We start from the raw sequence: 57,671 nt of genomic DNA, 5'->3' as shown, positions 1-57,671 counted from the left end.
CGCCGCCCTGCGGCCCCCGGATCACCAGCGGAATGCGCGCCTCGCCGCCCAGCATGAAACGCAGCTTCGCCGCCTGGTTGACGACCGCGTCCATCATGTGGGTGATGAAGTCGAAGAACTGCACCTCCACGATCGGCCGCAAGCCGGTCAGTGCCGCCCCGACCGCGGCATTGGCGATCACATTCTCCGAAATCGGAGTGTCCCGCACACGCTCGGTCCCGAACGCCTGCTGCAGGCCTGCCGTGCACTGGAACAGGCCGCCGATCCGGCCGACATCCTCGCCGAGCACGATGACGCTATCGTCGCGCGCCATCTCCTGGTGCATGGCTTCGCGCACCGCCTCGACATAGCCGAGCTGGCGTGAGCCGCCTTCCGGTTCGGGTGAGGCGGCCAAGGACGGCGCCATGACGGCCGGAAAGAGGATGTCCATCGCCGGTTCCGGCGCCTGCCCGGCAGCGGCGATAGCCTGTTCGATCTCGGCGTCGGCCTTGGCGGCGATGGCATCGATGCGCTTCTGGTCCACCTGCCGCTGCCTGAGCAGCGCCGTCATCTTCAGGATCGGGTCGCGCCGGCGCCATTCTTCTTCCTCGGCCTCGGGACGGTAGCGCGGCAAATTGGTGCGCATCGAATGATCGCCGGAACGATAGGTCATCGCTTCGATGAGGCTCGGGCCTTCGCCGGCGCGCGCCCGTTGCACGGCGATGCCGACGGCATCCCGCACGATGACGGCGTCGTTGCCGTCGATGGTCTCGCCTGGCATGCCATAGGCGGTTGCGCGGGTGGAAATCCTTGGCACGGCGGAAGCCTGCTCGACCCCCAGCGAAAGCCCGTAGCCATTGTTCTCGCAGACGAAGATGACCGGCAGCTTCCAAAGTGCTGCGAGATTCAGGGATTCGTGGAAGATCCCTTCATTGGCGGCGCCATCGCCGAAGAAGGCGACGCAGACCTGTCTGGTGTCGCGGATCGTTGCCGACAGTGCCGCGCCCGTGCCGATGCCGAGCCCGGCGCCGACAATGCCGTTGGCGCCGAGAATGCCGCGGTCGAGTGCCGCGATATGCATGGACCCGCCGAGCCCATGGCCATAGCCGGTGATGCGACCGAACAGCTCGGCCATCATCTTGCCGGTGTCGGCGCCCTTGGCGATGCAGTGGCCATGGCCGCGATGGTGCGAGACGATGTAGTCGTCATCGTCGAGCACCGCGCAGGCGCCGACCGCGATCGCTTCCTGGCCGACGCAGGAATGCGCAGTGCCCTTGATGGCGCCCGACTTGAACAGCTCCGCCGCCCGCTCCTCGAAGCGGCGGATGCGCCACATGTCGAGAAAACAGGTTTCAAGCTCGGTGGTCTCCAGCATGGGAGACACCGTAGCCGAAACCGTACTTTCCCGACGCGCCACGCTCATGAAAAGAGGCTCATGTGAACAGGCAGCCGCCATTGACGTCGATGGTGGCGCCGGTCAGGTACGAGCCGTCCGGTCCGGCCAGGAAACTGATCGCCGAGGCGATCTCCGACGGGTAGGCGGCGCGACCGAGAGGGATCTTGTCCCACTCCGTCTTCTTCATCTCCTCGAAGGTCACGCTGCGCTTCTCGGCCTCCTCGCGCAATGCATCGAGATGCATGGAGGTCGCGACATTGCCGGGCGCCACGGAGTTGACCCTTATGTTGTCGGCCGCGAGCTCCGCCGCCGCCGTATGGGTCAGCGAGATGACGCCGGCCTTGGAAGCGCAATAGGCGCCGAAAAAGCCATGGCCGCTTTTGCCGTACCAGCTCGAAACCGTGACGATCGAAGCGCCTTTTGCCGCGCGTAGCGCGGGAATGAAATGCTTCATCAGGAACACATTGGCGCGCAGGTTGACGTTGAAGACGCGGTCCCACTCGGCAATGTCGAGCGTCTCGATCGAGCCGACCTGCTGCAGCACGCCGGCCACCAGGCCGAGGAACTTCAGCGGCGCGCCGATAGAGGCGATCGCGGCGTCGATGGCGCCATACTGGTCGGGGTTGGTGATGTCGGCGGCGACGCCGATCACCTTCTGCCCGTCCTTGGTTGTTATCCCCTTGGCGACCTCGGCCACATTGTCGAACTGGTCGACGAGCACCAGCGACCATCCGTCGGCGGCGAGCCGTTCGGCCGTCGCCCGTCCGATGCCACCGGCGGCACCGGTCAAAACTCCTGTCTTCGCGCTCATTGCAGGATCATCCCGCCGTCGATCAGCAGCACCTGACCGGTCATGTAGTCGGATTGCGGCGACCACAGGAAGCGCACCGTGCCGACGACATCGGACGGCTTGGCGACCCGGCCGAGCAGGATCTGGCTGGCCAGCGAATTCATCGCTTCGCCGGGCGCCTTGCTTGCGCCCATCGCCAGCAGGTCGGCGTCGAGCTTCTCCCAGAGCGGCGTATCGACGACGCCCGGACCGAACGCATTGACCGTGATGCCCTTGCCGGCGAGCGCCCGCGCGCCGGCCTGCGTCAGGCTGATGACGACGGCCTTGCTGGCGGAGTAGGGGGCGAAGTCGGCAAAGCCGGTGCGGCCGGCGATGGAAGCGGTGTTGATGATCTTGCCCTTGATCCCGCGCTCGATCATCGCCTTGGCGGCCTCCTGGATGCCGATCAGCACGCCAAGCGCGTTGACGTCCATGATCGCATGCCAGGTCTTTTCGCTGGCCTCGAGGAAGGGCTCCGGCTTGTTGAAGCCGGCATTGTTGATCATGACGTTGATGCCGCCGAATTCCTTGCAGCAGGCGGCGACCGCCGCCTTGACCTCGTCGCGCTTGGTGACGTCGACCCTGCTAAAGACGACGCGGCCGGCATGATCCTTCGACAATTCCTTGACGGTCTGCTCGCCGACGGCCGGATCGATGTCGGCGATGACCACGCCGTAACCGTCCTTCAGCAACGCGGTCGCGATTTCCCTGCCGATGCCTCGCGCGGCGCCCGTGACGACGGCGCCGCCTCTGTTGTTCTCACTCATCCCGAAATCTCCTCTTTTTGAAATCCTGCGGCACGGGCTCAGACCCGCGCCGGTTGCAGTTTGCGTCCACGCTGGCGCAGCCAGTAATCGAGCAGCAGCATGGCAAGCAGGATGCCGCCGACAACGATGCTCTCGAACGAATTTGGTATGCCGCCGATCGACACGGCCGACGAGATCAGGCGAATGATCAGCGCGCCGAGCAGCACGTTGAGGATGGTGCCGCGCCCGCCTTCGAGCGGCACCCCGCCGACGACGGCGACGGTGATCCCCGAAAGCAGGAAGCTGTCGAAGCCGATGCCCGACGCCGAGCCTGAACGCATCGCAGCGAGAATGCCCGCACTTGCGCCGAGCATGGCCGATCCCGCGAACGCCGTCATGTAGACCGGCAGGGTGGTGACGCCGGAGCCGCGCGCGCGCTCGAGGTTGCCGCCGACCGCATACATGGAGAGGCCAAGCCTGGTGTAGCGCATCAGCAGCCCGACGATGATGACGACGGCAAAGCCGATCAGGCCGAGCAGCGTCACCGGCCCGAACTGGGCGACCAGCGCATCCGAGGCCCAGAACAGGTCGGCGGGCAGAATGGCCGGGCGCTGCGGCGCCATGACAAGAGCCAGGCCGCGCAGCGCGATCAGCATGCAAACCGTCAGCACCAGCGAATTCACCCCGGTCTTTTCGATGATATAGCCGATGGCCGCGCCGTAGAGGCCGGCGGTGATCAGCGCCGCCGTAATGCCGAGCGCCAGCGAGGTCTCCGAGAGCGACAGCGCCATGATTGCCGCCACGGCGGCGACAGAAGCAACGGCAAGATCGAGCTCGCCGACCACCATCGTCAGCATAATGCCGGTGCCGACCAGCGCGATCAGGCCCATATTCTCGGTGATGGAGGCGGCATTCGAGATGGAGGCGAAGCCCGGCATGGTGAGGGAGAAGACGACCAGCAGCACCGCGCAGATGGCGAGCCGCACCTGGAAACCGGTATCGAGCTTGAGGGCGTTTCTCATGAGCCGCGCGCCTTGAGCAGTCGCATCGACAGAAGCACGCCGGCCGCGAGCAATCCCTTCAGCAAGTCGCGCACGCCCGCATCGATGCCGAGCAGGAGCATGATGTTGCCAAGCATGGTCAGCACGATCGCGCCGAAGCCAGCGCGCCAGAGCTGGCCTTCGCCGCCCTGGATGGCGATGCCGCCGACCAGGATGGCAGCGACGACATCGATGGTCAGGCCGCGGAACATGTCGCTCTTGGCCTGCGACACCTGCCCGACCACGAGGATGCCGACAAGCGCCGCCGTCAGCGCCGCGGCGACGAAGGCGATCATGACGATGCGGCGGGTCGGCACGCCGATCAGGTTCGCCGCCTTCGGATTGGCCCCGGTCAGCACCATCTGGCGGCCGAGCTTCGTCCGCGACAGGAACAGCGAGCCGAGCACCAGGAGCACGACGAAGATGATCGCCTGGTTGGGAATGCCGAAAGTCGTGCCGCCGCCCAGCCATGCGATAGGATTGGGGCTGAGCGTGATCGTTCTGTTATCGGCGAGCATGACGACGCTGCCGAACAGGGCTGAGCCGAAGGCCAGCGTGGTGACGATCGGGTTCAGCCCGCGCGACACCAGATAGCCCTGGACCAGCCCAAGGATGATGGCCACGGCAAAGGCCAGCACGAGAGCCAGGAGAACGGGCTGGCCCGCCGACACCGTCGCCGCGAACACATAGGCCGCGGTCACCGCCTGCTGCTCGATGGCAAGGCTGACGAACTTGCCCGAGATGGTGATGGCGGCGGTGCCGATCGCCGCGATACCGGTGATGGCGGAAGCCTGCACGACGGCGATCAGATTGGGCGTGGTGCCGAAGCCGTCGACCGTCAGCGCCGCGATAATGGCCAGCGCCGCGATCGGCACGAAGGGGCCAAGCCGCCTCAGCCAGACGCGGCGCCGGCTGTGCTCTGCCGTTGCATCGCGCTGCTTTGCGGCCATGTCACTCACGGTCGATACTGCCATGTGTGATCCATGTCGCCAGTTGGTCGCGGGTCAGTTCCGCCGATGGCGCCTGGTGCACCAGCTTGTTGTCGTGGAAGACCAGAACGCGTTCGCCAAAGCCCAGCACCTCGTCGAGGTCGGTGCTGGCAAACAGGATCGCCAGCCCGTCATCGGCCAGCGCGCGCAGCAAGCGGTAGATTTCCGCACGGGCGCCGACATCGACGCCACGCGTCGGCTCCTCGAGCAGCAGGATGCGCGGCTTGCTCGACAGCCATTTGCCGATCGAGACCTTCTGTGCATTGCCGCCCGAAAGCGCATTTACCGGTCGCTCGCGATAGGCCGGCAATATGGTCATGCGCTCGGCGATCGCATCGACGGATTGCCGAAGCCGCGATGGCCGCACCAAGCCCCACAGGCCGGACTGTGCGAGCCCCGGCGCGCTCATGCTCTCCCAAACCGGCAGGTCGCGAAAGAAACCATCCAGCTGGCGGTCGTCCGAGCAATAGGCGACAGCCTCTGCCTTGGCGTTGGAAGCCGTGGCGCCCTGGAATTCGATCGCTCCACCCGACAGCGGGCTGACGCCGGCGATGGCGCGTAGCGGCTCGACGAAGCCGCTGCCGAGCTGGCCGCAGACCGCGACGATTTCTCCCGGCCGTAGATCGAGACTGACCGGGCTCGCAAGGCCGCCGGCAACGACATCCTTCAGCCGCACCACGGGCGCTGGCAGAGCCTTGTCTGCCCGAGCCGGCGTGTCCGGATAAAGCTCATCGAGTTCGCGTCCGATCATCGCATGGACGATGCGGGTCAAGCTGGCATCCTTCGTCTCGAACTGGTCGGCGAGCCGCCCGTTGCGAAGAATGACCGCCGCATCGCAGATCTCGTCGAGTTCGTTCAGCCGATGGGTAATGTAGAGAACGACATTGCCCTCGTTTGCCAGGCGAAGCACGGCCTTGTGGACGAGTTCGATATCGCTGTCGGCGAGCGCCGCGGTCGGCTCGTCGAGGACCAGCACGCGGGCGTCCTGGGAGAGCATGCGGGCGATCTCGACCAATTGCCGCTCGCCGATCGTCAATTCACCGACGGCGGTGCCCGGATCGACATGTCCGAGCCCCAGCCGGTTGAGGTATGGCGCGCACAGGGCAGGGGCCGACCCGCGCCGCAGCCAGCGGGAAGGCTGCGTCAGCATGAAGTTTTCCGCCACGCTCAGATTGGGCAGCACGCTGATCTCCTGCTGCACCACCGCGACGCCCGAGCGGCTGGCGCGCTCGGGGCTGGACAAATCGACCGGCGCGCCGTTGACGCGGATGGCGCCGGCCGTCGGCGTGACCAGGCCGGAAAGGATCTTGACCAGCGTCGACTTGCCGGCGCCGTTCTCGCCGAGCAGCGCCGTCACCTTGCCGGGCTCGACGCTGAACGTCACGTCGCTCAGTGCGTGCACCGGTCCATAGGATTTGGACAGACCACTGATTTCAAGCATTTCGCAACACCGGCCATGGCTGGCGACATTCAGCAGTCGCCAGCACTTGGTTTGTCGGGAAGGCTGCCTTGCTCGCCTCCTTCAGATCAATACACGCAATGGTCCGAGAAGGTCTCGCCCCAGAGCTTGAACTTCGAAAGGATCTCTCCAGCCTTGGCCTTGTCGGTGCCGACGACGACCTGCGGGTTCGGAATGATGTTGATCTTGCTTGGCGCGAAGTTGAATTCGGGCCGCGCATCCGCCGTGTCGGGCGCGATGTACTGGCCGTCCTTGACCTGCTTGCCATATTCGAAGTAGCGCGCCACGACGTTGAGCGAGAACCAGCCTTCGAGGCCGGCGGCCTGCACGCCGGTCGCGAATTCCTTCGCCGACTGGATTGCCGAGATGTCGGCGATGCAGGTGGCGCTGATCAGGTAGACGTCCTTGCCGGGCACGAGGCCGACTTCCTCCAGCGCCTGCACGGCGCCGGTCACCGGTCCGTCCGAAGCGCCATAGACGAAATTGATGCCTTTGCCGCGGATGCTCGGGATGAGCTGGCTCATTGCCTTGTAGCCGCTTGCATTGTCGAAGCCCGCATATTCCGAAGCGATGACGTTGAACGGCTTGTCCTTGGTCGCGTCCGCGAAGCCGGCCTCGCGATCGTCGCCGGCCGAATATCCCGGTATGAACTTAAGGATGACCAGATTGCCGCCGTCGCTGGCCAGCTTGTTGCCGGCCGCGACATAGGCGTCACGCGCCGCGATGGCGTTCTTGCCGGCAACCTGACCGTTGAAGAAGTCGTCGACGCCTGCGTAGGCGACGACGAGATCCTTGGCTTCAGGCCGCAGCGCCTGATTGACCTGGAAGACCGGCACGCCCGTGCGGCTGAGGCGGCGCAGCGTCGCCAGACCAGCCTGATTGTCGGCGGGCCACCAGATATAGGCCGCCGGCTGGTTTGGCGAGCCGATGCGCTGCTGGGCCTGTGCGTCCTGCTCGGTCTGGTCGAAATTGTTCTCGATGATGGTGATCTTGTAGTTCGCCTCCGCCGCACTCTTCTCGGCGCCGCGGATCCACTGCGCCAGATAGGCGTTGCTGCGGCTGGGCATCAGGACGACGATCTCCTTGCCCTCGCCGTCGAGCTTGCCGTCGGGCTCTTGCGCCATGACAGGCGCCCATGCCAGCACCACGGCAAACAACGCCGCAAAGGCGGCACCAATCTTCGTTCTCATGACTTCCTCCCAGTTTGTAGTCAAATGAGTAAGCGCCTGAAAACATCTTGTCAATCGATTGCAAAAAGTGTTGTCATGTGACCAACGGTCGCTGGGAATCGACGGCCGAGCACAGGGGGAGAGCGATCATGGAGAGACGAGCAATCTTCCATTTGGCCATTCCGATAGCCGCCACGGCAAGGCCGGCGGCGAACCATCGCTTGCCAAATATCGGCGGGCCTGCCAGCAAGATCATGGGATTGGGCGGCGCAACGAGGATGCGGGCGAGGCCATGGCGCGCTTGAACATGCGAGAGCTCGCGCTCAAACTTGGCGTTGACCGCGCCACCGTCTCGCGCGCGCTCAGCAACGACAAGGCTCATCTGGTCGCGCCGGCGACGCGCGAACGCATCCGTCAGGCGGCTGGTGCTGCCGGCTACCGGCCGGACCTGACTGCCGCCACGCTTCGCCGCGGCCGCTCGCATACGGTCGGGATACTGGTATCCGATCTCGGCAACGAAACCTTCATCGATGTCATTCGCACCATTTTCCGCCATCTCGACGCGCGCTCGGATGCGCCTCCGATCACCCCGCTCATCGCCGAGACGCTGGATCAGCCCGACGCCACACGCCGCCTGATCCATACATTCCTGTCGCGTCGCGTCGACGCCATTATCTCGCTCGCTTCGACGGAAGCCGACACCGCGATCCTGCAGGATGCCGCCCGCGAAGTCCCTGTGGTGCTGGCAATCCGCGCCATTGCCGGCGCTGTCTTCCCGTCCGCCCTGTGTGACGACCGGGCGGGAGGGGCGATGGTGGCCACGCACTTTGCCGAGCGGGGACACAAGATCGTCTGCCAGGTCCAGGGGCCGCCTTTGTCGGCGACCTTCAAGAACCGGGCGCTCGGGTTCTCGGAGGTCTGCGCCTCGCGATCCATCGTCGAAACGCCGCAGCGCATATTTGCCGAGACCGCGACTTCGGCCGCAGGCAAGAGGGCGCTCGACGCCCTGCTGGCGGTCAGCCCGCGGCCGACGGCGATCTTCGCCCACAATGATGCGCTGGCGCTTGGCGTCATCGAGGCCATGCGCCATCGCGGGCTTCGCTGTCCGGAAGATCTCGCGATCGTCGGCTTCAACAACACGCAGCTTTCGCGGATACTGGCCGTGCCGCTCTCGACGGTGGACTATCCGGTCGAGGAGGTCAGCCGCCATGCCGGCGAGCTCGTCCGCAATCTGATCGCCGACCCGTCGTACCGTTTCGAAAGCCGGCTGTTTACGCCTTCCCTGATCGTTCGCGCTTCTTCCTGAGGGCGGCCGGATGTCTTGTGGCGAGTGGAGCTTGAGGACTACCTGTCTCGCGGCAATTTTCTGCAATCGATTGACAAGCGCCTGCATAGCGGTTCATAAAAATGCGACGGACATCATGTCGGGCACTCTGCGCCGAGATCGGGCAGGGCCCCGGCTGAAGTCTCAAAATGATAAATTTTGCGGTTTGATCCGAGGCTTGGAACTGCAAACTGTCATGTGGGCGCCGGGGAGGGCGTCTCAGGTTAATCAACGAACCCGGCAATAACAGTGACCGACCCGTTTTCGGGGCCGGATCGATGACATGCAGACGGCGCAGCATCGTTCGCATAGGCCGGCTGTCGATGGAAAAGGGTGAGGGAGATGCGGCGCAAGGGGAAACGCATCGCAAAAAGCAATCGATTGTAGAAACATCGAGAAATAACCAAAGGGAGTGAAAAGCATGTCTCGTGAAGAAGATATTGTAAGGACGGTCTCGCAAATTCAGGATCCGATGTCGCGCCGCGTGTTCATGCAGCTCGCCGCCGCCGCCGGCATCAGCCTGCCGATGGGCACGGCGCTGGGCATGCGGGTAAACCAGGCCTTTGCCGCGCCGACCGGCAAGGCGGCGACCTGCGTGGCGACGCTCGCCAACGACTATTGGGCGGCCTTCATCAAGGGCTTCAAGGCGACGTCCTCGGCCTTGAAGATCGACCAGGTCGAGCTCTATCACGACAATGACGCGGCCCGTGAAATCAGCCAGGTTCGCGGCCTGCCCACCCAGGGCGTCAACATGCTGATCAACACGGTCGTCGCCGCCGGCGAGGTGCCGATGATCGCCAAGCTCTGCCAGGAAAACAGCGTCTATTACTCGGCGATCTGGGAAATCCCCGCCTGGTTCACGCCGTCCGATGTCGGCGACTACTTCGTCTCCTACATGACCGCCAACTCCGTCGAGGCCGGCTACCAGGTCGGCAAGGAATTGTTCAAGTCGATCGGCGGCGAGGGCGAGGTGGTCCACATCAAGGGCCTCGCCACGCCGACCGACGATGCCCGCACCGCCGGCATGATGAAGGCCGCTGCCGAATTCCCCGGCATCAAGGTCGTCGGCGGCCTGCGCGGCGACTGGGTCCGCGAAAAGGCGCGCACGGTCATGCTCAGCATGGTCACCGCCTATCCGAACATGAAGGCGGTCTTCGCGCAAAACGATTCCATGGCGCTGGGCGCGCTCTCGGTGCTCAAGGAGCGCAACCTGACCAACGTCAAGATCGCCGGTATCGACGGTCTCTCGGAAGGCCTGCAGGAGGTCGCCAAGGGCGGGCAGTTCGTCGCCACCAACACCTCGCTCGCGCCCTACCAGGCCGGCTTTGCCGCGGTCATGCTGTTTGACGCGCTGAACGGCTGGAAACCCACGCTTGCGGAGCGCCTGCTCTACACCGGCTCGCTCACCGCGACCGGCGAGACGGCCGCCTCGATCGACGAGAAGGTCTACAAGGGCGCCGAACTGCCGTTCGATTTCGCCAAGATGAGCCGCACCCTCAATCCCGACAATTGGGATCCGCAAAACAACATCTACCCGATCGATCCCGCCACCCAATGGGCGGGTCAGGAGGGACAGGACAAGCTCAACGCAGCCTATGGCGACGCGGCGAAGTGGAAGGCCGAGTTCGACGCCGTCACCAAGCTCTACGCGGACCACTACAAGAGCGGCCCGTTCAAGTGACCTCCCTGACTGTGGTCGGTCGTCCGGATCTCCCGGGCGGCCGGCCGGCCGCAGCGCCCGCGCTCGAGCTTCGCGATATCTCCAAGACTTACCCCGGCACCAATGCGCTGACCGGGGTAAGCTTCGTGCTGCGCCGCCACCAGATGCTCGGTCTGGTCGGCGAGAACGGCGCCGGGAAATCGACGCTGCTGTCGATCATCAACGGCACCGTGCGCCCGGACACCGGCACCATATCGATCAATGGCGAGGCGGTGCGCTTCGGCCATCCGACGGAGGCGGCGCGCAACGGCGTCGCCACCGTCTTCCAGGAACAGGGACTGATCCCGACCATCCCCGTCTTCGAGAATATCTTTCTCGGACGCGAGACCAAATTCACCTTCGCCGGCGGTCTCAGGCGCAAGGCGATGATCGCCGAGGCGCGCGCCGTGCTCGAAGAGCTCGAAGTCGATGTCAGCCCGACCGCGCTCACCGGCGCCCTGTCCTTCGGCCAGCGCCAGCTTGTCGAGATCGCCAAGGCTTTCGCGCTCAGCCGCGTCTATCCGGTCGAGCCGATCATCCTTCTCGACGAACCGACCAGCGCGCTTTCGGATCACGAGACCGCCAAGCTTTTCGACGGCATCAACCGCTGGCGCTCGCGCGCCTCCTTCGTGCTCGTGTCGCATCGCCTGTCCGATGTCTTCGCCATATGCGACGAGGTCGTCGCCTTGAAGGATGGCCATGTCGTCGATCAGCGGCCGATCAAGAGCATCGACGAGGTGGCGCTGCACGAACTGATCGTCGGCCGCCAGCGCAACGCCGAATACTACCGCGAGGCCGTCCAGCGCGAGCCGTCCGCCACCGTGGCGCTGCGCGCCACCGGCATCAGCAAGCCGGGCCATCTGCGCGGCGTCTCGCTCGATCTGCGCGAAGGCGAAATCCTCGGCGTCGCCGGCGTCCTGGGTTCCGGCAAGTCGACGCTTGCCAGGATCATCGCCGGCGCCGAAGCGCAGGGCGAGGGTGACGTAATCGTCGAGGGCGCCACGCTGCGCCGTGGCTCGCGACGCGACGCCATACGCCATGGCATCGGCTTCGTGCCCGCCGAGCGCAGCGTCGCCGGCATCATCGGCACCGACACGGTCGACTGGAACCTGACGCTGCCGAACCTCAAGCAGATCGCCTTGGGTTTTCTCGGCCTGATCTCGCCCAGGCGCAGCCGGGCGCTCACCGTTGAATGGATGCAGCGTCTCAAGGTGCGCGCCCCGGGGCCGTCGGCAGCCTGCCGCACGCTGTCGGGCGGAAATCAGCAGAAGATCGTCTTCGCCAAGTGGCTGGCGCGCGGCGTTCGCATCCTCGTCCTCGACGACCCGGGCCGCGGCCTCGATGTCGGCGCCAAGGAGGACATCTATTCGCTGATGCGCGAGATCGCCGACAAGGGCGCGGCCGTGCTTCTGGTCTCGGACAATCTGCCCGAGCTGATCGGGCTCTCGAATCGGATCATGGTGCTTCGCGATGGCGTGGTTTCCGCCATCGTCGAAACGCCGAAGGACGCCAAGCCACGCGAAGTCGACGTGGTTTCGGCAATGCTATAGGGGTTGAAATGGCAGAAGTACCGGCCACCGTGGCCAAGAAGCAGGGTGACTTCAATCTTCGCACGATCGTGTTGCCGATCATCGCGATCGTCGTGCTGGTCGCCTATTTCTCCTACGTCAATCCGCTGTTCTTCTCGGCCTCCAATGCGCTCAACATCGGCCGGCAGTCCTCGGTGCTGCTGATGGTGGCGCTCGCCGGAACCGTGGTCATCCTGATCGGCTCGATCGACCTTTCGGTCGGAGCGCTGGTGACGCTGACCGGCATCCTTGCGGCGCTCACCGTCGACCAGTTCGGCCTCGCCGGCGCGACATTGGTCGGCATCGGCGTCGGCGCCCTTGTCGGCCTGGTCAATGGCAGCCTCGTCACCATGCTTAAGGTGCCGTCCTTCCTGGTCACGCTCGGCATGCTGTCGATCCTCTCCGGCGTCGCCAACCAGATCTCGCAGGGCCAGTCGATCCTGTTCGCCGACAGCCTGCTGCCCGACCTGGTCAACGGCTCCTTCGTGCTCGGCATCCCCAACGTCATCTGGTTCGCGCTGATCGCCACCGCCGTGCTCACCGTCGTCGCCTTCCGCACCAAGCTTGGCCGCTATCTCTACGCGCTCGGCGGCGGCGAGATCGTCGCCTCGCATGCGGGCGTCCCGGTCACCTTTTACAAGATCCTCGCTTTCGTGCTGGCCGGCGCCATCTGTGGCCTCGCAGGCGTCATGCTGACCGGCCAGGTCGGCGCCGGCACGCCGACGGCGGGAAGCAGCCTGCTGCTCAATTCGATCGCCGCCGTCGTCATGGGCGGCACGGCCCTGTCAGGCGGCATTGGCGGCCCGCACCGGACGTTTCTTGGCGTGCTCGTCATTGCTATCCTGACCAACGGCATGGACGTCACCGAGGTCAACAGCTTCACCCAGGACATCGTCAAGGGCTTCGTCATCATCCTGGCGGTCTCGCTCACCATCGACCGCTCGAAATATCTTTTCATCAAGTGACAGGAAGGGTTTTGTTCATGAACGCGTCGGACAAGAAGAAATTCGGCCGCACCGGCCTCGAAGTCACCACGATGGGTTTCGGCACGGCGCCGATCGGCAACCAGTTCCGCGCCGTCCCGGAAGCGGACGTTCGCGACGTCATCAAAGGTGCGTGGGATGCCGGGCTGCGCTATTTCGATACGGCGCCGATGTATGGCCATGGCCTGTCCGAGCGCCGGCTGGGCGAAGCGCTGCGCGCCTTCCCGCGCGACGAATATGTCCTGTCGACCAAGGTCGGGCGCCTGCTCGCTCCGGTGCCGAAGGGCGAGATGAAATCCTTCTTCTGGGTCGACATGCCGCCCTTCGAGGTCGTTCACGACTATAGCTATGACGGCTGCATGCGCTCCTTCGAGGACAGCCTGCAGCGGCTCGGCGTGTCGCGCATCGACATCCTGTTCATCCACGACATCGATGTCTTCTCGCACGGCCCCGAACTACAGAAGCAGCATTTCCGCACCGCCATGGACAGCGGCTACAAGGCGCTGGAAAAGCTGCGGTCCGAGAAGGTGGTTTCGGCCATCGGCGTCGGCTGCAATGAATGGCAGGTTTGCGAGGCGGCACTGCGCGAGCGCGATTTCGACTGTTTCCTGCTGGCCGGCCGCTACACGCTGCTCGAGCAGGAGGCGCTCGACACGTTCCTGCCGCTCTGCGAGGAACGCGACGTCGCCATTGTGCTCGGCGGCGGCTTCAACAGCGGCATCCTCGCCACCGGCGCGGTGAAGGGCGCGCACTACAACTACAGCGAAGCCGAGGAACCGATCCTCCAGCGGGTCGGCAAGATCGAGGCGGTGTGCCGCGAGTTCAATGTGCCGCTCGCGGCCGCGGCACTTCAGTTCGTGCTGGCTCATCCGTCGATCCCGACCAACATACCGGGCACCCGCACCAGGAAGCATCTCGACCAGAATGTCGCCCTTATCGGCCATCCCATTCCGGCCGAATTCTGGGCGGCGCTGAAGAAGCAAGGCCTGATCCGCGAGAATGCGCCGACGCCGGCCTGACGGCCATGTTCCAGGACCTTGAAGGCAAGACCGCGCTGGTCACCGGCGCCTCCGGCGGGCTCGGGTTGTATTTTGCCGAGCTTCTGGCCCGGCACGGCGTTTCGGTCACGCTGGCCGCGCGCCGAAGGCAGGCGCTTGCCGAAGCCGCCGAAAAAATACGGGCGGCCGGCGGCAGCGCTGGCGCGGTCGAGATGGACGTCGCCGACAGCGCCTCGGTGGCGGCGGCGCTTGCACAGGTGGACACGCCTTTCGACATCCTCATCAACAATGCCGGCGTCAGCGGAACCTCGCCGGCGCTCGATCTCGACGAGGCAGGCTGGGACAATGTGGTCGACACCAACCTCAAGGGCAGCTTCGTCGTGGCCCAGGCGGTCGCGCGCGGCATGAAGGCCTTGGGCCGCGGTGGCGCCATCGTCAACATCGCCTCTATTCTCGGCCATCGTGTCGCCGGCAATGTCAGCGCCTACGCCGCTTCGAAGGCCGGCGTGATCCAGTTGACCAAGGCGCTGGCGCTGGAATGGGCGCGCCATGGAATTCGCGTCAATGCGCTTTGCCCCGGCTATATCGAAACCGACATCAACCGCGATTTCTTCACCTCGGAAGCCGGCCTCCAGCTTATCAGGCGCATTCCGCAGCGCCGGCTGGGCAGGCCGGATGAACTCGCCGGTGCGCTGCTGTTGCTCGCATCCGATGCCGGCAGCTACATTACCGGCTCGACCATCGAGGTCGATGGCGGCCATCTCGTTTCATCCTTGTGAGTGCTCATGAATTTCGACATTCCCGCCCGCACCGAAGCCTTTCGCGCCGAGATCGCCGACTTTGTCGCGCGCGAGATCCTGCCGCTGGAGGCTGACAGATCCTCCTACGATGCCCATGGCAACATCGCGCTGCCGTTGCTGGAGACGCTGCGGGCCAAGGCGCGGGCGGCCGGCCTGTGGTGCCTGCAACTGAAGCCCGAGACCGGTGGTGCCGGTCTTTCCAAGGTGGAGATGGCCGTCTGCTACGAGGAGATGAATCGCTCGGTCTTTGGTCCGGTCGTGTTCAATTCCGCGGCGCCCGATGACGGCAACATGATGGTGCTGGAAGCGTTGGGGACGGCTGAGCAGAAGCAGAAATGGCTGCAGCCGATCGTCGAGGGCCGGGTCCGTTCGGCCTTTGCGATGACCGAGCCGCATCCGGGCGGTGGTTCCGACCCGTCGATGATCCTGACCAGGGCCGAGCGGCGCGGCGACAAATATGTGGTCAGCGGCCGCAAATGGTTCATCACCGGCGCGGGGGAGGCCAGCCATTTCATTATCGTCGCGCGCACCTCGGACGATCCGCGTCGCGGGCTTTCGGCCCTTCTGTTCCACAAGGACCAGCCGGGCTGGCAAATCCTGCGGCGTATCGAAATCATGGGTCCCGAAGAGCATGGCGGCCATTGCGAACTGGAATTCGACGGGCTGGAGGTGCCGGTTGAGGATGTGCTTGCCGGCGAGGGCAGCGGGCTGAAGGTCACCCAGGTCCGGCTCGGCCCGGCGCGGCTCACCCATTGCATGCGCTGGCTGGGCCTCTCCAAGCGCTGTATCGAGATCGCCCGCGCCTATGCCGCCGAGCGCCATGGCTTCGGCAAGCTGCTGGCCGACCGGGAGAGCATCCAGCTCATGCTCGGCGATCTCGCCATGCGCATCGAGATCGGCCGCCTGCTGGTGATGAAGGCGGCCTGGGAGCTCGATCGCGGCGGCTTTGCCCGCAAGGAGGTCTCGATGGCCAAGGTCCAGGTCGCCAACGTCCTGCATGACGCCGCCGATGTGGCGATCCAGATCAATGGCGCGCGCGGCTATTCGAAGGATACGGTGCTCGAATGGATCTATCGCTATGCCCGCCAGGCTCGCCTGGTCGACGGCGCCGACGAGGTCCACAAGATGGTGCTCAACCGGTTCCTCAACGAGGAGGGCACAGGCTTCTGGCGCTGGAATGTCGAGCCAGGCGAAACAGGCCATGCCGGAAAGCGCTGAGCCCGTGACGCGGCCGGATTTCGATCCGTTGCGGCTGGAGGGTTTTCTCAAAAGCCGCTTCGGCGCTGGCCTTCTGTCGCTGCAGCGGATCGGCGGCGGCCAGTCGAACCCGACCTATTTCGTCGACTATGGCGTACATCGCATGGTGCTGCGCAAGAAGCCCGGCGGGCCGATCCTGCGCGGCGCCCACGCCATAGATCGCGAATACCGGGTGATCGAGGCGCTTGCTCCAACCGATGTGCCGGTGCCGCGGCCGGTGCTCTACCACGCCGGCGACGAATTGCTCGGCACGCCCTTCTATCTGATGGAACGCCTCGACGGCCGCGTCTTCCATGATTGCGCATTGCCGGGACTGTCGCGCGACGAGCGGCGCGGCATCTATTTCGGCATGGCCGAGGCCATGGCCAAACTGCATGCCATCCAGCCGCAAGAGGTCGGGCTCGGCGACTACGGCCGGCCGGGAAACTATTTTGAGCGGCAAATCGCGCGCTGGACGAAACAATTGCAGGAATCGCCGAGCGACCGCATCGCCGCGCTCGAAACCGTGGCAGAATGGCTGCCCAAAAATCTTCCACCGGACGATGGCCGTGTTGCCATCGCGCATGGCGACTTCCGCCTCGGCAATCTCCTCTTCCATCCCGAGCGGCCTGCGGTGATCGGCATTCTCGATTGGGAATTGTCGACGCTCGGCCATCCGCTCGCCGATCTCGGCTTCTGCTCGATGCCCTGGCATTCCGCGCCGGACGAATATGGCGGCATCCTCGGCCTCGATCATGCAGCGCTCGGCATCCCGGCCCAGCGCGAGTTCCTCGACCATTATTTCGCCCATGCCGTGCCCACCGGGCCGCTGCAGCCGTTCCATCTGGTTTTCGCGCTGTTCCGCTTCGCGGTGATCTTCGTCGGCATCGCCGACCGGGCGCAGGCCGGCAGCGCGGCCGCGGCCAACGCGGCTGATATCGCGCCGCTGGCCGGCCGTTTCGCCGCACGCGCCGTGGAAGTCGTCGACGATGCGCGGCCCTGGTGATGTTCGCCGGCTGATGCCAGGGACCGCAGCAATGCTTTTTCTTGCCTGCCACGCCGGAAGGAGCGACCTTGCCTGGCCGGAATCCAAAAATGGAGAAGCTCGATGACATCCGACGTTGCAGTTATCGCGGGTGCGGGAGCGGGGCTGAGCGCCTCGCTCGCCCGCCTTCTCGCCAAGGAGGGCTTTCGTGTGGTTCTGGCTGCGCGCAACGTCGGCAAGCTCGCCGCGCTGGCCGATGAGACCGGCGCGCTGGCGGTCGAGACGGACGTTGCCGACGCCGCTTCGGTCGCAAACCTGTTCGAGGCAGCCGACAGGGCCGGTCCGCTGTCGCTTGCGGTGTTCAACGCCAGCGGCCGCACTCGCGGGTCGATCGCTGACCTCGACCCCGAAGCAGTCAGGCAGGCATTGCTGGTCGGCGCCTATGGCGGGTTCCTGGTCGGCCAACAGGCGGCTCGCCGGCTGCTTTCCCGCGGCTCGGGCTCGATCCTGTTCACCGGCGCCACCGCGAGCGTCAAGGGGTTTTCGGGCTCTGCCGGCTTTGCCATGCCAAAGTTCGGCCTGCGCGGACTGGCGCAATCCATGGCCCGCGAATTGGCGCCGAAAAACATCCATGTCGCGCATTTCATCATCGACGGTGTGATCGCGCCGCCGGGGCAGGCTGATGAATCGGACCGCCGGCTGTCTCCAGACGCGATCGCGCAAACTTATCTTGCCCTCCATCGGCAGCATCGCAGCGCCTGGAGTTCAGAAGTCGAAATCAGGTCATGGGTCGAGACTTTCTAACCTTCGGCCGCGGCGGTTCGCTGGTAGGTCGTGAACATTCGGTCCCACCCCGACGTGGCCCGCCGCCACTATTCGGACTTGCTTGCAACCGGTGCGGCGCCGGTTTGAATCGGGGATGGGAATTTCATCTTTGCCTGAGGTTTTGGAATTTTTTCCGTCGCCAGCGTGCTCAAATCAGCTCATACAGGTAAAATCGTTCGGTGGTTTCCTCCCATTCCGCTGAACGGTGTTCCCCTCTGAAGGTTGTAAACCTTCTTTCTTGGCCGGGCCGCACTCGAGCCCGGCCATTTTTCCGCGCTTCTTGCAAATCGCCTTCGATCAAGGCAGGAGTCTTCCTCGATTCCCGGTTGCGACAACGGCTCGATCTTGCCGGGAAGCCTTGCATTCGCCGAAAGCCTCATGCGCGTCGCGAACGGGGAACGACCGACCGGCAGCGTCAATCCAGAAGACTGAGGATATTTCATGCAGCTTTCGATGTGGACCTATCCCTGGGATGTCCAGGATCTGGGCCTGGAGACGGTCGAACGCGATCTTGTCGAACGCGCCGGGCTCAACATGATCAGCCTCGCCACCTCCTATCATGCCGGCCGCTTCCTGCAGCCGCGCAGTCCGCGCCGGAAGGCCTATTTCCCCGAAGATGGCACCATCTATTTCAAGCCGACGGCGGCGCGCTGGGCCAGCCTCGCCATCCAGCCCAAAACAGCGGACGTGATCACCGAGGGTGGCGACGTGCTTGGCGACCTTCTCCGCAGGCGCGATGCGGGCGGGCTCGGGGTTTCCTGCTGGACGGTCTGCCTGCACAACACCCGCCTTGGCATGCTGCATCCGCAGACCGTCACCCGCAACGCCTTCGGCGATGCCAACTACTACAACCTCTGTCCGTCGCATCCGGATGCGCGCGCCTATGTCCGCGCGCTGGTCGCCGATGTCACGCACAGCTACAGGCCGGACAGGATCGAGCTCGAAAGCCCGTCCTTCATGGGCTTCGCCCATGAATACCATCATGAGAAGGATGGTGTTGGGCTGACGCCGGAAGACGACTTTCTGCTGTCCCTGTGTTTCTGCCCGTCCTGCCTCGCCCGTGCGGCCGGCGCCGGGGTCGATGGCGAGGCGGCGCGCAAGCGCGTCAGCCAATGGATCGTCGAGACCTGCGAACGCGCGGTGCCCGAACGGCGCTTTCCCGATTTTCCCGCCAGCGGCCTCGACGCATTTCTGCCGTGGCCGGAACTCCATGCCTATCTCATCTGGCGCTTCGAGCCGGTAACCAGCCTTGTCGCCGAGCTGCGCGAGGTGGCCCATCCCGGAACGAAGGTCGTCATCATCGACCTGAAAGACGGCTGGCTCGGCGGCTGCGATCTGGCGGCGCTCGGCAAGGTCTGCGACGGCGCGATCCTGTGCGCCTACGACATGCAGGCCGGCGATGTCGAAAGCCTGATGGCGGCCGGCCGTGCCACGCTAGGGGCGGAGAAATTCCTCGGCGCCGGCTACCGGCTATTCTATCCGGAAATGGCGGGCCCCGACATCCTTGCGGCCAAGGTCAAGCCGGCGCTGGTGCCCGATGTCGACGGCATCAACTTCTACAATTACGGCCTTGTTCCCGCTGCGCGTCTGGACTGGATCGGCGCCGCGCTGCCTGTTTGAACAAATTGATCCGCGCCAGGCCTCATTTTGCCTCCGATACTCTCGCCGCCGAGTGATCCCGATGCTCCGAACGATCCGCACGCTAGCACCTGACGAAGTGGAAACCCTCGTCGACTGGGCGGCGGCCGAAGGCTGGAACCCAGGCCTCGGCGATGCCAGGATTTTCCAGGCGGCCGATCCCGAAGGTTTCATCGGCGCCTTTGTCGACGGCGAAATGGTGGCCGGCATTTCCGCCGTCGCTTATGGCGACGATTTCGGCTTCATCGGCCTCTATATCTGTCGCCCGGACAGGCGTGGCGAGGGGCATGGCAAGGCGGTCTGGGACGCCGGCATGGCGCGGCTCGGCGACCGCACGATCGGCCTCGACGGCGTCGTCGAACAGCAGGCCAACTATCGCAGCATGGGTTTTGCGCCGCTCTACCGGACGATACGGTTCGCAGGGCCTCTCGATGGCCTGGCAGCTACCGGCAGCGGCATCCGCCCCATAGGGCCGGAACTCGTACCGGATATGTTGGCCTATGATCGCCGGTTCTTTCCCGGTCCGAGGCGGTCGTTCCTGGAACACTGGCTGCGCCCGCCGCACATGGCGCTTGCGATCGTCAGGGATGGCGTGATCGAGGGGTATGGCGTCGCGCGCCAATGCCGGGACGGCTGCAAGATCGGCCCGCTGTATGCCGATGGGCTGGATGCGGCAAGCCATCTCTTCTCCGCGCTCGCCAGCCTCTCCGGCCCCGGAAATATCCATCTCGACGTTCCCGAGACCAGCGGGGATTTTGCAAGCTTGCTGTCGTCGGCGGGCCTGCGGCCGGGCTTCGAAACGGCTCGAATGTACCGGGGAAAAGCGCCACAGGTAGCGCAGTCTGGCGTCTTTGCGATAACGACTTTGGAGCTTGGCTGAGACGGCTATTGGTTCCTCGACGTAGAAGTCTTGACTGACCGCTTGCGTTGACGGAGCGCGTGCCTTGGCGATTAGCGGAAACATCCATCGCTTCGTCATCCTGGGGCGGAGCAAGGAGCGAAGCGACGCAGCGCAGACCCCAGGATCCATGCCGTGACGTCAAAGCGTTGCGACAGTGCAGAATTCTGCTCCGTCGCGCTCTTCGCCCAAAGTTACGGCATGGATCCCAGGGTCTTCGCGACGGAGCTTCGCTCCTGCTTCGCCCGGGGATGACGAAGTTGGGGGCTTCGGCTGATTAGCGATGAATCAGTCTCTAATACAGCGGCTCGGCCATATGCCGGGGCGTCGGCCATTGCGTCGTGATCCCCGGCTGCACCGGCCGCTCGAGATAGGTCGACAGCACCACATAGCTTCGCGTCGAGGTGACGCCCGGCGTTTCGTAGAGGCGCGACAGCAGCCCTTCGAGCGCCCTTGTGTCCTCGGTGCGGACCTTGATCAGCATGCAGGTGTCGCCGGCCACCGAGTGGATCTCCTCGACTTCCGGGTACTCGGAAATCGCCATCAGTTCCGGCGTCTTGCCCCAGCCCTTGGTGTCGATGTGCACGAAGGCGAGCAGTGGCTTCTTCACCGCCTTGGGATCGATGATTGCCGCGGTCGTGCGGATGGCGCCGCTGCGCCGCAGCCGCTTCACCCGCTCATGCGCTGCCGGTGGAGACAGGCCGACGCGGTCGCCGAGATCGGCGTAGCTGATCGTGGCGTCGTCGACCAGAACGCCTAATATCCTTCGGTCGGTCGCGTCGAGATCGCGGGCGGCGGGCCTGTTCTGCGGAATGCCATCTGTTTCTTCATCCATATCGAAATTCCTTGTTGATACAGAATTTGATACGGCCATTATGGGCATATGTCGAACAGTGATCAAGCCGCAACATTGGCAGCAAGACCGCCCATTCCGGCGCTGGCCTATCTCCTGACCGGCTGCATCGCCGTCATCGGCTCGAACTCGCTGGTCCTCGGTCCGATCGCTCCGGCGGTGGCGACGTCATTTGGAGCAAGCGTGCCGGCCGTCATGATCGCCTCCGCCGCCTTCGGCCTCGGCACCTCGGCAAGCGCCCTGTTCCTGGCGCGCTATATCGACCGGGTCGGTGCGCGCCGCATGCTTCAGGGCGCGTTGCTGCTGCTGGCGATAGCGCTTGTCGCCAGCGCGCTGGCGCCGACGGTGATCGCCCTTGTCGCCGCCCAGTCCGTCGCCGGCATCGCTGCCGGTGTCGCCATGCCGGCCATCTACGCCAGCTCCGCGGCGATCGCGCCGCCCGGCCGCGAAAGCGGCACGATCGGCGTCGTGCTGACCGGCTGGACGCTCTCCATGGTCGCCGGCGTCTCCCTGTCGGCCGTGCTTGCCGATATGGTGCATTGGCGCGCCGTTTTCGCCGCTGTCGCGCTGCTCGCGGCCCTTGCCGTGGCCGGCCTGACTTTGACCTCGCTCAGCGATGCCAGAAAGAGCGGCCCGGCGCCGACGCCGCTCGGCGCCTTGGCCGTGCCCGGCATCGTGCCGCTTCTGGTCGCCTGTGGCGCCTTCATGACCGCCTTCTATGGCGTCTATGGCTATCTCGGCGATCATCTTCATCAAGGCCTGGGCGAGCCCGTCAGCGCCAATGGGTGGGCCGCACTTGCCTATGGCGTTGGTTTCGGCATGGCGGCGCTTCTCGATGGCGTCATCGATCGCCTCGGCGCACGGCGCGTCATGCCCTTCGCCTATCTGCTGGTCGCGCTCGTCTATGTCGCGATGGCCGCGGTCAGCGGCAGCTTCGGCCCGACCCTGGCGATGGTGGCCATCTGGGGCCTTGCCAACCACTTCGGGCTGAACGTGCTGGTGATGCGCCTTACCGCGCTCGACCCGTCGCGTCGCGGCACCATCATGGGCCTGAACAGTTCGGTGACCTATCTAGCGGTCTTTGTCGGCACGACCGGCTTCGGACCGCTTTACACCGGCCTTGGTTTTGCCGCCTGCGCGATAGCAGCGGCGTTGCTGATGCTGGTCGCGGCCTCAGCGGCAGCATGGCGTTCGCCACGTTCCAGATAGCGTGGAAGCTTGCGGCGATTCGCAGGGCGACCTGCCAATTGTCGAAGTCGGCGCTGCCCCTCATTGCCCTGCCGGGCATTTCTCCCCGTATAGTGACGGGGAGAAAGAGGCTGGCCGCAACCTTGGCATCCTTTCCGCAACTCTGGTGATTGGCGAAACCGTCGATGAGAGCGTCCCTCTCCCCGTCACTATACGGGGAGAGCGACTGTCTTGGCAGTCAAGCGGTTTGCCGTGGTTTTTGGTCCCGCACGATAGCGTTGAGGATAGTGAGGAGTTTTCGCATTGTGGCGACGACTGCGACGATCTTTGGCTTTCCGGCTGCGACAAGGCGGTCGCGGAAGGCCTTGAGGACGGGGTTGTGTCTGATGGCGACGAGGGCAGCCATGAAGAGGACGGCGCGCACGCGGCTCCTGCCGCCACCGATGAAGCTTTTGCCACGCCATTTGCCGGACTGCCTCGTCCATGGCGCAAGGCCGGCGAGCGCAGCGATCTGGCGGCGGTCAAGGCTGCCCAGTTCCGGCATCTCAGCAATCAGGCTACGGGCGACGATGGGACCGACACCCGGGACGGAGGAAAGCAACTTTTCGTTGACCCGCCAGACTGGAGACTTGCGGATATGATCGTCCATGTCGGCGTCGAGGCTTGCCAGTTCGCGCCTGAGCGCGACGAGCAGCCGCTGAATGCTCTTTTGCGCCTGCTTTGCCGTGGTGGTGCGGGCACGGTTTTCCTCGGCAACCATCATCTGCACGATCTGACGCCGGCGGGCGACGAGCTCAGCCAGGGCCTCGGTTTCGGTATCGCGCAACGGCCGCAATTGCGGCTTGGTCGCGGCGACGAAGGCCGCGATGACAGCAGCGTCAATCGGGTCGGTCTTGGCCCGCTTGCCGAGTGCGTTGGCGTAGGCTCGCACCTGCGCCGGATTGACCACGACAACCGCCAGGCCAGCGCCCGCCAAGGTGGCAACGGCCAGTCTCTCGAAGCCTCCTGTCGCCTCCAAGCCGACAATGGACGGCGAAAGGCCTACGAGCCGCTCGATCAGATCCTCCACCCCGGCGTGGTCGTTGCTCACCCAAAATGCTTCCCCGGACGGCAAAACATGCACGTCGAGCCGGTCCTTGGAAACGTCGATGCCAACAATGATTTCCATCCTGTCCCATCCTTGCCTAATCGGGCTTCGCTTGCGGCCCAGGCGACTGTTCGGGTTCGATGGAACGGCGGACGAAGACCCTTGCTCTCCCACGGGCTCGATCGCCCAAAGATGCTCCGGTCTCTCGTCCGCCGCCGCACCTGCTTTCATAGCAGACTCGGCACAGAACAAGTTACAAAGATGCCGGCAGGCAGATGAGGGGCAGCACCAAGCTGAAGCGATTGCCCTGCTGCCGCTCGCCGGCAAGCTTGCGTCCCCGTCCTGTCCTTCGCTAAACGGAGTGTCCCGCTCCGATCTGGACATGCGATGAAGACGATTCTTGAGACCACCGCCGACCCTTCTCCGGAAGAACTCGCCTTTCTGGGCGAACGGCTGACTGCCTTCAACGACAGCGATGTCGGCGCTTCCCGGCGAAAGGCGCTCGCCGTCTTCGTCCGCGACGAAGCGGGCAAGGTCGTCGCCGGCATTTCGGGCTACACCGCCTGGGGCTGGCTTTATGTGCAGTGGCTCTGGGTCGACGAAAGGCTGCGTGGCCAGCACATGGCGGGCAACATGCTGGAGGCTGCCGAGCGGGAAGCGGTCGCGCGCGGCTGTCACGGCGCCCTGATCGACACGTTCAATCCCAAGGCGGCGAAAGCCTATGAGCGCCAAGGCTATCGGCCCTTCGGCACGCTGCCTGATTTTCCCGTCGGCCGCAGCCGCATCTTCCTGCACAAGACGCTGTCAGCCGCTTGATCAGCAGGCAAGGCGTCCGCCGCGCATCGGCTGCGGCACGCCGGTCGTGCTGGGGAAGCTGATCGGCAGGCCGCGCAGCACGCGCACCGCCAGGAAAGCAAAGCATTCCGCCTCCACCGCGTCGCCTTTCCAGCCGAGCGTCTCGGCCTGCACGGCTTCGACGCCGGCGCGGCTGGCAAGCATCGCCATCATCGTCCGGTTATGCCGGCCGCCGCCGCTGACGACCAGCTTCTTGGGCCGATGCGGCAGCAGGTCGAGCGCCTTGCCGACGGCGGCGGCGGTGAAGGCCGTCAGCGTCGCCGCACCGTCCTTTGCGCTGAGGCCGTCAGCCATCGCCGCGCCAAAGTCGAACCGGTCGAGTGATTTCGGATACGGCTTGGTCAGGTAAGGATGTTGCAGCAGCTTGGCCAGCCGCGCCTCGTCCACGGTGCCGGAGCTTGCCAGCGCGCCGTCACGGTCCATGTCGCCCAGCCCTTTCGCCTTGATGAAGTCGTTGAGCGGCGCATTGGCCGGCCCGGTGTCGAAGGCGATGACATTGTCCTTGCCATCCCACCAGGTGATGTTGGCGACGCCGCCGAGATTGAGCACCGCCATGTCGCCGCTGGCGTCCGCCGCGCGCAAGAGCGCGGTGTGGTAGGCGGCCGCCAGTGGCGCGCCTTGCCCGCCGGCGCGCATGTCGGCCGAGCGGAAATCATAGGCGACCTTGGTGCCCAGGATGGCGTGCATCAATTCGCCGTCGCCGAGCTGGCGGGTCTCGCCGAGCCGGCCGGCCTGCGGCGCGCGATGCAGCACGGTCTGGCCATGGAAGCCGACAACGCCAATATTGGCCATCGTCAGGCCGTAGCTTTCGACGAGGTTCTTGACCGCCGCGGACTGCGCGCGCGTCAGCGCCTCTTCTGCCTCGCGGAAGATCGCCGGTTCTGGCCCGGTGAAGTTCCACACCCGCGCCTGGCGCAGCGTTTCCTCCAGCAAGGTGCGGATCGTCTGAGGGTAGGGCGCCAATGTGTAAGTACCGAAATCCGCGATCCGCTCGCCATCGGTCCGGATCAGCGCGACGTCGATATTGCCGTCAAGCACCGTGCCGGTCATCAGGCCGACGGCCCAGATTGGTTCCATGGTCGAGTCCCTAACTTCCGTTGACGAGATCGCCAACCGTCTGGCGAAGCTCCGCGATTCCGCTATTGAAATGACGTGTCGGATGAATCCGGTTGGTGAGCAAGGTCCATGCCTTGCCCTTGTCGAAGTCGATCCACAACCCGGTGCCGGTAAAACCGGTGTGGGCGATCGTACCGGGGCTGCACAGCCCGCCGCCGGACCAGTTTTCGTAAGGGTGCTCCCAGCCATGCGTACAGGTGGCGGACAGTGGTGTGCACCTCGGTGCCGAAAGCCGGTGGGTTCTCGTAGCCTCGCGTAAAGGCCGTATTGCCAACTCAAACGCTCAGGCGGTCATCCGCCCCGGCTGAAACACTTCCACCCCCTGGCGCAAGCCCGTCGCGACGACCGAGACCCTGAATTTTCCCTCCAGCGCCTTGTCGAAAATGGCGCCGACAATGATATCGGCGTCGGTGTCGACCTCTTCTCGTATACGGGTAGCCGCTTCATCGACCTCGAACAGCGTCATGTCGACGCCACCCGATATCGAGACAAGAACACCCTTGGCCCCGGCCATGGAGGCCTCGTCGAGGAGCGGGTTGGCGATTGCCGCTTCGGCCGCTTTCCTGGCGCGATCCTCGCCCGAGGCTTCGCCCGTGCCCATCATTGCGCGGCCCATGTCGCGCATCACGGATTTCACGTCGGCGAAGTCGAGATTGATCAGGCCTTCCTTGACGATGAGGTCGGTGATGCAGCCGACACCGGCATAGAGGACGCGGTCCGCCATGATGAAGGCGTCCGCGAATGTCGTCTTGGCATCGGCGACCCGGAAGAGATTCTGGTTCGGGATGACGATCACCGTGTCGGCGCTCTCACGCAGCCGTTCGATGCCTTCGTCGGCCGATTGCATCCGGCGTTTCCCCTCGAAGGTAAAAGGCTTGGTGACGACCGCCACCGTCAGGATCCCCGCTGCCCGCGCGGCGTGCGCGATAACAGGTGCGGCACCGGTACCGGTTCCGCCGCCCATGCCCGCGGTCACGAAACACATATGCGTTCCCGCAAGATGGTCCATGATCTCGTCGATCGTTTCCTCGGCTGCCGCACGGCCGACCTCGGGCAGTGAACCGGCGCCCAGGCCTTCCGTCACATGGGCTCCGAGTTGGATCAGCCGGGATGCCTTCGACATGGTAAGCGCCTGGGCATCGGTGTTGGCGACGATGAACTCCGCGCCTTGCAGGCCTTCGGCGATCATGTTGTTGACGGCGTTGCCGCCGCCGCCGCCGACTCCGACAACCGTTATCTTCGGCCTCATCTCGGAGATTTCCGGCCTCTTGTTGGCGTTCACTGCCCGTCCCTCCGTTGAAATTCTGGGCGCTGCAAGCAACCGAATGCTTTTCCGAAACCGTCAGGGCTCCGATGCGGCAAGCTCGCGAATCAGGCCATGCTCCCCACCATCAAGGAATCAGAGCGCGAACGCGCCCGCAAGTGCCGCTGTCGAGATTTGCCCTGCTAAGCGCTGCTCAGGCTGATGCGCGGTCCGTCAAAAACGGTGGATGCGCAGCCCCAGCACCTTCTCCGAGACGATCACCACCACTAGCGTCAGCACGATCGACACGGTCGAGACGGCAGCCGCTTCCGGCGTGAAATTGGTCCGCAGATAGTCGAAGAGCTGGATCGGCAGCGTCGACGTTCCGATCCCCTTCAGCATGAACGAGATGGTGAAGGTGTCGAAGGATATGATGAAGGCGAACAGCGCGCCGCCGATGACGCCGGGCTTGATCAGCGGCAGCATGATGCGCCGGAACCTTGTCAGGCGGCCGGCGCCCAGCGAGCGCGCCGCCATGTCCCAGGACGAATCGAAGCTTTCCAGCGAGGCCGAGACATTGATGAAGACGAAGGGCAGCGTGATCAGCACATGGCCGGCGACCATGCCGATCATGGTCGTGGTGCCGATGCCGATCGCATAGACGAAAAACAGCAGCGCGATCGCCGTCAGCACTTCCGGCAGCAAGAGCGGCGCCAGCATGGCGATGCGCACCGTCTCCTTCCAGCGGCCGGCATGCTGGACATAGTAGAGCGCGGCCATGGTGCCGATGGTTCCGGAAATGACGGTCGCCACCGCCGCCACCCAGAGCGAGGTGCGGATCGCGCGCATGAACACGTCATTGTGGAAGAAGGTCACATACCAGCGCAGCGACAGGCCCTGCGGCGGGAACGTCAGGAAATTGCCGGCATTGAAGGAGGCGCCGACGACGACCAAAATGGGCGCCAGCAGGAAGGCATAGACCAGCAGGCAATAGAGCGTGAGCACCGGCCGCTTCATGTCCGCGCCACTTTCCATTTCATGCGCGTCAGCCGCGCGAAGATGACGACACAGAGCGCGCCGGTGACCGACAGCATCAGCGCCAGCGCCGAACCCCACGGCCACTGGAACGTGTCGGTCAGCGCATCGACGACGGTGACGGCCATGGTCTTGACCCTGAGCCCGCCGATCAGCGACGGCGTCACATAGGCGCTGAGCGACAAGACGAAGACGAGGATGCAGCCAGCCTGGATGCCGGGCGTGCACAGCGGCAGAACGATGCGGCGAAAGGCGGTGAAGCGCGACGCGCCGAGCGAGCGCGCCGCCGATTCCAGCGACGGGTCGACCCCCTGGATCGCCGCCATGATCGGCAGGATCATGAAGGGCAGGAAGACATGCACCAGCGCAATGACGATGCCGAGCGCATTGTACATCAGCGGCAGCGGGCGATCGATCAGGCCCATGCCGGTCAGTGTGCGGTTGATGAGGCCGGCATTGCCCAGAAGTATCGTCCAGCCATAGGAGCGGATGACGATGCCGACCAGCAGCGGCGACAGCACCAGCCCGTAGGCCAGCGCACGAAAACGCATGGCGCCGCGCGCCAGTTGCCAGGCGACGGGAAAGCCGACGACGAGGCAGATGGCGGTGGTGATGAGGCCGATCCACAGAGTGTTGGCGACCTGGAGCAGGTAGAAACTGTCGGCGAAGAATTTCGTGTAGTTGCCGATGGTGAAGCCCGCACCGTAAGGCGTGCCTTGCCCCGGCATGCGAAAGCTCATAACCACGATGTTGAGATAGGGCAGGACCAGGAATACGCCGAGCAACACGGCCGCCGGCGCAATCAGGATCAGCGGTCCAAGGCCTTTGCGGCGTGCCGGCATCATTGAGCCGCCCCGAGCAGCCAGAACCCGTCCGCTGGCGCCTGCACGCTGACACGGTCGCCTTCGGCGATCCTGATGTTTGGAAAGGTCTGGACGTGCAGCGTCTCGCCCGAATCCAGCGCGATGCGATAGTCGATGATGCTGCCGGAATAGTAGCGCGCCATGACCTTGCCCTGCGCTCCGCCCAGACCAGCAGGTTTGAGTTCGATCGCCTCCGGGCGCAGCGACAGCGTGACTGCGGCGCCCGGCGCGTGGTCCGCGCGGCTGTCGACGGCGACGTCGCCAAAGACCGACGCGACGCGGTTCTTGCCGGCTCCGGCCGGCCCGGCGATCGTGCCCTTGACTAGGTTCACCTGGCCGACGAATTGCGCCACCTCGAGGTTTTCGGGGCGCTCATAGATGTCCGACGGCGCGCCGATCTGGGCGATGCGGCCGCCGAACATCACCACCACCCGGTCGGACATGGTCATCGCCTCGGCCTGGTCATGCGTGACATAGACGGTGGTGATGCCGACACGGCGCTGCAGGTCGCGGATGAAGACGCGCATTTCCTCGCGCAGCTTGGCGTCGAGATTGGCGAGCGGCTCGTCGAGCAGCAGGATCTTCGGTTCGATGACCAGCGCGCGCGCCAGCGCCACGCGCTGCTGCTGGCCGCCGGAAAGCTGGCTCGGATAGCGGTCGGAATAGCCGCGGAGCTGCACCATGTCGAGCACCTCAGCGATGCGGCTCAGCATTTCGGGCTTGGCGATCTTGCGCATCTCCAGCCCAAAGGCGAGGTTCTGGTCCACCGTCATATGCGGAAACAGCGCGTAGTTCTGGAACACCATCCCGATGTCGCGCTTTTCGGCCGGCACGTTGACGACGTCCTTGCCGTCGAAGCGGATCGCGCCTTCGCTCGCCTCCTCGAAGCCGGCGATCATCTTCAGCGTCGTCGTCTTGCCGCAGCCCGACGGACCGAGCAACGAAATGAACTCGCCATCGGCGATGCGGATCGAGATGCCGTCGACCGCGCGGGCGCTGCCGAAGGTCTTGGTCAGCCGCTCGATGCTAACCTCGGTCATGAATGCTCCACTTCACAGGCGATCGACCGCAACCGGAGGTGCGGCGCGGCTGGCGGGAGGCGCCCCTCGAAATCGAGACGCGTCATCCCAGTTCAATATCAGCCCTTAGAGACTGTTTCGAAATTCGCTCTGGCGAGTCATATGGTGGTGATTTCGAGAACCGGAGCGCAGCGGACATTTGGGTCCGTGAGCACCGGAAGCGCAGAAAACGCCATCAGATGGCCGCCAGAGTAGAATTTCCAACAGTCTCTTAAAGGATCGTCTTGGCCCAACGCTCGGCCAGCTCGCCCTGCTTCTCGTTGACGAAATCCCAGTCCCAGGTGAGGATCTTGGTCATTGCCTCGCCCGACACAGGCACATCGGCCTTGAGGTCGTCGGGAATGATCACCTTCGAATTCGTCGGCGAAACGAAGAATTCCTTCGCCATCAGCATCTGGGTTTCCGGCGACAGCAGGAAGTCAGCATACTGATAGGCCAGCTCCTTCTCCGGTCCATTGGCCAGGATCGAGACCGTCTGGTCGAACATGAACATGCCCTCCTCGGGAACGACGCAATCGACCGGCAGGCCCTGCTTGCGCAGCCGCGCGATCTCGCCGAAATCGAACGGCGCGACGACGATCTCGCCCGACGACAGGGCCGTGGAAAGGTTGAAGTCGACCTGGATCACCTGGCCCAGCTTGGCCAGCGCGTCAAAGCCGGCATCGACATCGTACTGGTCCTTGCCGAAGATCTTCGAGGCCAGCAAAAGCTCCATCTTGCCGGCGCTGTTGGCGAAATTGTAGAGGCCGATCTTGCCCTTGAATTCCTCGTTGTTCCAAAGATCCTTCCAGGCCTTGGGCGGCGTCTTCACCAGGTCGGTGCGGTAGCCGATGCCGATCGGCGAGATGGCGCCGGTGGCGCCGAAACCGTCGGCGATCTTGGCCAGCGGATAAAGGTCGTTGTAGTTCGGCAGCTTCGCCAGGTCGAGCTTTTCGAAGAAGCCTTCCTTGCGCAGGCCGGAGGCGAAGACCTCATTGGTCATGATGATCGAATAGGGCGGCTTGTCGACGCCGGCGGCGCGCAGATTGGCGCCGAAGACGCGGCCATTGCCGACATCGAGCGTCACCTTGGCGCCGGAGGCCTTTTCGAAGGCCGGTGCGATGGTCGAGCGCCAGAACTGCTCCCAGACACCACCAAGCGTCGGCACGATCAACGTCTTTTCCTGGGCGATGGCGGGCATTCCGATCAGCCCGGCGGCACTGAGCGCGCCCATTCCGGCAAGCGTCTGTCGTCTGGTCAGTTTCGTCATCACAATTCCCCTTGTTGATTTCTTTTAATCAATTCGTTCTTTGGGACGGCCGAAGCCTTCCATCGTTCAGCGGCCGAAAGCCTGTCTGGTCTTCAGCTCGATATAGTCTCCATAGGTGATCGGTTCGTACTTGGCCTGCTTGCCGTCCTTGCAGAATGGCTCCAGGCAGGAGATCAGCGTCTCCTTGGCAGGGTTGACGAAGAACGGGATCGATTGGCGGCGCGAACTGCCTTTCTTGTTGCGCGGCGGATTGGCGACGCGATGCGGCGTCGACACCCATTCGTCATTGCTCCAGCGCATGAAGGCGTCGGCGATGTTGACGACATAGGCGCCGTCGATCGACGGCGCATCGAGCCAGCGGCCGTCGCGGGTCTGCACCTGCAAGCCGCCGGACGAAGCCTCAGAACGCAGGATGGTCATGAAGCCGTAGTCGCTGTGAACGCCGGCGCGAAGCTGGCCGGGCAGGGGGTCCACGTCCTGCTCGGGGTAGTTGATGACACGCAGCGCCGACAGATGGTTCTCGAAGGCCGGCTCGAAATAGTCGGACTCGAGGCCGATCGCCTGGCAGAAGATGCGGCGCAGGTGCCTCGCCAGCGTCTCCATCTCCAGGAAATAATCGCGAAAGGCGCTCTCGATGTTCTCGGGCTGGTCAGGCCATGCGTCGCCCTTGAGGCGCAGGCCGAAATTCAGGCTTTCCTTGTAGTCGCCGGGCGTCTTGATGCCCTTGGTGGCGGCCAGTGCCTCGTCGGCGATTGGCGAGAAGGCCATCCCGCCGGTCAGTGTGGTGCCACGCCCATGGGCGCGTTTGTACTCCTCGGGCAGATCGAAGAAGGCGCGCGCCAGATTGTAGAGCCGCATCGTCCTTTCCGGCGATACGCCATGGCCGGTGACGAGGAAGAAACCGGTATCCCGGCAGGCGGTCTCGATGGCTTTGACGACAGCGTCGGCGCCGGCCTCGCCGCGGATGAAAGGCCCGACATCGATGACGGGAATTCCCTGGTCCGTTGCTTCGGCCTGAGGTGCGGTCTGCATGATCGCGATCACCTTTCTGTTGCCTTGTTCCGCCTTGGGGACAGACGGTGGAAACGCCGGTTGAAGGAAACGTTATAGCTACAAACGAATGTTGACAAGATCATCTGTTGTTGTCCATATCGAAAATGTTCAGCCACGAATTGGACGGGGACGATGGACGACCTTGGAGCACAGGAGCAGGCGGTTCTGGATCTCATCGCGGCGAACCCGTTCGCCGGCCAGCAGGACATAGCCACCGCGCTCGGCATCGCCCGTTCGACCGTTGCGGCCCACATCATGCAGCTCGTCAACAAGGGCTACATTCTCGGTCGCGGCTACGTCCTGCCGGCCTCCAAGCGCATGATCTGCATCGGCGGCGCGGTCCTCGACCGCAAATACCACGCCAAGAAGGATCTGATCTTCGAGACGTCGAACCCGGTCGACGGCTATCGCAGCTTCGGCGGCGTCGCCCGCAACGTCGCCGAGAACCTTGTCCGCCTCGGCGTCGACGTCAGCTTCGTCTCGATTGTCGGCGACGACGAAACCGGCCGCTCGCTGGTGCGGCATCTGCGCGACCTCGGCGCCGATGTCAGCCAGGTCATCACCACCACGGAACGGCCGACGGCCGAATATGCGGCGATCCTCGATCTCAACAACGATCTCGTGCTCGGCATTGCCGATATGGAGATCTTCGATCTGTTCTCGCCGTCCTATCTCGACCGCTTCTGGCCGCATCTTGCTTCGGCGACCTGGGTGTTCATCGACTGCAACCTGCCGGCAGCCACGATAGCAGCGCTGATGTCACGCAAGCAGGGCGCGCGTTTCAAGCTCGCCGTCGACACCGTGTCGTCGCCGAAATCGGCGCGCCTGCCGAAGGATCTGACCGGCATCGACCTTCTGTTCACCAATCATGACGAGGCCAATTCGATGCTCGGCATCGCCGATGCCGACAAGCGGCTGAAGCCGAAGGAGGCGGCAGCGGCACTGCGCGCGGCAGGGGCCGCCGAAGTGATCGTGACCATGGGCGCGCATGGATTTGCGGTGGCGACCGAGAGTGGCGTGGCGACCATGCGCTCCGTGCCGGCCCGCGCCGTCGACATCACCGGCGCAGGCGACGCAATGATCGCCGGCACCATGTACAAGGTGCTTTCCGGAGATTCCGTGCCGCACGCCGCGCGCACCGGCGCGTTGCTCGCCACGCTGACCACCGAAAGCGAATCCAGCGTGCACCCCGATCTGTCGCCGCGCTTCCTCACCGCCGGCATGTACCGCATTCCCGCCTGAAAGCGAGACGATCATGAAACCTTCCCTTATCCACCTGAATGACGAGGTTGCGGCAGCGCTTCGAGAAGGCCGCGCGGTGGTGGCGCTGGAATCCACCATCATCACCCACGGCATGCCTTATCCCGCAAATCTGGAGACCGCCCGTGGTGTCGAGGCCGTGGTGCGCGAGAACGGCGCCGTTCCGGGAACGATCGCCGTGGTCGCCGGCAAGATCAAGGTCGGGCTCGACGACGCTGAGCTGGAAAAGCTGGCGGCGGCGAAGGATGTGGTCAAGGCCTCCGGGCGCGACCTCGCCGCCGTCATGGTGCGCGGCGGCTCGGCCGGAACTACGGTGTCGGCGACGATGCGGATCGCCGCCCTCGCCGGCATCGGCATTTTCGCCACCGGCGGCGTCGGCGGCGTCCATCGCGGCGCCGAAGCCACCTTCGACATCTCTGCCGACCTGACCGAACTCGGCCAGACCGGCACGACCGTCGTCTGCGCCGGCGTGAAATCGATCCTCGATATCGCCAAGACGCTGGAATATCTGGAGACCCAGCGCGTGCCGGTGATTGCCTATCAAAGCGACGACTTCCCGGCCTTCTATGTCAGGTCCAGCGGGCTCAAGGCCGATCATCGCCTCGACACACCGGAGGAGATTGCGCAGGCCATGCTGCTGCACGAGCAGATGGGCTCGGGCACCGGCATCCTGATTGCCAATCCAATTCCGCAAGCGGACGCGCTTGATCCCGCCTTCATCGACGGCACCATCGCGGCCGCGGTGGCGGAAGCCGACAAACGCGGCATCGGGCGCAAGGAATTGACGCCGTTCCTGCTCGCTCGCATCAACGAGCTTTCGCAAGGCCGCAGCCTGAAGGCCAACATCGCGCTGGTCCGCAACAACGCAGCACTCGCCGCCCGCATCGCCGTGGCGCATGCGGGATCGAAGCGCGAGGCAGCGTAGAGGTGAAAGACCAGTCGGCGCCTTGCTGGCTCTGATTTTCGAAAGCATCCCAGGAGAACCGCATGAGCGCGCAGGCCACCTACGAGACGATCCTTTACCAGAAGGATGCGACGGACAAGTTCGCGACGATCACCATCAATCGTCCCGACAAGCTCAATGCGATGAACAAGACGGTGATCCGCGAGATCGGCAAGGCCCTTGCCGCCGCCGTTGCCGATCCGGACGTTAACGCACTGGTGATCACCGGCGCCGGCCGCGCCTTCTCCTCCGGCTACGATCTGCAGGGCGGCGATTTCGACGTCGACATCGATTTCTGGCGCGCGGATATGGGCGAGAACGCCGAAGCGCTGCTCAACATCTGGAAGGCGCCGATCCCGGTCATTGCCTCCGTCAACGGCTATGCGCTGGCCGGTGCGCTGGAGCTGATGATGTGCTGCGACCTGGCGATCGCCGCCGACAATGCAAAATTCGGCGAGCCCGAGGTGCGCCATAATTCCGGTCCGCCGGCGCTGATGATGCCCTGGCTGCTTGCCACCCGCGATGTGCGCTGGCTGATGTATACGGGCGACCTGGTCGATGCCGAGGAGGCGCTGCGCATGCATCTGATCAACAAGATCGTGCCGGCCGATCGGTTGAAGGAAAAGACCGAAAACCTCGCCCGCAAGCTGGCGCGCATGCCGGTGCCGGCGTTGAAATTCACCAAGGCCTCGATCAACAACCAGCAGATGGTGGCCGGGCTGCTGCCGTCCTTCCAGTACAATATCGAGGCGATCGCCGCACTCCACGTGACCAGGCAGGGCCGCGAATGGATGGCAAACCTCGCCAAGATGAGCCTCAAGGAATACCTCGCTTTCCGCGACGGCCCGTTCAAGGGCCTCGACTGAGCCGTGACCGGCCTTGCCGCTTCGCGTGAGGCGATGCGGGCGCTGATGGCGCCGCGTTCGGTCGCCGTCATCGGCGCGACGGAACGCGCCGATGCGTCGTCGAGCTACGTCATGCGCAATTTGATGGCGTTCGGATTTTCGGGCGCCATCATCCCTGTGCATCCGAAGGCCGAAACGGTGTTCGGCATCGCGGCCATCCCGTCGCTCGACCGGCTCGATGCGCCGGCCGACGTGGCGGTGATCGGCATCGGCGCGGCTCACGTGCTGGGCGCGCTCGAAGACGCAGGCAAGGCCGGCGTCAAGGCGGCCGTCGTGCTGGCCAGCGGCTTTGCCGAGACCGACGGGGAGGGCAAGGCGCGCCAGCAGGCGCTGGTCGGGATCGCGCGAAAATACGGCATGGCGGTCTGCGGACCGAACTGCCTCGGCCTGTTCAATCTGCAAAGCGGCGCAGCGCTTTATTCCTCGACGCTGTCGCCCAACCTGAAGAAGGGCCAGCTCGCGATCCTGTCGCATTCCGGCGCCAGCGCCATCGCGCTCGCCAATTCCGGGCGCTTCGGCCTGAGCCACATCGTCTCCTGCGGCAATAGCGCTGCGACCGATCTTCCCGATTATCTCGCCTATCTCGCCGATGACGAGGCGACGCACGTCATCGGACTTGTCGTGGAGGCCATCCGCGATCCCGCCGCCTTCACCTCCGCGATGCAGGCAGTGCATGCCGCGGGCAAGAAGGTGGTCGCGCTACGCGCCGGCAAGTCAAGCAAGGGGGCCGAGGCCGCCGCCGCGCATACCGGTTCGCTCGCTGCCGCCAACGAGGCCTATGAAGCCTTCTTTCGGCGCACCGGCGTGATTGAGGTCGCCGACATGGACGAGTTCGTCGAGACCGCCACACTTTGCCTGTCGCTGAAGGCGAGGCCCGCGCGCAAGGGCGTCGCGGTTGTCGGCGTCAGCGGCGGCGGTGTCGCCCATGTCTCCGACATCGCCGAACAGGTCGGCATCGACCTGCCGGAATTTTCGCAAGATACCATCGCGCAGATGAGGGCCCTGCTGCCGCCTTTCGCGACGCCGCAGAATCCGGTCGACACCACGGGCGTGGTCTTCGCCGATGGCGGGATCTATCGCAGCGTGCTCGACACCCTGGCGCAGGATCCCGCCGTCGGCCTGATCGTCGCCGCGCAGGACGCGCCTGTCGGCCTCGATGCCACAGGCGCTGCCGAATATACCGGCATTGCCGATGCCGTTGCCGCCTACGCGAAGGATGCGGCCGTTCCGGTCGCCTTCATCAGCAACCTGTCGTCCGGACACCATCCCGCCGTCAGGGAGCGGCTTGCCGGCGTCCCGGTGCTCAACGGCACGCGCGCTGCGCTCAGTGCCGTGCGACGGGTGCTCGACGCGACCGGCGCCACGACACCGAACGCCCCGGCAATCGAACCGGCCGGCGAAAACGATCCGTGGGCAAAGCGCCTCATGACTGGCGAAAAATTGACAGAACGTGAGGCCAAGCAATGGCTGGCCGAGAACGGCCTGAGAGTGACGCGCGAGCGTCTGGCCGTTACCGCGCAAGAGGCAGTCGCGGCCGCCGAGGCGATCGGCTTTCCGGTCGTGATGAAAATCGAGTCGCCCGACATTCCTCACAAGACCGAAGCCGGTGGCGTGCGGCTTGGCATAGGCAGTGCAGCCGAAGCGGCCGAAGCCTTCACGGCGATCATGCGAAGCGCTCGCACTCACGCGCCGGATGCGGAATTGCGCGGCGTGGTGGTGCAGGAGATGGCCGGACGCGGCGTGGAAGCGCTGGTCGGCCTTATCCGGCACGAACCGTTCGGCCTCGGAATTGTCGTCGGCGTCGGCGGCGTTCTGGTCGAACTGGTCAAGGAGGCAGCCTTTGACCTGCTGCCGGTCGACCGCGTGTCGGCCGAGGCACTGATCGACCGGACGCGACTAGGCGCTCTGCTCGAGGGCTATCGCGGCGCGCCGCAAGCCGACCGGGAAGCGCTGGTCGAGACGATTGTGGCGCTGTCCGATTTCGCCGGCCGTTATGGCCATTTGATCGAGGCCGTCGACGTCAATCCGGTCGTTGTGTTCGAGAAAGGCGCCTGCGTTCTCGATGCGCTGATGATTCCGGTCGACAGCGCCGCTGGGCACTCAAAGGGCGCCGCAATGCCTTGAATCTGCTTCTGAGGTGCAACCGCTAAGCCGCTGTTTCCAGGCGGCTTTCCTTACCCAGTTTTTCCAGCAGCGCCGCCTTCTTCTTCTCGAAGCGTTCGACCGCCGCCATCTTGACGTGGCCGAAGCCGCGTACCTCTTCCGGCAGCCGGGCGAGTTCGGTCGCTACGACGTGGTTGCCTTTTGTCAGCCGCGCCGAAAGATCTGCGATCAGCCCTTCATAATCGGCAATCATCCGCCGTTCCATCCGCCGCTCTTCGGTGCGCCCGAACGGATCGAAGCGCGTTCCGCGCAGGCCCTTCAATCGCGCCAGCATCGCGAAGACCGGATTGATCCAGGCGCCGAAGGCGATCTTGCCGGGATGGCCGGTGCGCGGGTCGATGCGCGAGATCATCGGCGGCGCAAGATGATGCCTGATCCTGAAATCGCCCTCGAATTGTTCGGCCAATTTCTTCTTGAAGGATTGGTCGCGATGCAGCCGCGCCACCTCATATTCGTCCTTGTAGGCCATCAGCTTGAAGGCGCCGATCGCCACGGCCCTGGCGAAATCCTCGGAGCCGGATGAGAGGCCGGCTTCGGCCGCGCGGGCGGTGTCGACCAGCTTGCGGTAGCGGTTCGCATAGGCGGCGTCCTGGTAGCCGGTTAGGAATGCCATCCGGCGCGCAACCATGGCGTCGAGCGTCTCGGGTTTCGGTGCTTCTAGACTGCTCGTTTGCGCAGCATCCAGCACCGCCGCAAGGTCGACCGCCGCGCGGCGGCCCCAGTTGAAAGCTGCGCGGTTCATGGCGACGCCGGCGCCGTTCATCTCGATTGCCTTGTCGATGGATGTCAGGCTGATCGGCACCAGTCCGCGCTGCCAGGCATTGCCGAGCAGGAACATGTTGGCGGCGATGGCGTCGCCCATCAGCGCGAGGCCGAGCCTGGTCGCTGGGATCAGCGTGATAGCCTCTTCACCGGCCGCCCGCCGCAATTGCTTCAGCGTCGCCTCCTGGCGGAAGTCGATCGCGGTGTTCTGCACGAAGGACGCCGTCGGCGCGAAATGATCGTCGAGCACGGCCCTTGTGCGGCCATGCGCGAAGGTCGCAAGTGAAGCTGCCGCCGCCGACACGACGATGTCGAAGCCAAGCACAAGATCGGCCTCGCCCGGGCCGATCCTGACCGTGTTGAGCATATCAGGGTCGCGTGCAAGCCTGATATGCGAAACCACCGCGCCGTTCTTTTGCGCCAGCCCGGTCTGGTCGAGCGTCAGCAGGCCAAGCCCGTCGAGATGCGCTGCTTGCGACAGGATCGCGCTGACCGTGATGACGCCGGTGCCGCCAATGCCGGCCAGCAGCATGTTGTAGGGACGCTCGAGTGCCGCCAGCGCCGGCAGCGGCAATTCGGCGGAACCAGCCTCCACGGCCCGCGCCTTCGGCTTGCGAATCGTGCCGCCTTCCACGGTCACGAAGCTCGGGCAAAAGCCCTTGATGCAGGACAGGTCGGTGTTGCAGCTCGACTGGTTGATCCTGCGCTTGCGGCCGAACTCGGTTTCCTCGGGCTCGATCGAAATGCAGTTGGAGACGGCGGAGCAATCGCCGCAGCCTTCGCAGACGAGCTCGTTGATAAAGGCGCGTCTTGGCGAGACCGGATAGGCGCCGCGCTTGCGTCGGCGGCGCTTTTCGGCGGCGCAGACCTGGTCAAAGACCAGCACCGTCACCCCCTCGATCTCCCTGAGCTCGCGCTGCACGGCGTCGAGCTCGTCGCGATGGTGAATGGTCACGGACCGTGGCAGGACGCCGGCCCAGGCTTCGGGCTTTTCGGACACGACGACGACGCGTTTCGCGCCCTCCGCCAGCGTCTGCTCGACGATCGACGGCACCGAAACCTCGCCGTCATGGCGCTGGCCGCCGGTCATGGCGACGGCGTCGTTGTAGAGGATCTTGTAGGTGGCGCTGACCTTGGCGGCGATGGCGGCGCGGATGGCCAGCAGGCCGGAATGGAAATAGGTGCCGTCGCCCATATTGACGAAAATGTGCTTCTCGTCGGTGAACGGCGACAGGCCGATCCATGCGCCGCCTTCGCCACCCATCTGGGTGAAGGTGGAGGTCTCGCGCTCCATGCCGATGACCATCATGTGGCAGCCGATGCCGGTCGAGGCACGGCTGCCATCGGGCACCACGGTGGAGATCGAGTGCGGGCAGCCGGAGCAGAAATAGGGATCGCGCTTCAGCGCGATGACCTCGCCGGGCGCTGAAGCCGCGACGGCCTCGATTGTCTTCACGTGTGCGCTAAGCTCTGCGTCCGGCGTGCCGAGCCGCGAGACGATTGCGCGGGCGACCGAAACGGCGCTGATCTCGCCGATGGAAGGCAGCAGTGGCGCGCCGCGCTCGTCCGTCTTGCCGAAGACGCGTGGGCGATTGGGCGCGTTGAACAGCAGCGCCTTGATCTGGTCCTCGATCACCGGCCGCTTCTCCTCGACGACGAGGATTTCCTCCAGCCCCTCAGTGAAAGCCCTGAGCCCTTCCGGCTCGAGCGGCCAGACCATGCCGACCTTGTATAGCCGGATGCCAAGCTTGGCCGCGCGCCGCTCGTCGATGCCGAGGGCCGACAGCGCGCCGAGCAGATCGAGCCACGACTTGCCGGTCGAGACGATGCCGAGCCGCGCCTTGGCGGCGCCATGCACGATGCGGTCGATGCCGTTGGCACGGGCAAAGGCATGCACCGCCGCCATCTTGTGTTCGATGCGGCGCTCCATCGCATGCGGGCCGTCCGGCCAGCGCAGCGACAGGCCGTCGGCGGGCACCGTCAGCTGCGGCATGACGATACCAAGTCGTGCCGGGTCGACATCGACAGTCGCTGTGCATTCGACGATCTCGGTCTGGCACTTGAAGCCGATCCAGGCGCCGGAATAACGGCTCATCGCCCAGCCGAGCAGGCCATAGTCGATATATTCGCCGACGCCGCCGGGCGACAGCAGCGGCACCATGGCCGAGATCAGATTGTGCTCGCTCTGGTGCGGCAGCGTCGAGGAGACGGCGCCATGGTCGTCGCCGACCAGGAGCAACACGCCGCCATGGCGGTTGGTGCCGACAGCATTGGCGTGGCGAATGACGTCCATGGTCCGGTCGACGCCGGGACCCTTGCCGTACCACATGGAAAACACGCCGTCGTAGCGCGAGCCCGCGAACATGCCGGTCTGCTGCGTGCCCCAGACCGCGGTCGCGGCCATGTCCTCGTTGAGGCCGGGATGGAAGACGACATGGTTCGCCCTAAGGTACTTTCCGGCACGCTGCATCTCGCGATCGAAGCCAGCCAGTGGCGAGCCGCGATAGCCGGAAACATAGCCGGCGGTGTTGAGGCCGGCGGCAAGATCGCGCTGGCGCTGCACGAGCGGCAGCCGCACCAGCGCCTGCGTGCCCGAGACCAGGATGCGGCCGCGTTCCAGAACATAGCGGTCGTCGAGGCTGACTGGGACCGCATGCGCCTGTCCGGCTTTCGGGAGAGCGGCAGCCGTCATAGGGTCACTCCGTCAGACAACGCAGTCGCCGGCACAAGGTCGAAGACGCGACCGGCATTGAGGATATTGTTCGGGTCGAAGGCTGCTTTCAAGCGCCGCATGGCGGCGATCTCGGCGTCGCTGCGCGCCAGGTGCAACCATTGCTTCTTGTCGAGGCCGATGCCGTGTTCGGCCGAGACGCCGCCGCCACCCGCGGCGACGCCACGATAGACGATCTCATACGCCGCTGCCGGTTCCACGGTGCCGACCTGATAGTGCAGATTGCCGTCGCCGAGATGACCGAAGACATAGATCTCGGCATTGGGGTCGACAGCCCGGATCGCGGCTTCCGCCTCCCGCAGGAAAGCCCCCATCCTGGCCAGCGGGATGCTGATGTCGACGCCGATCAGGCCCTTCATAGAAAACAGGAAGCGGTTGGCGTCCTCGCGCACCGCCCACAGCGCGCGGAATTCGCGCGGCGACTGCGAGACGACCACGTCGTCGACCACGCCGTCCTCGACCGCCTGCATCAGCACCGCGGCAAAGCGGTCGCCATCGCGGTCGGGCTCGTTGCCCTGTATCTCGGCCAGCACATAGACGGGCGCGCCGACCGGCAGCGGCGCCGGCGCATCCATGCCGGCGACCATGGCGCCGTAGAGCGGCGCGAAATTCACCTCATAGGCCGACAGCAACGGCCCGAGCTTCTGCCTGAGCAGCGCAAGCAGCGCGATCGCCGCATCGAGCGAGGCAAGCGCGCAGAAGGCGTTGACCTCGGTGGCCGGTTTCGGATGCAGCCGCAGGCAGGCGCGCGTGACGACGCCTAATGTGCCTTCGCTTCCGATGAAGAGCTGGTTGAGGTCATAGCCGGAATTGTCCTTGGGCAAGCCCTTGAGCGACGTCAGCACGCTACCGTCGGCAAGCACCGCTTCGAGGCCCAGCACCTGCGCCCGGTACATGCCATAGCGCAGCACGCGGATGCCGCCGGCATTGGTGGCGATATTCCCGCCGACCGTGGATGTGCCGCGCGCGCCGATGTCGACGCCGAACAGCAAGCCGGCCGCGTCCGCCGCGTCCTGCACCATCTGCAGCGGTGCGCCGGCTTCAGTGATGATCGTCGCCGCCTCGCGGTCCGGAGCCGCGACCGCCGTCATCCGCTCCAGCGACAGCACCGCTTCGCCGGCTTGAATGCGCGCCGCGCCCGCAAGCCCGGTCCGGCCGCCCTGGACGACAAGCCGCTGCCCGGCCTCGTTGCACAGCCGCAGAATGTCCGACACTTCGCCGGTCGTGCGCGGCCGCAGGACGATCGCCGGCGGCGCGCCGTCCTTGCCGTCCGGGTCTTCTTGATAGCGCGGTCCGGCTTCGTCGGCCGAGACGACAGCGGACCTGTCCAGCCGCTTTTCCAGCCGCGATAGAAGCTCGGCAATTCTCTGGGACATAAGGTTCAAGGAAACGGATGACCCGGACGCCTAGAGGTGGCCGGGAGAGTTGTGGATGAGGGTCGTGAAAGCGGCCGCGGCTGACTTCCACCGTCCAGCAAATGCGGGGAAACCCCGCCAAAAATGCAGCCGGTTGTCTTCGCCATGCGTCGCTCCTGTAATGGATCGACCATAGGCGCGGCCTGCTATTTGTCAAACCTTCGAGAACCCGATCGCCATTGCGCGGTCAAGATGAAACAGCCGCTTGCCGTACACACGGCGCTTGACTTCGGCGGCGCCTTGTGAAAAATTTTGCAACAACTGATAAAAATATCACAGGGCGGAAATGGTTGGTTTTGGCAACGGTCTTCTGCGCGACGATGAAACCAGCATGGCGACCCGGGCCGCCTGGCTTCATTATGCCGGCGGGCTGACCCAGTCGGAGGTGGCCAAGCGGCTCGGCCTGACCAGCCTCAAGGCGCACCGCCTCATCACCAAGGCCAATCAGGAAGGTCTGGTCAAAGTCTATATCGACGGCGAAGTGTCGGAATGCGTCGCGCTCGAGGACGAACTGTCCGGGCGATACGGCCTCGATTATTGCGAGGTCGTTCCCGACTTCGATGCCGAAGACCTGCCGCTCAAGGCGCTCGGCATCGCCGGCGCGCAGTTTCTCAAGCGTGAGATCGAACGCGGCGAGGGCACGCTGATCGGCGTAGGTCATGGCCGCACGCTGGCCGCCTGCGTGGAGTATCTGCCGCGCATTGCGGCCGACGGGATCCGCTTCGTGTCGCTGCTGGGCGGCTTGACGCGCAAGTTCTCGGCCAACCCGCACGACGTCATTCATCGCCTGGCCGAACGCACTGGCGCGGAAGCCTATGTCATGCCGGTGCCGATGTTCGCCAACACGGTCGAGGACCGGGCCGTGCTGCTCGGCCAGAAGGGCATCAGCGAGGTCTTCGATCTCGCCAAATCGGCAGACCTTTTGATTGCCGGCATCGGCACCGCCGAGCGCGAGGCCTCGCTTGTCGCCACCGGCATGATCGAGAAGGGCGAAATGGAGGAGACCCGTCGCAAGGGAGGCGTCGGCGAACTGCTCGGCCATTTCTTCGATGACACCGGAAAGGCGGTCGAAACGACACTTTCCAACCGGGCGCTGGCGCTGGCGCGCGAAGACATCAGCAATCGCAGAATTGTCGCCGTTGCCGGCGGCAAGGTGAAGGTTCGTGCCATCAAATCGGTGTTGGAGGGCCGCTATCTCAAGGGCCTGGTCACCGATGAGCGGACGGCGCGAGCGCTCGTGGGAGAAACGCCGGTCGGGTAGCCGGCAACATCCAAGTTGAAACTACCCTGTGGAGGAGAAGAAAAATGCATGAGAAAGAAAAAGACCTGATCGACGCGTTCCTGCGCGGACAAGTCGATCGCCGTGGGCTGATCAAGGGCCTTGGCGCAATGGGCCTTGCCGCCGGCACGGCCGGCACGCTGCTCAACCTGGGGCAGACCCAGGCACTGGCCGCGGATTTCGATTGGAAAGCGCATCAGGGCAAGACCATCAAGCTCTTGCTCAACAAGCATCCCTACGCCGATGCGATGATCGCCAACCTCGAAAACTTCAAGCAGCTGACCGGCATGAATGTCGTCTATGACGTGTTCCCGGAAGACGTCTATTTCGACAAGGTCACGGCCGCGCTCTCGGCCAGTTCGCCCGAATATGATGCGTTCATGACCGGCGCCTACATGACCTGGACATATGGCCCGGCCGGCTGGATCACCGATCTCAACGAGTGGATCAAGGACCCCGCCAAGACCAATGTGAACTATGCCTGGGACGACTTCCTGCCCGGCGTCAGGAAGTCCTGCGCCTGGAATGGCCAGCCGGGCGGCGTGCTCGGTTCCGAGGACGCCAAGCAGTGGTGCATTCCGTGGGGCTTCGAGCAGAACAACATCACCTACAACAAGGGCATGTTCGACAAGGCCGGCGTCGCCGTTCCCGGCAATATGGACGAGATGGTCGCCGCGGCGGCCAAGCTCACCAAGGATGTAGGTGGCGGCGTCTACGGCATCGGCGTGCGCGGCTCGCGTTCATGGGCGACGATCCATCCGGGCTTCCTGTCGGCCTACGCCAACTTCGACCAGAAGGACCTTAACCTGTCGGCCGACGGCAAATTGTCGGCTGCCATGAACACCGCCGAATCCAAGGCCTTCCACAAGCAATGGGTCCAGATGATCCAGGAGAGCGGCCCGAAGGACTGGTCGACCTACACCTGGTATCAGGTCGGCACCGATCTCGGCGCCGGCGCCTCGGCGATGATCTTCGACGCCGATATCCTCGGCTACTTCATGAATGGCGGCGACAACAAGATGGCCGGCAAGCTCGCCTTCGCCGGCTTCAAGGCCAATCCCGCGGCCAAGGCGCCGACGCCCAACATCTGGATCTGGTCGCTGTCGATGTCCAACTTCTCGAAGGACAAGGACGCCACCTGGTACTTCATGCAATGGGCATCCGGACCCGAACACGCCCTGTTCGGCGCTACCAAGATGGACTTCGTCAATCCGGTCCGTCAGTCGGTCTGGAAGGACGAGGTATTCCGCGAGAAGCTGAACAAGAGCTATCCCGGTTATGTCGAGATGTTCGACGCTTCGGCGCCGGGAGCCAGCATCAAGTTCACGCCGCAGCCGCTGTTCTTCGATCTGACAACCGAATGGGCCGCGACGCTGCAGAAGATGGTGGCCAAGGAAGTGCCGGTCGACGAAGGCCTGGACAAGCTGGCCGAGAGCATCAACGGCCAGCTCAAGGAAGCCGGGCTCGGCTAAACCGGGCCGCCGGCTGGCTGGCCCGCTCGGGCGGGCCAGCCAGCCGGGAACTTCAACATTTTGCGATGCGGCGCTCCCGGCGCCGCCATTCGCCCGACCCGGCCGCCTTGCTCCCTTGGGCGGCCGGCAGGGCGGAGCAACAGGAATGACGGGTGAGCCACGATGACTGCGGTGACGGTACAAAGAAACAGGCCTTCCGGCTTCAGGATCAGCAAGCGGGTTCTGCCCTATGTGCTCAGCCTGCCGGCCTTGCTGGTCTGCATCGGCATCCTGATCCCGTTTTTCACGTCTGTGGTCTATTCGTTCCAGCGCTACCGGCTGAGCCAGCCCTGGGCGCGGCAGTTCAACTGGGGCGAGAATTACCTCAACTTTTTCACCGACCCGAAGTTCTGGAACACGCTCCAGGTTTCGCTGCTCTATGCGGGCATCACCGTCCTGCTCGAGCTGCTGCTCGGTCTTGCCATCGCCATGCTGCTGCAGAAGCGCACGACGCTGAACAACTTCATCTCGATCATGCTGTTGATGCCGCTGATGACGGCGCCCGCACTTGCCGCGTTGATGTGGAAGTTGATGACCAACCCCGGCTTCGGCGTGCTCAGCTACCTGGCCAGCCTCATCGGCCTGCAGGATTTCCGCTGGGCCTCGTCGCCGTCGACCGCGCTTTTCACCGTCGTGCTGGTCGATATCTGGGTCTACACGCCCTTCATCATGATCCTGCTGCTTGCCGGCCTGCGCAGCCTGCCGACTCAGCCTTTCGAGGCGGCCGCGCTTGACGGCGTGCCGAGGAGCTTCGTGTTCTTCCGCATCACCCTCCCGATGCTGACGCCCTATATCCTGACGGCGACGCTGTTTCGCCTGCTCGATTCCATCCAGCAGTTCGATATCATCTATGCGATGACTCAAGGAGGCCCCGGCGATACGCTGACCGTCTTCCAGGTCGAGGCCTACCTCAACTTCTTCCAGTCGACCAATGTCGGCCGCTCGGCCGCCCTGATGATCATCCTGTGGGCGATCACCTATTTCCTCTCCAACATCTTCATCAAGAACTGGCTGCGCCTGCGCGAGCGCGCCCGTGGCCAGGCATAGGAGGCCGGGATGGAACATACCTCGCTTCTCGAACGCATCCTGCGCGGCGTTGCACTCACGCTGGTCGTCATCTTCTTCATGTTCCCGATCGTCTGGATCTTCATGATGTCGTTCCAGACCAACGAGACCATCCTGCGCATCCCGCCGCAGCTTGTCTTCGAGCCGACGCTCGCCAACTACACGGCGCTGATCACCGGCAAGCTGACGACGATGTCCGGCACGCTCGATATCGCCTTCATGCGCAACCTCTGGAATTCGGTGTTCCTGTCAACCACCTCGGTTGCCGTCGCGCTGCTGCTCGGCGTTCCCGCGGCCTACGCCTTTGCGCGGCACAAGTTCCGCGGCTCTGAGGACATCGCCTTCACGCTATTGTCGTTCCGCTTCGCGCCGGCGCTGCTGGTGCTGTTGCCGCTCACCCTCTATTTCCAGAAGCTCGGCCTCGCCAACACCTATATCGGGCTGATCTGGGTCTACCAGTTGATCTGTCTGCCGCTGATCCTGTGGATCGTGCGCGGCTATTTCGAGGATATCCCGGCCGACATCGAATACGCCTATCGCATCGCCGGCCATTCCTGGTTCGCTACCTTCCGCAAGATCGCGCTGCCGCTTGCCGGACCCGGTATCGCGGCCGCCGGCCTGCTCGCCTTCATCTTCGCCTGGAACAATTTCGTCTTCGCGCTTGTGCTCGCCTCGGCCGACAAGCAGCCGGTAACGGTCGGAGCGCTTGCCTTCATCACCTCTTCGGGCATCCAGTACGGCCAGATATCGGCGGCGATCGTGCTGTCGATCACGCCGACGCTGGCGCTCGCACTCTACGCGCAGCGCTATCTCGTCGAAGGCCTGTCGCTTGGCGCGGTGAAAGGATAGGTCCGATGGCAAGTCTTGAACTGAAAAACATCGTCAAGCGCTACAAGAGCCAGACCGTCCTCGACAATCTGTCGCTGACCGTCGCCGATGGCGAGACGCTGGTCCTGTTCGGACCCTCAGGAGCTGGCAAGACCGTGCTGCTGCGCCTGGTCGCCGGCGTCATCGACCCCGACGAAGGCAAGATCCTGATCGGCGGCGAGGACATGACCGATGTCGATGCCGAGTTCCGCGGCGTCGGCATGGCGTTCCAGAACTTCGCGCTGTTTCCGCATATGAGTGCCTTCGACAACATTGCGACGCCGCTTGAGGCTAGGCACTCGTCGCAGTCGACGATCAAGGCAGGTGTCGAGAGCGTCGCCAAGCTGCTCAAGATCGGCCATGTGCTCAGCCACAAGCCGCGCGCGCTGTCCAACGGCCAGAAGCAGCGCACCGCGCTCGCCCGTGCTTTGGTCGGCGCGCCGCCGCTACTGCTGCTCGACGATCCCTTGCGCAATGTCGATGCCAAACTGCGCTTCGAGATGCGGCTCGAACTGCCGCGGCTCCTGGCCGATCGTGGCGCGACCGTCGTCTACGTCACCCAGGACTACAAGGAGGCGATGGCGCTCGGTGATCGCATAGCGGTAATGTCGCAGGGCGTCGTCAGGCAGCTCGGCACGCCCGAGCAGATCTATCGTGAGCCGGCAAACATCGAGATCGCCCGGCTGTTTGGCGACCCGACCATCAACCTGCTCGACGTCAAGCCCGCGCGTGACGGCAAGGGTGTCTATGTCGGCCTGTCGAATGTCCAGGTTCATCTGCCTGCCGCCTATGAGATGGCGGTCGGCCGCGACTGCGTCATTGGCTTGCGCCCGGAAGCGCTGAGCTTCGTCGATGAAGGCACGCCGGCCGCCATTCCGGTGACCGTCGAGGCCGAGACGCCGCTCAACGAAAAGATCGTTACGCTGGTGCGCACCGTGCGCGGTCGCGAGATCCTGGTGTCGCGTCCGGCCGGAGCGCCGGGCCAGGCCGAAGGCAAGGCCCATATCGCCGTCGACAGCAAAAGCGCGCTGTTGTTCGATCAGGCAAGCGGCGAGCGGATAGGCTCGAAGAACGTCGTCAGTTTGCGCAATGGAGAAGCGGCATGAGCGCCAGCGCACTCACCATTTCCGGCGTCGACAAATTCTACGGCCCGATCGACAGAGGCGTGCACGCCGTCCAGAACCTGACGATGGAGATCGGCAAGGGTGAGATCGTCGCGCTGCTCGGCTCGTCCGGCTGCGGCAAGACCTCGACATTGCGCATGATAGCCGGCTTCGAAGAGGTCTCGCGCGGCACGATCTCGGTTGCCGGCCGCCAGGTACACAGGCTGGCGCCGGTCAAGCGCAATGTGGCGATGGCCTTCGAGGGCTATTCGCTCTATCCGCCGCTGACCGTGCGCGAGAACATGGCTTTCGCGCTGAAAGCGGCAAGACTGCCGAAGAGCGAGGTCGACGCCAAGGTCGCCAGCATCGCCAAGCTGCTCGAGATCGAGGATATCCTCGAGCGCTATCCAAGCTCCATCTCGGGCGGCCAGCAACAGCGCGCCAGCCTTGGCCGGGCGCTGATCCGCGAGGCCGACCTGCATCTGCTCGACGAGCCGATGGGCCAGCTCGAGCCGCAGTTGCGCGCCGTGCTGCGCGGCCGCATCAAGCACTTCATCAAGGAACGCGGCCTGACCGCTATCCTGGTCACCCACGACCAGACCGAGGCCAATGCGCTGGCAGACCGCATCGCGGTGATGGAAGGCGGCGTGCTGCAGCAGTTCGATACGCCTGACAGGATCAAGCAGCGGCCGGCCAATCTGTTCACCGGCACCTTCGTCGGCGAACCGCCGATGAATGTCTTCGAAGCCTATGTCGGAATGAACGCCGGCAAGATCAATCTGCGGCTCCCCGATGGGCTTTCCCTCGACTACGACAAGGACGCTTTCAGCGCCCCCGTGCGCGATGAACTGCTCAACCGCGAGCGGGTGGTGATCGGCATCAGGCCCTATGCGGTCCGCCGCTCCAAGGACGGCGTGCCGGCCACCGTCTCGGCCAATCAGTGGCTTGGCGACCAGACGCATATCGCCGCCGATTTCGCCGGCGGCTCGCTGGTCCTGGTCGAGCATGACCGGACCCGCCTTGAGCTTGGCGCGCCTATCAACATCAGCATCGATCCGAAGAACCTGCACGTCTTCGACCAGGCCAGCGGCAACGCCATTTCGCACGGCATGGAGCTCGCCTGATGCGGGATGTGCTGATCGGCATCGACGCCGGCACGTCTGTCATCAAGTCTGTCGCCTTCGACACGGCGGGCCGGCAGATCGCGGCCGCCGCGCTGCCGAACAAATATGAGACGTTGCCGGGCGGCGGCGCCGAACAGGATCTCGCTCGCACCTGGCTCGATACCGCTGCCACCTTGCGCCAACTCGCCGACAAGGTGCCTGATCTCGCCAGTCGGGTGATTGCGATTGCCGTGACCGGGCAGGGCGATGGCACTTGGCTGATCGACAGGGAAGGCGAGCCGGTCGCCAAGGGCTGGCTGTGGCTCGACGCGCGCGCCGCAGGGGTGGTCGAGGAAATCCGCGCCCGGCCGGAGGATCGGCAGCGGTTTGAGAAGACCGGCAGCGGTCTGGCCGCCTGCCAGCAGGGATCGCAGTTCGCATTCATGAAGCGCAACATGCCCGAAATGCTTGGCAGCGCGGCAACCGCATTCCACTGCAAGGACTGGCTCTATTACAAGCTGACCGGCGAGCGCGCCACCGACCCGTCGGAAGGGACCTTCACCTTCGGCGATTTTCGCACGCGCGGTTACAGCGACGAGGTGCTGGATGTGCTCGGCGTCACCGATCTCAGGCATCTGCTGCCGCCGATCGTCGACGGCACCAGGCATAGTGCGAGCCTGTCGCAGGCGGCGGCCGACGCCACCGGGCTCGTCGCCGGCACGCCGGTCGTGCTCGCCTATGTCGACGTCGTCTGCACCGCGCTTGGCGCCGGACTGTTCGATCGTGAGCGCAAGCCCGGTTGTTCCATCATCGGCTCTACCGGCATGCACATGCGGCTGGCCGAGACGCCGGACGAGGTGTTGCTGAACGAGGCTGCGACCGGCTACACCATGACGATGCCGGCGCCCGGCGTCTTTGCGCAGATGCAGTCGAACATGGCGGCGACGCTCAACATCGACTGGGTGCTTGGCCTTGCCTCCGGCATTCTCGCCTCGCAAGGCATCACGCGGACAAATGGCGAGATGATCGCGCTGGTCGACGAGTGGATATCGTCGTCGGAACCGGCCTCGCTGCTCTACCAGCCCTATGTGTCGGAAGCCGGCGAGCGCGGGCCATTCGTCGATGCCAATGCCAGGGCCGGCTTCGTCGGCATTTCGTCGCGGCATGGCTATGCCGACCTGGTCCGCGCCGTTTTCGAGGGGCTGGCTTTCGCGGCCCGCGATTGCTACGCCGCCATGGGTCCGCTGCCCATGGAGGTTCGTTTGACGGGCGGCGCGGCCAGAAGTCCGGCCTTGCGCAAGATACTGGGCGCCGCGATCGGTGCCGACATTCGCACCAGCGAGCGCGAGGAGGCGGGTGCGGCGGGCGCGGCGATGATCGCAGCGGTGTGCGTTGGCCAATACGCATCGATGGATGAATGCGTCGAGGAATGGGTCACGCCGCTGCTTGGCGCGGCCGAGCCGAGCGACCAAACACTTGCCGCCGTCTACGAGCGGCTTGTTCCATCCTACACATTGGCGCATGAGGCGCTGCGGCCGGTCTGGCGTTCGATGGCCGCGCCCAGAACAAAAACCGACGTGACCAAAACTGGCCTGACGAACTGAGAAGTCGAGTATGCGCAAGATAGCGATCATTGGCGACCGTTTCATGCTTCCCGAAGTGTTCCGCGCGAAAATCGAGGAAGCCTGCGGCGACAATCTCGACATCCGCACGCTTGAGACCGCCTGGCCCGACGAGCCGATGCAGTTCGGTAATGCAGCCCTCGGCCTCGACAAGGTCAAGGAGTACTTTGGCGATCCGGACGAGGTGGTGGATTTCATCGGCGATGGCGAAATCTTCGTCACTCAGCTCTCGCCACTCTCCGAGGCCATGATGCGGCGCCTGCCGGCGCTCAAGCTGGTTGCGGTGTCGCGCGGCGGTCCGATCAACATCGATATGGCCGCCGCCAAAGCGCACGGCATCAGAGTGGTCAACGTTCCCGGGCGCAATGCCAGCGCCGTGGCCGAGTTCGCCATCGGCGCCATCCTTGCCGAAACCAGGCTGATCCGGGTGGGGCACGAGGCCTTGCGCAAGGGGGAGTGGCGCGGCGATCTCTACCGCGCCGACCGCACCGGCCGCGAGCTCAATGAAATGACCGTCGGCGTCATCGGCTATGGCAACATCGGCACCAAGGTTGTCCGCTTGTTGCGCGCCTTCGGGTGCCGCATCCTGGTCACCGATCCCTACGTGCAACTGAGCGCCGACGATCGCAATGGCGGTGTCGAACTGGTCGCGCTGGACGAGCTTCTGTCCCGCTCCGACGTGATCACGCTTCATCCCCGGGTGACCGAGGAAACCCGCGGCATGATCGGCAAGGAAACCATCGCGCGGATGAAGCCGGGGGTGACCCTCGTCAACACCGCGCGCGGACCGCTGGTCGACTATGACGCGCTCTACGAGGCCTTGGTGTCCGGCCAGATCGCCAGCGCCATGCTGGAAACCTTCGCGGTCGAGCCGGTGCCCGCCGACTGGCCGTTGCTGCAATTGCCGAACGTGACCTTGACGCCGCACATCGCGGGCGCCTCGGTGCGCACCGTCACCTATGCCGCCGAGCAGGCCGCCGAGGAGGTGCGCCGCTACATCGCCGGTCTGCCGCCGGTCAATCCGTGCTGAAAGCCGCAGGAGCCATGAAGGACTTGCCACGCATCCAGGGCCCAGCGAGATGAGCGGCGATAGCGAGATCGTCGACCTCTTCGTCATCGGCGGCGGCGTCAACGGCGCCGGCATTGCGCGCGACGCCGCCGGCCGCGGCCTTTCCGTCATGCTGTGCGAGAAGGACGACCTCGCCGAGGGCACCAGTTCGCGCTCCGGCAAACTCGTCCATGGCGGCCTGCGCTATCTCGAATATTACGAGTTCCGCCTGGTGCGCGAGGCGTTGATCGAGCGCGAAGTGCTGCTGGAATCGGCGCCGCACATCATCTGGCCGATGCGCTTCGTGCTGCCGCACAGCCCCGACGACCGGCCGGCCTGGCTGGTCCGGCTCGGCCTGTTCCTCTACGACCATCTCGGCGGCCGCAAGCGGCTGCCTCCCACCCGTACGCTGAACCTGCGCACCGCGCCCGAAGGTGCGCCGATCAAGGACGCGTTCCGGCGCGGCTTCGAATATTCGGACTGCTGGGTCGACGACGCCCGCCTCGTCCTTCTCAATGCGCTGGACGCAGCGGAACGAGGCGCGAAAATCCTGACCCGGACTGCCTGCACCGCCGCCCGTCGCGAAAACGGTCTGTGGTCGGTTGAGATGCGCGACGGCAGGACCGGCGTCAAAACCACGGTGCGGGCACGGGCGCTGATCAACGCCGCCGGTCCCTGGGTCAACGACGTCATCAACCGCGTTGCCGGCCAGAATTCCAGGCGCAACGTACGCCTGGTCAAGGGCAGCCACATCGTCGTGCCGAAATTCTGGGAAGGGCGGCAGGCCTATCTCATCCAGAACAGCGATAAGCGGGTCATCTTCATCAACCCCTACCAGAACGATCTGGCGCTCATCGGCACCACCGACATTCCCTACGAAGGACGGCCGGAAGACGTCAAGGCTGATACCAGCGAGATCGATTACCTGATCAAGGTCGTCAATCGCTACTTCAAGCGAGGGCTTGCCCGCGAGGATGTCGTCCATTCGTTTTCCGGGGTCAGGCCGCTCTATGACGACAACGCCGACAATCCGAGCGCGGTGACACGCGACTACATTTTCGAGCTCGACGCTTCGGCGGGGCAGGCGCCGCTGCTCTCCGTCTTCGGCGGCAAGATCACCACTTTCCGCAAGCTGGCCGAACACGCGCTGGACCGGATCGCTCCCTTCTTTCCAGCAATGGGCAAGTCCTGGACGTCGAAAGGGCATTTGCCGGGCGGCGACATCGCCAATGCCGACTTCGAACAGTTCCTCGGCGACCTCGGTCGCGACTATCCCTGGATGCCGGCATCGCTTACCAAGCACTACGGCCGGCTCTACGGCACACGGACGCGCATCGTGATCGGTTCGGCGCGCTCGCTCGCCGATTTGGGGCGGCGCTTCGGCAAGGATTTCTTCGAGCGCGAAGCCAATTACCTGTTCGAGCATGAGTGGGCGCTGACATCGACCGATATTGTGGAACGACGCACCAAGCATGGGTTGCATCTGTCGGCTGCGGAGAAAACCGCATTCGAGAATTGGTGCGCGAGCCGGCTGGCAAAGGCGGGTTGATGGCCTTCACGCTGTCCCTCAACACCAATCCGCTGGTCAACCGCTTTGCCGACCCGGACGATCTGATCGACACGATCGCCTACGACATCGGCATCAGGGACGTGCAGCTGACGCATGAATTCGTCAATCCCGGCTGGCCGGCGGCGACGATCGCGAAATTCATCCGGCTGTTCCGCACCGCGCTCGACCGCACCGGCGTGCGCGTGACATCGGGGATGACCGGCCCCTATGGCCGGCTCAACCATTTCGGCCATCCCGACGCCGATGTGCGCCGCTACTATGTCGACTGGTTCAAGACCTTCGCCGACATTTCCGCCGAACTCGGCGCCAGTGGCATGGGCACGCAATTCGCCATCTTCACCCACAGGGACTACGACGACCCCGAACGCCGCGCGCGGCTTCTCGACATCGCCATGGAATGCTGGCGGGAGGTCGCCGAACATGCGAGGGCGGCCGGGCTGACCTACCTGTTCTGGGAGCCGATGTCGGTCGGCCGCGAATTCGGCCACACGATCGAGAGCTGCCGGGCGCTGCACCGGGAGATCGAGGCGGCCGGCATGGCCATCCCGCTGAAGATGATGGTCGACATCGACCATGGCGACGTCACCTCGAGCAACCCCGCCGACATCGACCCCTATGCCTGGGCTGAGGCGTTTCCGCTGGAGTCGCCGATCATCCACATCAAACAGTCGTCGATGAACAAGGGCGGCCATTGGCCCTTCACCGACGCCTACAACAGGGATGGCCGCATTACGCCGGAAAAATTCCTGGAGACGGTGCGGCGCGGCGGCGGTGTCGACAACGAGATCTGCCTCGAATTGTCGTTTCGGGAGCGCGAGCCCGTCGATCACCAGGTCGTCGCCATGATCCGCGAGTCGGTCGACTACTGGGCGCCGTTCGTCGACGCGGGCAGGGCCAGTCTTGCCGCGAAACGGGTAGAGGGGCAGGAGCCGAAAGCAGCCCCTGCCCGAGAAAGCCCTCAGCCGAATTTCGGGTCCAGGCTGCCCGACTTGTAGCGCTTGGCCATTTCCGAGACCGGCAGCGGCTTAATCTTCGGCGCGTTGCCGGCGGTGCCGAACTGCTCGAAGCGCTCCTTGCACAGCTTGCGCATCGCCGCCATGGCCGGCGTCAGATATTTGCGCGGGTCGAACTCGCTCGGGTTCTCGGTCAGCACCTTGCGGATCGCGCCGGTCAGCGCCATGCGGTTGTCGGTGTCGATGTTGATCTTACGCACGCCGTGCTTGATGCCGCGCTGGATCTCCTCGACCGGCACACCCCAGGTCGGCTTCATCTGGCCGCCATATTTGTTGATGATCTCCTGCAGCTCTTCCGGCACCGAGGACGAGCCATGCATGACCAGATGCATGTTCGGCAGGCGGCGGTGGATCTCCTCGATGACGTTCATGGCGAGCACGGCGCCATCGGGCTTGCGCGAGAACTTGTAGGCGCCGTGGCTGGTGCCCATGGCGACGGCCAGCGCATCGACATGCGTATCCTTGACGAATTCCACCGCCTGTTCCGGATCGGTCAGCAACTGGTCGTGGCTGACGGCGCCTTCGACGCCATGGCCGTCCTCCTGCTCGCCGCCGCCCATCTCCAGCGAACCGAGCACGCCGATCTCGCCTTCCACCGACACGCCGCCCCAATGCGCCATGTCGACGACGCGGCGCGTGATGCCGGAATTATAGGCGTAGTCGGCCGGCGTCTTGCCGTCTTCCTTCAGCGACCCGTCCATCATCACCGAGGTGAAACCGTACTGGATCGCGGTCACGCAGGTGGCTTCGTTATTGCCATGGTCGAGATGCATGCAGACAGGGATATCCGGGTGGATTTCGACCAGCGCGTCGATCAGCTTGGCCAGCACCACGTCATTGGCGTAGGCGCGCGCCCCGCGGCTCGCCTGCAGGATGACCGGCGACTTGGTCTCCTCTGCGGCCTCCATGATGGCGAGGCCTTGTTCCATGTTGTTCATGTTGAAGGCGGGCACGCCATAGCCGTGTTCGGCGGCATGGTCGAGCAATTGTCTCAATGTGATGCGAGCCACCCAATAGTCTCCCGTAGCTGGTTTCAGGCCTCTGGTTGCGAGCCGTCCGATCGTCGTTCGACCCGCTGATGCTTCTGGCCGGATTTCCTCCAGACCGCAACCTTTGGACGCCCCGGCCGGAGCAATTCTTGTTACAGGAAAGCGATCTGGGAGCGAAAATATCTCATATAAATATAACATTATCACAAAGATTTTGATGCGATTGCGATTTTCTGTGTTATAATTTCTTGAGGAATTCGGGGCGCACAGGGTCGTCCTGAGAAAGCTGCGCAATGAAGAGCGACGGCCGGCGGCAAGGTATCATGGATTTTCTGATGGACGCGGGAACGGCGAGTGTCGACGACCTTGCCTCGCGCTTCGGCGTGTCCAGGATGACCGTTCATCGTGACCTCGACGAGCTCGAGGAAAGCGGCTTCCTGCGCAAGGTGCGCGGTGGCGCCTCGATCCAGCCGAGCGGCCTCTTCGAGAGTGACTTCCGCTACCGCCAGAAGCAGGCGCGCGAGGAAAAACTGCGCCTGGCCGCTGCCGCGGTGACGATGATCGAGCCGGGCCAGACGGTGATCATCGATGACGGCTCGACGGCCGGCGGCATTGCCGGGCATTTGGCCGATCTGCGGCCGCTGACGGTGATCTCCAACAATCTGGCCGTCATCCAGGAACTGGCCGGCGTTGGCGGCATCACGTTGATCGCGCTCGGCGGCCAGTACAGCAAGAAGTTTCACGGCTTCTTCGGCCTGCTCGCCGAGGACACGTTGAAATCGCTGCGCGCCGATGTCGCCTTCCTGTCGTCGTCGGCCATCCACGGCGCTTCCGCCTTCCATCAGGACCAGGAGGTGGTCCAGACCAAGCGGCTGATGATGGCCGCCGCGGCGCGCAAATATCTGCTGGTCGATCATGGCAAGTTCGGTCGCACGGCGCTGCATTTCCTGACCGATCTCAAGGCATTCGACACCGTCTTCACCGGTCGCGAACTGGAGCCTCCCATGCGCGAGGCGCTGGACGCCGCCGGCGTTTCGGTAACGATTGTCGACAAGGAGTGAAAGACGCGTGGTTTACTGGGTCGGTACAAGCTGGAAGATGAACAAGACGCTCGCCGAGGCACTTGCTTTCGCCAAAGTGCTGGCCGGCTTCGTGCCGGGCTTCGACGATCGTATCCAGCCCTTCGTCATTCCGCCCTTCACTGCGGCGCGTGAGGTCAAGCAGGCGCTGTCGCCGACCCGCGTCAAGGTCGGCGCCCAGAACATGCATTGGGCAGACGCCGGCGCCTGGACCGGCGAGATCTCGCCGCTGATGCTGAGGGATTGCGGGCTCGACCTGGCCGAACTCGGCCACAGCGAGCGGCGCGAGCATTTCGGCGAGACCGACCATGCCGTCGGCCTCAAGACCGCGGCAGCGGTGAAGCATGGGTTGATACCGCTGATCTGCGTCGGCGAGACGCTTGCCGAGCGCGAAGGCGGGCGGGCTGAAGCCGTGCTGACCGCGCAGGTACAAGGCGCGCTGCAATTTTTGCCAGGCGAGGCGAAGGCGGCGACAATACTGTTCGCCTACGAGCCGGTCTGGGCGATCGGCGACAAGGGCATTCCGGCCGGTTCCGACTACGCCGACAGGCAGCAGGCGCTGATCAAGCAGGTCGCCGCCGCGCTGCTCCCTGCCGCACCGCCGGTCCTCTATGGCGGCAGCGTCAACCCCGGGAATGCCGCCGAACTGATCCGTCAGCCCAATGTCGACGGCCTGTTCATCGGCCGCTCGGCCTGGCAGGCGGAAGGTTACATCGACATCCTCCAGCGCGCCTCGGCGGCGATCTGAACCAATCGAAATCTCATTCAATCAAGGAAGGATACGACCATGAAAATAGCCATTGGAGCCGACAGCGCCGGCAAGCCGTTGCTCGACGTCATCGCCGCGCATCTCGCCACCAAACCCGGCCTCACCGTCAGCGATCTCAGCCAGGCCGGCTACTATGCCGACCTGTCGCAGAAACTCGCCCAGACGATCGTCGATGGCGAGAACGAGCGCGGCATCCTGTTCTGTGGCACCGGCATCGGCGTCTCGATTTCGGCCAACAAGGTGCCGGGCATTCGCGCAGCACTCACCCACGACACCTATTCGGCCGAGCGCG

49 protein-coding genes and 1 pseudogene (1 of these 50 running past the window's edge) are annotated in these 57,671 nt (G+C 64.5%); 30 read left to right on the top strand and 20 right to left on the bottom strand.

Translation table 11 applies throughout. The annotated features are described in order from the left end of the window. The 7 genes from AC0L2H_RS29910 to AC0L2H_RS29880 all read right to left on the bottom strand — a co-directional run. Positions 1–1,354: the 5' portion of an alpha-ketoacid dehydrogenase subunit alpha/beta gene (locus tag AC0L2H_RS29910; protein ID WP_473593424.1), read on the bottom strand. 620 nt of this gene lie to the left of the window's left edge; 1,354 of the gene's 1,974 nt are visible here — the first part of the coding sequence; its start codon is at positions 1,352–1,354; its stop codon lies off the left edge, out of view. A gap of 58 nt (positions 1,355–1,412) precedes the next feature. Continuing rightward, positions 1,413–2,186 carry an SDR family NAD(P)-dependent oxidoreductase gene (locus AC0L2H_RS29905; RefSeq protein WP_473593423.1) on the bottom strand — a complete coding sequence of 258 codons (774 nt, stop codon included), beginning with the start codon at positions 2,184–2,186 and terminating at the stop codon, positions 1,413–1,415. Beyond that, positions 2,183–2,971, bottom strand: coding sequence for an SDR family NAD(P)-dependent oxidoreductase (locus AC0L2H_RS29900; protein WP_473593422.1), 789 nt, complete (start codon positions 2,969–2,971; stop codon positions 2,183–2,185). Before AC0L2H_RS29900 ends, AC0L2H_RS29905 begins: the two co-directional genes overlap by 4 nt. Before the next feature lie 38 nt (positions 2,972–3,009). Continuing rightward, the gene (locus AC0L2H_RS29895) at positions 3,010–3,972 is read right to left on the bottom strand and encodes an ABC transporter permease (RefSeq protein ID WP_473593421.1); all 963 of its coding nucleotides are present in this window, start codon (positions 3,970–3,972) and stop codon (positions 3,010–3,012) included. Beyond that, positions 3,969–4,964, bottom strand: a complete 996-nt coding sequence (locus AC0L2H_RS29890; RefSeq protein WP_107648723.1) for an ABC transporter permease — start codon at positions 4,962–4,964, stop codon at positions 3,969–3,971. Before AC0L2H_RS29890 ends, AC0L2H_RS29895 begins: the two co-directional genes overlap by 4 nt. Beyond that, positions 4,942–6,420, bottom strand: a complete 1,479-nt coding sequence (locus AC0L2H_RS29885; RefSeq protein WP_473593420.1) for a sugar ABC transporter ATP-binding protein — start codon at positions 6,418–6,420, stop codon at positions 4,942–4,944. Before AC0L2H_RS29885 ends, AC0L2H_RS29890 begins: the two co-directional genes overlap by 23 nt. Before the next feature lie 86 nt (positions 6,421–6,506). Continuing rightward, positions 6,507–7,628 (bottom strand): sugar ABC transporter substrate-binding protein, encoded by a 1,122-nt coding sequence (locus AC0L2H_RS29880; protein WP_473593419.1) that lies wholly within the window; start codon positions 7,626–7,628, stop codon positions 6,507–6,509. Between the two features lie 271 nt (positions 7,629–7,899). On the opposite strand from AC0L2H_RS29880, the gene AC0L2H_RS29875 reads away from it, so the two are divergent. From AC0L2H_RS29875 to AC0L2H_RS29825, 11 genes are all read left to right on the top strand, one after another. Continuing rightward, positions 7,900–8,913, top strand: a complete 1,014-nt coding sequence (locus AC0L2H_RS29875; protein ID WP_107648726.1) for a LacI family DNA-binding transcriptional regulator — start codon at positions 7,900–7,902, stop codon at positions 8,911–8,913. A 439-nt stretch (positions 8,914–9,352) separates the two neighbouring features. Then, complete coding sequence (locus AC0L2H_RS29870; protein WP_473593418.1) at positions 9,353–10,612, top strand: sugar ABC transporter substrate-binding protein; 1,260 nt, start codon at positions 9,353–9,355, stop codon at positions 10,610–10,612. Further along, on the top strand, positions 10,609–12,180 hold the full coding sequence (locus AC0L2H_RS29865; RefSeq protein WP_473593417.1) for a sugar ABC transporter ATP-binding protein: 1,572 nt from the start codon (positions 10,609–10,611) through the stop codon (positions 12,178–12,180). Before AC0L2H_RS29870 ends, AC0L2H_RS29865 begins: the two co-directional genes overlap by 4 nt. Positions 12,181–12,188: 8 nt before the next feature. Then, entirely contained in the window at positions 12,189–13,163 is a 975-nt protein-coding gene (locus AC0L2H_RS29860) for an ABC transporter permease (RefSeq protein WP_097573132.1), read from the top strand. 17 nt (positions 13,164–13,180) lie between these two features. Next, complete coding sequence (locus AC0L2H_RS29855; RefSeq protein ID WP_473593416.1) at positions 13,181–14,200, top strand: aldo/keto reductase; 1,020 nt, start codon at positions 13,181–13,183, stop codon at positions 14,198–14,200. A gap of 5 nt (positions 14,201–14,205) precedes the next feature. Next, entirely contained in the window at positions 14,206–14,958 is a 753-nt protein-coding gene (locus AC0L2H_RS29850) for an SDR family NAD(P)-dependent oxidoreductase (protein WP_473593415.1), read from the top strand. Positions 14,959–14,964: 6 nt separating this feature from the next. After that, positions 14,965–16,197, top strand: a complete 1,233-nt coding sequence (locus AC0L2H_RS29845) for an acyl-CoA dehydrogenase family protein (RefSeq protein WP_473593414.1) — start codon at positions 14,965–14,967, stop codon at positions 16,195–16,197. Next, on the top strand, positions 16,181–17,221 hold the full coding sequence (locus AC0L2H_RS29840) for a phosphotransferase family protein (RefSeq protein ID WP_473593413.1): 1,041 nt from the start codon (positions 16,181–16,183) through the stop codon (positions 17,219–17,221). The genes AC0L2H_RS29845 and AC0L2H_RS29840 overlap by 17 nt, the downstream gene beginning before the upstream one ends. Positions 17,222–17,323: 102 nt before the next feature. After that, positions 17,324–18,004: an SDR family NAD(P)-dependent oxidoreductase gene (locus tag AC0L2H_RS29835; RefSeq protein WP_473593412.1), complete on the top strand. Its 681-nt coding sequence runs from the start codon at positions 17,324–17,326 to the stop codon at positions 18,002–18,004. A 462-nt stretch (positions 18,005–18,466) separates the two neighbouring features. After that, on the top strand, positions 18,467–19,645 hold the full coding sequence (locus AC0L2H_RS29830) for a hypothetical protein (RefSeq protein WP_473593411.1): 1,179 nt from the start codon (positions 18,467–18,469) through the stop codon (positions 19,643–19,645). 61 nt (positions 19,646–19,706) lie between these two features. After that, positions 19,707–20,543: a GNAT family N-acetyltransferase gene (locus AC0L2H_RS29825; protein WP_473593410.1), complete on the top strand. Its 837-nt coding sequence runs from the start codon at positions 19,707–19,709 to the stop codon at positions 20,541–20,543. 313 nt (positions 20,544–20,856) lie between these two features. On the opposite strand, the gene AC0L2H_RS29820 is transcribed toward AC0L2H_RS29825, so the two are convergent. Continuing rightward, positions 20,857–21,396, bottom strand: a complete 540-nt coding sequence (locus AC0L2H_RS29820) for an Lrp/AsnC family transcriptional regulator (protein WP_473593409.1) — start codon at positions 21,394–21,396, stop codon at positions 20,857–20,859. A gap of 48 nt (positions 21,397–21,444) precedes the next feature. On the opposite strand from AC0L2H_RS29820, the gene AC0L2H_RS29815 reads away from it, so the two are divergent. Continuing rightward, positions 21,445–22,623 carry an MFS transporter gene (locus AC0L2H_RS29815; RefSeq protein WP_473593408.1) on the top strand — a complete coding sequence of 393 codons (1,179 nt, stop codon included), beginning with the start codon at positions 21,445–21,447 and terminating at the stop codon, positions 22,621–22,623. Between the two features lie 217 nt (positions 22,624–22,840). Here AC0L2H_RS29815 and AC0L2H_RS29810 read toward each other — a convergent pair whose 3' ends face one another. After that, entirely contained in the window at positions 22,841–23,770 is a 930-nt protein-coding gene (locus tag AC0L2H_RS29810; RefSeq protein ID WP_473593434.1) for an IS110 family RNA-guided transposase, read from the bottom strand. A gap of 306 nt (positions 23,771–24,076) precedes the next feature. Here AC0L2H_RS29810 and AC0L2H_RS29805 point away from each other — a divergent pair, with 306 nt between their 5' ends. Next, positions 24,077–24,505, top strand: coding sequence for a GNAT family N-acetyltransferase (locus tag AC0L2H_RS29805; protein WP_473593407.1), 429 nt, complete (start codon positions 24,077–24,079; stop codon positions 24,503–24,505). Here the strand turns inward: AC0L2H_RS29805 and AC0L2H_RS29800 are convergent, their stop codons facing one another. The 8 genes and pseudogenes from AC0L2H_RS29800 to AC0L2H_RS29765 form a co-directional block, all read right to left on the bottom strand. Beyond that, positions 24,506–25,621, bottom strand: a complete 1,116-nt coding sequence (locus AC0L2H_RS29800) for an anhydro-N-acetylmuramic acid kinase (RefSeq protein ID WP_473593406.1) — start codon at positions 25,619–25,621, stop codon at positions 24,506–24,508. It abuts the gene before it with no gap. Positions 25,622–25,631: 10 nt separating this feature from the next. Then, positions 25,632–25,874 (bottom strand): annotated as a pseudogene (locus tag AC0L2H_RS29795) (esterase); the annotation flags it as partial. Between the two features lie 69 nt (positions 25,875–25,943). Then, positions 25,944–26,942, bottom strand: a complete 999-nt coding sequence (gene ftsZ / locus AC0L2H_RS29790; RefSeq protein WP_473593405.1) for a cell division protein FtsZ — start codon at positions 26,940–26,942, stop codon at positions 25,944–25,946. A 195-nt stretch (positions 26,943–27,137) separates the two neighbouring features. Further along, positions 27,138–27,938, bottom strand: coding sequence for an ABC transporter permease (locus AC0L2H_RS29785; protein WP_473593404.1), 801 nt, complete (start codon positions 27,936–27,938; stop codon positions 27,138–27,140). After that, the gene (locus tag AC0L2H_RS29780; RefSeq protein WP_473593403.1) at positions 27,917–28,783 is read right to left on the bottom strand and encodes an ABC transporter permease; all 867 of its coding nucleotides are present in this window, start codon (positions 28,781–28,783) and stop codon (positions 27,917–27,919) included. The genes AC0L2H_RS29785 and AC0L2H_RS29780 overlap by 22 nt, the downstream gene beginning before the upstream one ends. Beyond that, positions 28,780–29,841: an ABC transporter ATP-binding protein gene (locus AC0L2H_RS29775; protein ID WP_473593402.1), complete on the bottom strand. Its 1,062-nt coding sequence runs from the start codon at positions 29,839–29,841 to the stop codon at positions 28,780–28,782. The genes AC0L2H_RS29780 and AC0L2H_RS29775 overlap by 4 nt, the downstream gene beginning before the upstream one ends. Positions 29,842–30,091: 250 nt before the next feature. Beyond that, positions 30,092–31,129, bottom strand: a complete 1,038-nt coding sequence (locus tag AC0L2H_RS29770) for an ABC transporter substrate-binding protein (RefSeq protein WP_006329990.1) — start codon at positions 31,127–31,129, stop codon at positions 30,092–30,094. 66 nt (positions 31,130–31,195) lie between these two features. After that, positions 31,196–32,161, bottom strand: a complete 966-nt coding sequence (locus AC0L2H_RS29765; RefSeq protein ID WP_473593401.1) for an isopenicillin N synthase family dioxygenase — start codon at positions 32,159–32,161, stop codon at positions 31,196–31,198. Between the two features lie 153 nt (positions 32,162–32,314). Between AC0L2H_RS29765 and AC0L2H_RS29760 the strand changes: the two genes are divergently transcribed. From AC0L2H_RS29760 to AC0L2H_RS29745, 4 genes are all read left to right on the top strand, one after another. After that, the gene (locus AC0L2H_RS29760) at positions 32,315–33,424 is read left to right on the top strand and encodes a carbohydrate kinase (protein WP_473593400.1); all 1,110 of its coding nucleotides are present in this window, start codon (positions 32,315–32,317) and stop codon (positions 33,422–33,424) included. 13 nt (positions 33,425–33,437) lie between these two features. Next, on the top strand, positions 33,438–34,367 hold the full coding sequence (locus AC0L2H_RS29755) for a pseudouridine-5'-phosphate glycosidase (protein WP_473593399.1): 930 nt from the start codon (positions 33,438–33,440) through the stop codon (positions 34,365–34,367). 62 nt (positions 34,368–34,429) lie between these two features. Next, positions 34,430–35,251: an enoyl-CoA hydratase/isomerase family protein gene (locus AC0L2H_RS29750; RefSeq protein WP_473593398.1), complete on the top strand. Its 822-nt coding sequence runs from the start codon at positions 34,430–34,432 to the stop codon at positions 35,249–35,251. A 3-nt stretch (positions 35,252–35,254) separates the two neighbouring features. Next, positions 35,255–37,414, top strand: coding sequence for an acetate--CoA ligase family protein (locus tag AC0L2H_RS29745; RefSeq protein ID WP_473593397.1), 2,160 nt, complete (start codon positions 35,255–35,257; stop codon positions 37,412–37,414). 22 nt (positions 37,415–37,436) lie between these two features. On the opposite strand, the gene AC0L2H_RS29740 is transcribed toward AC0L2H_RS29745, so the two are convergent. Next, entirely contained in the window at positions 37,437–40,907 is a 3,471-nt protein-coding gene (locus AC0L2H_RS29740; protein ID WP_473593396.1) for an indolepyruvate ferredoxin oxidoreductase family protein, read from the bottom strand. Next, positions 40,904–42,322, bottom strand: a complete 1,419-nt coding sequence (locus tag AC0L2H_RS29735; RefSeq protein ID WP_473593395.1) for an FAD-binding oxidoreductase — start codon at positions 42,320–42,322, stop codon at positions 40,904–40,906. Before AC0L2H_RS29735 ends, AC0L2H_RS29740 begins: the two co-directional genes overlap by 4 nt. 325 nt (positions 42,323–42,647) lie before the next feature. On the opposite strand from AC0L2H_RS29735, the gene AC0L2H_RS29730 reads away from it, so the two are divergent. The 10 genes from AC0L2H_RS29730 (at position 42,648) to AC0L2H_RS29685 (ending at position 54,524) form a co-directional block, all read left to right on the top strand. Continuing rightward, on the top strand, positions 42,648–43,622 hold the full coding sequence (locus tag AC0L2H_RS29730; RefSeq protein ID WP_473593394.1) for a sugar-binding transcriptional regulator: 975 nt from the start codon (positions 42,648–42,650) through the stop codon (positions 43,620–43,622). 44 nt (positions 43,623–43,666) lie between these two features. Beyond that, positions 43,667–45,112, top strand: coding sequence for an ABC transporter substrate-binding protein (locus AC0L2H_RS29725; protein WP_473593393.1), 1,446 nt, complete (start codon positions 43,667–43,669; stop codon positions 45,110–45,112). A 162-nt stretch (positions 45,113–45,274) separates the two neighbouring features. Next, positions 45,275–46,198, top strand: a complete 924-nt coding sequence (locus AC0L2H_RS29720) for a carbohydrate ABC transporter permease (RefSeq protein WP_473593392.1) — start codon at positions 45,275–45,277, stop codon at positions 46,196–46,198. Between the two features lie 9 nt (positions 46,199–46,207). Beyond that, on the top strand, positions 46,208–47,065 hold the full coding sequence (locus tag AC0L2H_RS29715) for a carbohydrate ABC transporter permease (RefSeq protein ID WP_107648791.1): 858 nt from the start codon (positions 46,208–46,210) through the stop codon (positions 47,063–47,065). Between the two features lie 5 nt (positions 47,066–47,070). Next, positions 47,071–48,189: an ABC transporter ATP-binding protein gene (locus AC0L2H_RS29710; RefSeq protein ID WP_473593391.1), complete on the top strand. Its 1,119-nt coding sequence runs from the start codon at positions 47,071–47,073 to the stop codon at positions 48,187–48,189. Beyond that, positions 48,186–49,310 carry an ABC transporter ATP-binding protein gene (locus AC0L2H_RS29705; protein WP_473593390.1) on the top strand — a complete coding sequence of 375 codons (1,125 nt, stop codon included), beginning with the start codon at positions 48,186–48,188 and terminating at the stop codon, positions 49,308–49,310. Before AC0L2H_RS29710 ends, AC0L2H_RS29705 begins: the two co-directional genes overlap by 4 nt. After that, positions 49,310–50,893: an FGGY family carbohydrate kinase gene (locus tag AC0L2H_RS29700; protein ID WP_473593389.1), complete on the top strand. Its 1,584-nt coding sequence runs from the start codon at positions 49,310–49,312 to the stop codon at positions 50,891–50,893. Before AC0L2H_RS29705 ends, AC0L2H_RS29700 begins: the two co-directional genes overlap by 1 nt. Before the next feature lie 10 nt (positions 50,894–50,903). After that, positions 50,904–51,941, top strand: coding sequence for a 2-hydroxyacid dehydrogenase (locus AC0L2H_RS29695; protein ID WP_107648795.1), 1,038 nt, complete (start codon positions 50,904–50,906; stop codon positions 51,939–51,941). A 49-nt stretch (positions 51,942–51,990) separates the two neighbouring features. Next, complete coding sequence (locus AC0L2H_RS29690) at positions 51,991–53,508, top strand: glycerol-3-phosphate dehydrogenase (protein WP_473593388.1); 1,518 nt, start codon at positions 51,991–51,993, stop codon at positions 53,506–53,508. Continuing rightward, positions 53,508–54,524, top strand: coding sequence for a sugar phosphate isomerase/epimerase family protein (locus tag AC0L2H_RS29685; protein WP_473593387.1), 1,017 nt, complete (start codon positions 53,508–53,510; stop codon positions 54,522–54,524). Before AC0L2H_RS29690 ends, AC0L2H_RS29685 begins: the two co-directional genes overlap by 1 nt. On the opposite strand, the gene fba is transcribed toward AC0L2H_RS29685, so the two are convergent. Beyond that, a complete protein-coding gene (fba, locus tag AC0L2H_RS29680) occupies positions 54,488–55,552 on the bottom strand; it encodes a class II fructose-bisphosphate aldolase (RefSeq protein ID WP_107648797.1) in 1,065 nt (354 codons plus the stop codon). The two genes, AC0L2H_RS29685 and fba, sit on opposite strands and share 37 nt — an antisense overlap. A gap of 272 nt (positions 55,553–55,824) precedes the next feature. Between fba and AC0L2H_RS29675 the strand changes: the two genes are divergently transcribed. From AC0L2H_RS29675 to AC0L2H_RS29665, 3 genes are all read left to right on the top strand, one after another. Further along, a complete protein-coding gene (locus tag AC0L2H_RS29675; protein ID WP_473593386.1) occupies positions 55,825–56,592 on the top strand; it encodes a DeoR/GlpR family DNA-binding transcription regulator in 768 nt (255 codons plus the stop codon). A gap of 7 nt (positions 56,593–56,599) precedes the next feature. Beyond that, positions 56,600–57,358 (top strand): triose-phosphate isomerase, encoded by a 759-nt coding sequence (locus tag AC0L2H_RS29670; RefSeq protein ID WP_473593385.1) that lies wholly within the window; start codon positions 56,600–56,602, stop codon positions 57,356–57,358. 39 nt (positions 57,359–57,397) lie between these two features. After that, on the top strand, positions 57,398–57,671 hold a 274-nt coding region (locus tag AC0L2H_RS29665), incomplete at its 3' end, for an RpiB/LacA/LacB family sugar-phosphate isomerase (protein WP_473593384.1).

It is taken from the genome of Mesorhizobium sp. WSM4871 (assembly GCF_055811295.1).
Note: the sequence above shows the minus strand (reverse complement) of the source record. Positions and strands in the feature narration are given on the sequence as shown.

Coding starts and splice junctions, on each gene's coding strand:
- AC0L2H_RS29905 (WP_473593423.1), bottom strand. CDS start 2,186: ATGAGCGCGAAGACAGGAGTTTTGACCGGTGCCGCCGGTGGCATCGGA.
- AC0L2H_RS29900 (WP_473593422.1), bottom strand. CDS start 2,971: ATGAGTGAGAACAACAGAGGCGGCGCCGTCGTCACGGGCGCCGCGCGA.
- AC0L2H_RS29895 (WP_473593421.1), bottom strand. CDS start 3,972: ATGAGAAACGCCCTCAAGCTCGATACCGGTTTCCAGGTGCGGCTCGCC.
- AC0L2H_RS29890 (WP_107648723.1), bottom strand. CDS start 4,964: ATGGCAGTATCGACCGTGAGTGACATGGCCGCAAAGCAGCGCGATGCA.
- AC0L2H_RS29885 (WP_473593420.1), bottom strand. CDS start 6,420: ATGCTTGAAATCAGTGGTCTGTCCAAATCCTATGGACCGGTGCACGCA.
- AC0L2H_RS29880 (WP_473593419.1), bottom strand. CDS start 7,628: ATGAGAACGAAGATTGGTGCCGCCTTTGCGGCGTTGTTTGCCGTGGTG.
- AC0L2H_RS29875 (WP_107648726.1), top strand. CDS start 7,900: ATGGCGCGCTTGAACATGCGAGAGCTCGCGCTCAAACTTGGCGTTGAC.
- AC0L2H_RS29870 (WP_473593418.1), top strand. CDS start 9,353: ATGTCTCGTGAAGAAGATATTGTAAGGACGGTCTCGCAAATTCAGGAT.
- AC0L2H_RS29860 (WP_097573132.1), top strand. CDS start 12,189: ATGGCAGAAGTACCGGCCACCGTGGCCAAGAAGCAGGGTGACTTCAAT.
- AC0L2H_RS29855 (WP_473593416.1), top strand. CDS start 13,181: ATGAACGCGTCGGACAAGAAGAAATTCGGCCGCACCGGCCTCGAAGTC.
- AC0L2H_RS29850 (WP_473593415.1), top strand. CDS start 14,206: ATGTTCCAGGACCTTGAAGGCAAGACCGCGCTGGTCACCGGCGCCTCC.
- AC0L2H_RS29845 (WP_473593414.1), top strand. CDS start 14,965: ATGAATTTCGACATTCCCGCCCGCACCGAAGCCTTTCGCGCCGAGATC.
- AC0L2H_RS29840 (WP_473593413.1), top strand. CDS start 16,181: ATGCCGGAAAGCGCTGAGCCCGTGACGCGGCCGGATTTCGATCCGTTG.
- AC0L2H_RS29835 (WP_473593412.1), top strand. CDS start 17,324: ATGACATCCGACGTTGCAGTTATCGCGGGTGCGGGAGCGGGGCTGAGC.
- AC0L2H_RS29830 (WP_473593411.1), top strand. CDS start 18,467: ATGCAGCTTTCGATGTGGACCTATCCCTGGGATGTCCAGGATCTGGGC.
- AC0L2H_RS29825 (WP_473593410.1), top strand. CDS start 19,707: ATGCTCCGAACGATCCGCACGCTAGCACCTGACGAAGTGGAAACCCTC.
- AC0L2H_RS29820 (WP_473593409.1), bottom strand. CDS start 21,396: ATGGATGAAGAAACAGATGGCATTCCGCAGAACAGGCCCGCCGCCCGC.
- AC0L2H_RS29815 (WP_473593408.1), top strand. CDS start 21,445: ATGTCGAACAGTGATCAAGCCGCAACATTGGCAGCAAGACCGCCCATT.
- AC0L2H_RS29810 (WP_473593434.1), bottom strand. CDS start 23,770: ATGGAAATCATTGTTGGCATCGACGTTTCCAAGGACCGGCTCGACGTG.
- AC0L2H_RS29805 (WP_473593407.1), top strand. CDS start 24,077: ATGAAGACGATTCTTGAGACCACCGCCGACCCTTCTCCGGAAGAACTC.
- AC0L2H_RS29800 (WP_473593406.1), bottom strand. CDS start 25,621: ATGGAACCAATCTGGGCCGTCGGCCTGATGACCGGCACGGTGCTTGAC.
- AC0L2H_RS29785 (WP_473593404.1), bottom strand. CDS start 27,938: ATGGAAAGTGGCGCGGACATGAAGCGGCCGGTGCTCACGCTCTATTGC.
- AC0L2H_RS29780 (WP_473593403.1), bottom strand. CDS start 28,783: ATGATGCCGGCACGCCGCAAAGGCCTTGGACCGCTGATCCTGATTGCG.
- AC0L2H_RS29775 (WP_473593402.1), bottom strand. CDS start 29,841: ATGACCGAGGTTAGCATCGAGCGGCTGACCAAGACCTTCGGCAGCGCC.
- AC0L2H_RS29770 (WP_006329990.1), bottom strand. CDS start 31,129: ATGACGAAACTGACCAGACGACAGACGCTTGCCGGAATGGGCGCGCTC.
- AC0L2H_RS29765 (WP_473593401.1), bottom strand. CDS start 32,161: ATGCAGACCGCACCTCAGGCCGAAGCAACGGACCAGGGAATTCCCGTC.
- AC0L2H_RS29760 (WP_473593400.1), top strand. CDS start 32,315: ATGGACGACCTTGGAGCACAGGAGCAGGCGGTTCTGGATCTCATCGCG.
- AC0L2H_RS29755 (WP_473593399.1), top strand. CDS start 33,438: ATGAAACCTTCCCTTATCCACCTGAATGACGAGGTTGCGGCAGCGCTT.
- AC0L2H_RS29750 (WP_473593398.1), top strand. CDS start 34,430: ATGAGCGCGCAGGCCACCTACGAGACGATCCTTTACCAGAAGGATGCG.
- AC0L2H_RS29740 (WP_473593396.1), bottom strand. CDS start 40,907: ATGACGGCTGCCGCTCTCCCGAAAGCCGGACAGGCGCATGCGGTCCCA.
- AC0L2H_RS29735 (WP_473593395.1), bottom strand. CDS start 42,322: ATGTCCCAGAGAATTGCCGAGCTTCTATCGCGGCTGGAAAAGCGGCTG.
- AC0L2H_RS29730 (WP_473593394.1), top strand. CDS start 42,648: ATGGTTGGTTTTGGCAACGGTCTTCTGCGCGACGATGAAACCAGCATG.
- AC0L2H_RS29725 (WP_473593393.1), top strand. CDS start 43,667: ATGCATGAGAAAGAAAAAGACCTGATCGACGCGTTCCTGCGCGGACAA.
- AC0L2H_RS29720 (WP_473593392.1), top strand. CDS start 45,275: ATGACTGCGGTGACGGTACAAAGAAACAGGCCTTCCGGCTTCAGGATC.
- AC0L2H_RS29715 (WP_107648791.1), top strand. CDS start 46,208: ATGGAACATACCTCGCTTCTCGAACGCATCCTGCGCGGCGTTGCACTC.
- AC0L2H_RS29710 (WP_473593391.1), top strand. CDS start 47,071: ATGGCAAGTCTTGAACTGAAAAACATCGTCAAGCGCTACAAGAGCCAG.
- AC0L2H_RS29705 (WP_473593390.1), top strand. CDS start 48,186: ATGAGCGCCAGCGCACTCACCATTTCCGGCGTCGACAAATTCTACGGC.
- AC0L2H_RS29700 (WP_473593389.1), top strand. CDS start 49,310: ATGCGGGATGTGCTGATCGGCATCGACGCCGGCACGTCTGTCATCAAG.
- AC0L2H_RS29695 (WP_107648795.1), top strand. CDS start 50,904: ATGCGCAAGATAGCGATCATTGGCGACCGTTTCATGCTTCCCGAAGTG.
- AC0L2H_RS29690 (WP_473593388.1), top strand. CDS start 51,991: ATGAGCGGCGATAGCGAGATCGTCGACCTCTTCGTCATCGGCGGCGGC.
- AC0L2H_RS29685 (WP_473593387.1), top strand. CDS start 53,508: ATGGCCTTCACGCTGTCCCTCAACACCAATCCGCTGGTCAACCGCTTT.
- AC0L2H_RS29675 (WP_473593386.1), top strand. CDS start 55,825: ATGAAGAGCGACGGCCGGCGGCAAGGTATCATGGATTTTCTGATGGAC.